At 66.2% G+C, this 55,473-nt stretch carries 54 protein-coding genes (2 of these 54 running past the window's edge); 34 read left to right on the top strand and 20 right to left on the bottom strand.

The window, feature by feature from the left end; translation table 11 throughout:
* A protein-coding gene (locus tag ACS5PJ_RS11090) for a potassium channel family protein (protein WP_439434943.1) crosses the window boundary here: on the bottom strand, positions 1-216 show its 5' end (the start). Its footprint begins 672 nt before the window's first position; the window shows 216 of its 888 coding nt (coding positions 1-216); its start codon is at positions 214-216; its stop codon lies off the left edge, out of view.
* A gap of 170 nt (positions 217-386) precedes the next feature.
* On the opposite strand from ACS5PJ_RS11090, the gene ACS5PJ_RS11085 reads away from it, so the two are divergent.
* Positions 387-1,163 carry a hypothetical protein gene (locus ACS5PJ_RS11085; protein WP_439434942.1) on the top strand — a complete coding sequence of 259 codons (777 nt, stop codon included), beginning with the start codon at positions 387-389 and terminating at the stop codon, positions 1,161-1,163.
* Positions 1,164-1,228: 65 nt separating this feature from the next.
* Here the strand turns inward: ACS5PJ_RS11085 and ACS5PJ_RS11080 are convergent, their stop codons facing one another.
* On the bottom strand, positions 1,229-1,678 hold the full coding sequence (locus tag ACS5PJ_RS11080; RefSeq protein ID WP_439434941.1) for an ester cyclase: 450 nt from the start codon (positions 1,676-1,678) through the stop codon (positions 1,229-1,231).
* Between the two features lie 234 nt (positions 1,679-1,912).
* Here ACS5PJ_RS11080 and ACS5PJ_RS11075 point away from each other — a divergent pair, with 234 nt between their 5' ends.
* A complete protein-coding gene (locus ACS5PJ_RS11075) occupies positions 1,913-2,416 on the top strand; it encodes a GNAT family N-acetyltransferase (RefSeq protein ID WP_439434940.1) in 504 nt (167 codons plus the stop codon).
* Positions 2,417-2,462: 46 nt separating this feature from the next.
* Positions 2,463-3,725: a YncE family protein gene (locus ACS5PJ_RS11070; RefSeq protein WP_439434939.1), complete on the top strand. Its 1,263-nt coding sequence runs from the start codon at positions 2,463-2,465 to the stop codon at positions 3,723-3,725.
* Here the strand turns inward: ACS5PJ_RS11070 and ACS5PJ_RS11065 are convergent.
* Positions 3,709-4,158: an SRPBCC family protein gene (locus tag ACS5PJ_RS11065; RefSeq protein WP_439434938.1), complete on the bottom strand. Its 450-nt coding sequence runs from the start codon at positions 4,156-4,158 to the stop codon at positions 3,709-3,711. The genes ACS5PJ_RS11070 and ACS5PJ_RS11065 overlap by 17 nt on opposite strands.
* Before the next feature lie 212 nt (positions 4,159-4,370).
* On the opposite strand from ACS5PJ_RS11065, the gene ACS5PJ_RS11060 reads away from it, so the two are divergent.
* Positions 4,371-5,324: a 2-hydroxyacid dehydrogenase gene (locus ACS5PJ_RS11060; RefSeq protein ID WP_439434937.1), complete on the top strand. Its 954-nt coding sequence runs from the start codon at positions 4,371-4,373 to the stop codon at positions 5,322-5,324.
* Here the strand turns inward: ACS5PJ_RS11060 and ACS5PJ_RS11055 are convergent.
* Both ACS5PJ_RS11055 and ACS5PJ_RS11050 read right to left on the bottom strand, forming a co-directional pair.
* Positions 5,321-6,115, bottom strand: coding sequence for an alpha/beta fold hydrolase (locus tag ACS5PJ_RS11055; protein WP_439434936.1), 795 nt, complete (start codon positions 6,113-6,115; stop codon positions 5,321-5,323). The genes ACS5PJ_RS11060 and ACS5PJ_RS11055 overlap by 4 nt on opposite strands.
* Before the next feature lie 6 nt (positions 6,116-6,121).
* Entirely contained in the window at positions 6,122-6,718 is a 597-nt protein-coding gene (locus ACS5PJ_RS11050; protein WP_439434935.1) for a dihydrofolate reductase family protein, read from the bottom strand.
* A 135-nt stretch (positions 6,719-6,853) separates the two neighbouring features.
* Here ACS5PJ_RS11050 and ACS5PJ_RS11045 point away from each other — a divergent pair, with 135 nt between their 5' ends.
* A complete protein-coding gene (locus ACS5PJ_RS11045; RefSeq protein ID WP_439434934.1) occupies positions 6,854-9,379 on the top strand; it encodes an AMP-binding protein in 2,526 nt (841 codons plus the stop codon).
* Here the strand turns inward: ACS5PJ_RS11045 and ACS5PJ_RS11040 are convergent.
* A complete protein-coding gene (locus ACS5PJ_RS11040) occupies positions 9,376-10,371 on the bottom strand; it encodes an aldo/keto reductase family protein (protein ID WP_439434933.1) in 996 nt (331 codons plus the stop codon). The genes ACS5PJ_RS11045 and ACS5PJ_RS11040 overlap by 4 nt on opposite strands.
* Positions 10,372-10,382: 11 nt before the next feature.
* Positions 10,383-11,450 (bottom strand): LacI family DNA-binding transcriptional regulator, encoded by a 1,068-nt coding sequence (locus tag ACS5PJ_RS11035; protein ID WP_439434932.1) that lies wholly within the window; start codon positions 11,448-11,450, stop codon positions 10,383-10,385.
* 175 nt (positions 11,451-11,625) lie between these two features.
* On the opposite strand from ACS5PJ_RS11035, the gene ACS5PJ_RS11030 reads away from it, so the two are divergent.
* Both ACS5PJ_RS11030 and ACS5PJ_RS11025 read left to right on the top strand, forming a co-directional pair.
* Positions 11,626-14,004 (top strand): heavy metal translocating P-type ATPase, encoded by a 2,379-nt coding sequence (locus ACS5PJ_RS11030; RefSeq protein ID WP_439434931.1) that lies wholly within the window; start codon positions 11,626-11,628, stop codon positions 14,002-14,004.
* A 216-nt stretch (positions 14,005-14,220) separates the two neighbouring features.
* Positions 14,221-14,589, top strand: a complete 369-nt coding sequence (locus ACS5PJ_RS11025; protein ID WP_439434930.1) for a cupredoxin domain-containing protein — start codon at positions 14,221-14,223, stop codon at positions 14,587-14,589.
* Positions 14,590-14,807: 218 nt separating this feature from the next.
* Here the strand turns inward: ACS5PJ_RS11025 and ACS5PJ_RS11020 are convergent, their stop codons facing one another.
* Positions 14,808-15,044, bottom strand: coding sequence for a hypothetical protein (locus ACS5PJ_RS11020; protein WP_439434929.1), 237 nt, complete (start codon positions 15,042-15,044; stop codon positions 14,808-14,810).
* Between ACS5PJ_RS11020 and ACS5PJ_RS11015 the strand changes: the two genes are divergently transcribed.
* The 4 genes from ACS5PJ_RS11015 (at position 15,043) to ACS5PJ_RS11000 (ending at position 18,294) form a co-directional block, all read left to right on the top strand.
* A complete protein-coding gene (locus ACS5PJ_RS11015) occupies positions 15,043-16,134 on the top strand; it encodes a GmrSD restriction endonuclease domain-containing protein (protein ID WP_439434928.1) in 1,092 nt (363 codons plus the stop codon). The genes ACS5PJ_RS11020 and ACS5PJ_RS11015 overlap by 2 nt on opposite strands.
* A gap of 101 nt (positions 16,135-16,235) precedes the next feature.
* Positions 16,236-17,033 carry an excalibur calcium-binding domain-containing protein gene (locus tag ACS5PJ_RS11010; RefSeq protein ID WP_439434927.1) on the top strand — a complete coding sequence of 266 codons (798 nt, stop codon included), beginning with the start codon at positions 16,236-16,238 and terminating at the stop codon, positions 17,031-17,033.
* Between the two features lie 63 nt (positions 17,034-17,096).
* On the top strand, positions 17,097-17,810 hold the full coding sequence (locus ACS5PJ_RS11005) for a hypothetical protein (protein ID WP_439434926.1): 714 nt from the start codon (positions 17,097-17,099) through the stop codon (positions 17,808-17,810).
* A gap of 166 nt (positions 17,811-17,976) precedes the next feature.
* The gene (locus ACS5PJ_RS11000) at positions 17,977-18,294 is read left to right on the top strand and encodes a hypothetical protein (protein WP_439434925.1); all 318 of its coding nucleotides are present in this window, start codon (positions 17,977-17,979) and stop codon (positions 18,292-18,294) included.
* On the opposite strand, the gene ACS5PJ_RS10995 is transcribed toward ACS5PJ_RS11000, so the two are convergent.
* Positions 18,291-18,968 carry a DUF998 domain-containing protein gene (locus ACS5PJ_RS10995; protein WP_439434924.1) on the bottom strand — a complete coding sequence of 226 codons (678 nt, stop codon included), beginning with the start codon at positions 18,966-18,968 and terminating at the stop codon, positions 18,291-18,293. The genes ACS5PJ_RS11000 and ACS5PJ_RS10995 overlap by 4 nt on opposite strands.
* A gap of 221 nt (positions 18,969-19,189) precedes the next feature.
* Between ACS5PJ_RS10995 and ACS5PJ_RS10990 the strand changes: the two genes are divergently transcribed.
* Entirely contained in the window at positions 19,190-19,861 is a 672-nt protein-coding gene (locus tag ACS5PJ_RS10990; protein ID WP_439434923.1) for a hypothetical protein, read from the top strand.
* Positions 19,862-19,877: 16 nt separating this feature from the next.
* Here ACS5PJ_RS10990 and ACS5PJ_RS10985 read toward each other — a convergent pair whose 3' ends face one another.
* Complete coding sequence (locus ACS5PJ_RS10985) at positions 19,878-20,630, bottom strand: ArsR/SmtB family transcription factor (RefSeq protein ID WP_439434922.1); 753 nt, start codon at positions 20,628-20,630, stop codon at positions 19,878-19,880.
* A 205-nt stretch (positions 20,631-20,835) separates the two neighbouring features.
* On the opposite strand from ACS5PJ_RS10985, the gene ACS5PJ_RS10980 reads away from it, so the two are divergent.
* From ACS5PJ_RS10980 to ACS5PJ_RS10945, 8 genes are all read left to right on the top strand, one after another.
* Positions 20,836-21,156: a GYD domain-containing protein gene (locus ACS5PJ_RS10980; protein WP_439434921.1), complete on the top strand. Its 321-nt coding sequence runs from the start codon at positions 20,836-20,838 to the stop codon at positions 21,154-21,156.
* 119 nt (positions 21,157-21,275) lie between these two features.
* Positions 21,276-21,863 (top strand): SOUL family heme-binding protein, encoded by a 588-nt coding sequence (locus tag ACS5PJ_RS10975; RefSeq protein ID WP_439434920.1) that lies wholly within the window; start codon positions 21,276-21,278, stop codon positions 21,861-21,863.
* Positions 21,864-22,210: 347 nt separating this feature from the next.
* Positions 22,211-24,307 (top strand): beta-galactosidase, encoded by a 2,097-nt coding sequence (locus ACS5PJ_RS10970; RefSeq protein ID WP_439434919.1) that lies wholly within the window; start codon positions 22,211-22,213, stop codon positions 24,305-24,307.
* Positions 24,308-24,316: 9 nt separating this feature from the next.
* Complete coding sequence (locus tag ACS5PJ_RS10965; RefSeq protein ID WP_439434918.1) at positions 24,317-25,297, top strand: ABC transporter permease; 981 nt, start codon at positions 24,317-24,319, stop codon at positions 25,295-25,297.
* A gap of 11 nt (positions 25,298-25,308) precedes the next feature.
* A complete protein-coding gene (locus tag ACS5PJ_RS10960; RefSeq protein ID WP_439434917.1) occupies positions 25,309-26,238 on the top strand; it encodes a carbohydrate ABC transporter permease in 930 nt (309 codons plus the stop codon).
* Positions 26,239-26,245: 7 nt separating this feature from the next.
* Complete coding sequence (locus ACS5PJ_RS10955) at positions 26,246-27,877, top strand: ABC transporter substrate-binding protein (protein ID WP_439434916.1); 1,632 nt, start codon at positions 26,246-26,248, stop codon at positions 27,875-27,877.
* Between the two features lie 87 nt (positions 27,878-27,964).
* Entirely contained in the window at positions 27,965-28,750 is a 786-nt protein-coding gene (locus ACS5PJ_RS10950) for a DUF624 domain-containing protein (protein WP_439434915.1), read from the top strand.
* 44 nt (positions 28,751-28,794) lie between these two features.
* The gene (locus ACS5PJ_RS10945; RefSeq protein WP_439434914.1) at positions 28,795-29,793 is read left to right on the top strand and encodes a prenyltransferase/squalene oxidase repeat-containing protein; all 999 of its coding nucleotides are present in this window, start codon (positions 28,795-28,797) and stop codon (positions 29,791-29,793) included.
* Here ACS5PJ_RS10945 and ACS5PJ_RS10940 read toward each other — a convergent pair.
* Positions 29,773-32,127: a glycoside hydrolase family 3 N-terminal domain-containing protein gene (locus tag ACS5PJ_RS10940; protein WP_439434913.1), complete on the bottom strand. Its 2,355-nt coding sequence runs from the start codon at positions 32,125-32,127 to the stop codon at positions 29,773-29,775. The genes ACS5PJ_RS10945 and ACS5PJ_RS10940 overlap by 21 nt on opposite strands.
* 223 nt (positions 32,128-32,350) lie before the next feature.
* On the opposite strand from ACS5PJ_RS10940, the gene ACS5PJ_RS10935 reads away from it, so the two are divergent.
* From ACS5PJ_RS10935 to ACS5PJ_RS10920, 4 genes are read left to right on the top strand one after another with little or no spacing between them, the layout of a single operon-like run.
* A complete protein-coding gene (locus ACS5PJ_RS10935; RefSeq protein ID WP_439434912.1) occupies positions 32,351-33,472 on the top strand; it encodes a Gfo/Idh/MocA family protein in 1,122 nt (373 codons plus the stop codon).
* A gap of 26 nt (positions 33,473-33,498) precedes the next feature.
* Positions 33,499-34,470: a DUF6807 domain-containing protein gene (locus ACS5PJ_RS10930; protein ID WP_439434911.1), complete on the top strand. Its 972-nt coding sequence runs from the start codon at positions 33,499-33,501 to the stop codon at positions 34,468-34,470.
* Positions 34,471-34,472: 2 nt separating this feature from the next.
* Entirely contained in the window at positions 34,473-35,204 is a 732-nt protein-coding gene (locus tag ACS5PJ_RS10925) for a cupin domain-containing protein (protein ID WP_439434910.1), read from the top strand.
* Between the two features lie 35 nt (positions 35,205-35,239).
* Positions 35,240-36,280, top strand: a complete 1,041-nt coding sequence (locus tag ACS5PJ_RS10920) for a LacI family DNA-binding transcriptional regulator (protein ID WP_439434909.1) — start codon at positions 35,240-35,242, stop codon at positions 36,278-36,280.
* 43 nt (positions 36,281-36,323) lie between these two features.
* Here ACS5PJ_RS10920 and ACS5PJ_RS10915 read toward each other — a convergent pair whose 3' ends face one another.
* On the bottom strand, positions 36,324-37,562 hold the full coding sequence (locus ACS5PJ_RS10915) for an MFS transporter (protein WP_439434908.1): 1,239 nt from the start codon (positions 37,560-37,562) through the stop codon (positions 36,324-36,326).
* Positions 37,563-37,857: 295 nt separating this feature from the next.
* Here ACS5PJ_RS10915 and ACS5PJ_RS10910 point away from each other — a divergent pair, with 295 nt between their 5' ends.
* The 3 genes from ACS5PJ_RS10910 to ACS5PJ_RS10900 all read left to right on the top strand — a co-directional run bounded on the left by ACS5PJ_RS10910 (position 37,858) and on the right by ACS5PJ_RS10900 (position 39,926).
* Positions 37,858-39,252, top strand: coding sequence for an OFA family MFS transporter (locus ACS5PJ_RS10910; protein WP_439434907.1), 1,395 nt, complete (start codon positions 37,858-37,860; stop codon positions 39,250-39,252).
* Position 39,253: 1 nt separating this feature from the next.
* Positions 39,254-39,397: an MFS transporter small subunit gene (locus ACS5PJ_RS10905; protein ID WP_439434906.1), complete on the top strand. Its 144-nt coding sequence runs from the start codon at positions 39,254-39,256 to the stop codon at positions 39,395-39,397.
* A 331-nt stretch (positions 39,398-39,728) separates the two neighbouring features.
* Positions 39,729-39,926, top strand: coding sequence for a hypothetical protein (locus ACS5PJ_RS10900; protein WP_439434905.1), 198 nt, complete (start codon positions 39,729-39,731; stop codon positions 39,924-39,926).
* A gap of 45 nt (positions 39,927-39,971) precedes the next feature.
* Here the strand turns inward: ACS5PJ_RS10900 and ACS5PJ_RS10895 are convergent, their stop codons facing one another.
* Entirely contained in the window at positions 39,972-40,556 is a 585-nt protein-coding gene (locus ACS5PJ_RS10895) for a hypothetical protein (protein WP_439434904.1), read from the bottom strand.
* 202 nt (positions 40,557-40,758) lie between these two features.
* On the opposite strand from ACS5PJ_RS10895, the gene ACS5PJ_RS10890 reads away from it, so the two are divergent.
* Both ACS5PJ_RS10890 and ppsA read left to right on the top strand, forming a co-directional pair.
* The gene (locus ACS5PJ_RS10890) at positions 40,759-41,577 is read left to right on the top strand and encodes a pyruvate, water dikinase regulatory protein (protein ID WP_439434903.1); all 819 of its coding nucleotides are present in this window, start codon (positions 40,759-40,761) and stop codon (positions 41,575-41,577) included.
* A 144-nt stretch (positions 41,578-41,721) separates the two neighbouring features.
* Complete coding sequence (ppsA, locus tag ACS5PJ_RS10885) at positions 41,722-44,139, top strand: phosphoenolpyruvate synthase (RefSeq protein ID WP_439434902.1); 2,418 nt, start codon at positions 41,722-41,724, stop codon at positions 44,137-44,139.
* A gap of 78 nt (positions 44,140-44,217) precedes the next feature.
* Here the strand turns inward: ppsA and ACS5PJ_RS10880 are convergent, their stop codons facing one another.
* On the bottom strand, positions 44,218-45,102 hold the full coding sequence (locus ACS5PJ_RS10880; protein WP_439434901.1) for an SAM-dependent methyltransferase: 885 nt from the start codon (positions 45,100-45,102) through the stop codon (positions 44,218-44,220).
* Positions 45,103-45,333: 231 nt separating this feature from the next.
* Between ACS5PJ_RS10880 and ACS5PJ_RS10875 the strand changes: the two genes are divergently transcribed.
* Entirely contained in the window at positions 45,334-46,407 is a 1,074-nt protein-coding gene (locus ACS5PJ_RS10875; RefSeq protein WP_439434900.1) for a methyltransferase, read from the top strand.
* Positions 46,408-46,421: 14 nt separating this feature from the next.
* Here the strand turns inward: ACS5PJ_RS10875 and ACS5PJ_RS10870 are convergent, their stop codons facing one another.
* The 4 genes from ACS5PJ_RS10870 to ACS5PJ_RS10855 all read right to left on the bottom strand — a co-directional run bounded on the left by ACS5PJ_RS10870 (position 46,422) and on the right by ACS5PJ_RS10855 (position 50,317).
* The gene (locus ACS5PJ_RS10870) at positions 46,422-46,820 is read right to left on the bottom strand and encodes a nuclear transport factor 2 family protein (protein ID WP_439434899.1); all 399 of its coding nucleotides are present in this window, start codon (positions 46,818-46,820) and stop codon (positions 46,422-46,424) included.
* Between the two features lie 78 nt (positions 46,821-46,898).
* A complete protein-coding gene (locus ACS5PJ_RS10865) occupies positions 46,899-48,461 on the bottom strand; it encodes an HD domain-containing phosphohydrolase (protein ID WP_439434898.1) in 1,563 nt (520 codons plus the stop codon).
* Between the two features lie 55 nt (positions 48,462-48,516).
* Complete coding sequence (locus ACS5PJ_RS10860) at positions 48,517-49,272, bottom strand: hypothetical protein (RefSeq protein ID WP_439434897.1); 756 nt, start codon at positions 49,270-49,272, stop codon at positions 48,517-48,519.
* A gap of 94 nt (positions 49,273-49,366) precedes the next feature.
* On the bottom strand, positions 49,367-50,317 hold the full coding sequence (locus ACS5PJ_RS10855; protein ID WP_439434896.1) for a lipid kinase: 951 nt from the start codon (positions 50,315-50,317) through the stop codon (positions 49,367-49,369).
* A 178-nt stretch (positions 50,318-50,495) separates the two neighbouring features.
* Here ACS5PJ_RS10855 and ACS5PJ_RS10850 point away from each other — a divergent pair, with 178 nt between their 5' ends.
* On the top strand, positions 50,496-51,731 hold the full coding sequence (locus ACS5PJ_RS10850; RefSeq protein WP_439434895.1) for an endonuclease/exonuclease/phosphatase family protein: 1,236 nt from the start codon (positions 50,496-50,498) through the stop codon (positions 51,729-51,731).
* Between the two features lie 132 nt (positions 51,732-51,863).
* Positions 51,864-52,295, top strand: coding sequence for an ester cyclase (locus ACS5PJ_RS10845; protein WP_439434894.1), 432 nt, complete (start codon positions 51,864-51,866; stop codon positions 52,293-52,295).
* Positions 52,296-52,351: 56 nt separating this feature from the next.
* On the opposite strand, the gene ACS5PJ_RS10840 is transcribed toward ACS5PJ_RS10845, so the two are convergent.
* Together ACS5PJ_RS10840 and ACS5PJ_RS10835 are read right to left on the bottom strand one after the other, a co-directional pair.
* The gene (locus ACS5PJ_RS10840) at positions 52,352-53,521 is read right to left on the bottom strand and encodes a sensor histidine kinase (RefSeq protein WP_439434893.1); all 1,170 of its coding nucleotides are present in this window, start codon (positions 53,519-53,521) and stop codon (positions 52,352-52,354) included.
* Between the two features lie 204 nt (positions 53,522-53,725).
* Complete coding sequence (locus ACS5PJ_RS10835) at positions 53,726-54,478, bottom strand: response regulator transcription factor (RefSeq protein WP_439434892.1); 753 nt, start codon at positions 54,476-54,478, stop codon at positions 53,726-53,728.
* A 229-nt stretch (positions 54,479-54,707) separates the two neighbouring features.
* Between ACS5PJ_RS10835 and ACS5PJ_RS10830 the strand changes: the two genes are divergently transcribed.
* Both ACS5PJ_RS10830 and ACS5PJ_RS10825 read left to right on the top strand, forming a co-directional pair.
* Positions 54,708-54,926, top strand: coding sequence for a hypothetical protein (locus tag ACS5PJ_RS10830; protein ID WP_439434891.1), 219 nt, complete (start codon positions 54,708-54,710; stop codon positions 54,924-54,926).
* A 45-nt stretch (positions 54,927-54,971) separates the two neighbouring features.
* Positions 54,972-55,473, top strand: partial view of a hypothetical protein gene (locus ACS5PJ_RS10825; protein WP_439434890.1) — the 5' portion only. Its footprint extends 263 nt past the window's final position; the window shows 502 of its 765 coding nt (coding positions 1-502); it begins with the start codon at positions 54,972-54,974; its stop codon lies off the right edge, out of view.

Genomic DNA, 55,473 nt, shown 5'->3' with positions numbered 1-55,473 from the left:
GGCCCACGCGGCGATCACGGCGGCCATGGCCAAAGGGGCTGCAATGAAGGGTCCGCGGCCGCGCAGTTCCCGGGACAGCAGCCAGAACCCGCGCATGATGGCCCGTCCCACCGGGCCGGAGCCGTGCGGATACAGGAGGGTTTGGAAGACGTCGGCGATCATCAGCAGAATCAGCACTGCCCCCACAACGGTCCAGAGCACTCCCACGAAGTCCATGCCTCATCTTAAGTGCGGCGGCAGGGCCACCAGGACAAAGGGAAGCCGCAGTGCTGGTCCGGTGGTGGATCCGCCGAGCCCAGCCTCCCGGACGCAGACCGCCCAGCGTGCGACCATCAGAGTGCCGGCGGAGTCAGCACCAGCCGGCAACAGCGACCAGGGGGAACGTTGTGCGCAGCGAGAATCGGCCAGGCAAAGGACCACTGCCACGTTGGGCGAAGGCCGCCGTCGTTATTTATCTGACGGTGACAGGGGCTGTTGTTGCCGCTGCGCTCCTGACGACTGCCTTTGGTGTCGGGCTGGAAGGCGGGCTCCAGCTGTGGCTGCTGCGGTCGCTGATGCTGCTGACGCTGCCCGTTTCGGCCGCGTACCTCGTGGTGGGTATCCTTCTGGATCTCCTGCGTCCGCCGTGGCCGCGCAAGTTCGGCTTCGGGGGGTTAACCCCGACGGCGCTGCTCTACTATCTGGGATATTTTGCCCTTGCGGTGGTCAACGCAGCGGTGTTCAGGTGGGTGGTCCTCAGCACCCGGAAGCGCGCGCCTGCTTCCGCCATGGCCGCCGCTACGGGGCCCGCTGCGACGGGGCCCGCCGGGCCTCCCCAACCACCCGCGGACCAGACGACAACCCCCGCAGTATGGCCCCGCGGGGTCAATTCCAACGCGAAAAACCTCTTCTGGGCCGTCCCGCTGGCAGTGGTGCTCAGCCTTCCGCAGTGGCTTGTGGCGCGGTTTTCGTGGTGCGGGATCAGCGGATGCAGCGGCGGAGGTTTCGGGGTATCCACCGGGAGCGAATGGGTGGCGATCATGCTGAGCGTAGTGAACGGCTTCATTCTCGCGGTGGCTGTGTTCGCCGTGCGCTGGCTGTATCCCGCCCGGAAACGGGCCCTGATTGCTGTAGCGGCGGGGACACTGTTCGGGCTCCTGGGCGCGGCAATTACCCACGGTTAGCACCCCGGGTGATGCGCGGCCGGCGGACACCGCGTCGTTGTCCGCCGGCAGCCAACAGCACTTTTCTAGTGGCTGGAGAGTTGCCTGGTCAGTGATTCAGGAAGGAGTCCGAGCTGTGCCATGTAATCCAGCTGGTCAAAGTAGAAGTGGTGCGATTTGATCTGTCCCGCTTCCACCTGGGCGATGTCGCAGCTCCGGACCCTGACCTTCTTGCCGGTAGGCGGCAGGGTTTCGCCGGACGGCAGCCTGATGGGCCCGGTGTTCGTTGCCACAACGTAGCCCTCATCGACGGCAACATCCCCGGCGTCGTACTTGGCCGTGTACTCATACCTGATGTCCGGGAATGCCTCCCAGAAGTGGTAAAGGTAGTTGGTGATCTTGTCGCGCCCTGTGATCTGGCCTTCATCAGGGGTGATGAGTACCGCTTCATCGGCGTAGGCCCGAGCCAACGCATCCCTGTCCTGAGTGTCCATGGACTCGGTAAACCGGTCCATGACCTCGCGTGCCTGTCCCATTTTCGACCTCCATGTGGTTAAAGGCGGCCGCACGGAAGCGTGGGCCGCTTCGTGGTTTTTGGCTCTGTTTACGAGCCAATTTAAGTACATGCCCGCTGCTCGGGACTGTCAACGAACCGGGCTACCCTCCCTCTTGACGGCAGGGCGACGAGGGCCAGCAGGGCACGGACGACGCCACCGAAGTGCCGGGGATGCCGTCGCGTTCTGGGGATAGAAGCTGGCTAGGCTGGGCTGATGGACTTTTACATCCGGCAGGCCACCCCGGAGGATGCCGAGGCGTTGGTGCTCATGCACACCCTGGTTCACGAGGAGTGCTACGGAGACCTGTTGTCGGCGGAGTTTTTCCGCGCCCGGCGGGCCAGCATTCCCGAACGTGTGGAACGCCGTCGGCCGTCCCTGGCAGGCGCCGACCCGCGGATCATCGCCTTCGATGCGGACGATGAATTGGTGGGTTTCGCCGATGCGGGACCGGGACGGGACGAGGACGGCCCCGAGGCGTTGGAGCTGTATTCGCTCTACACGCTCCGGCGGACGCACGGCAGCGGGCTGGGTGCCGCGTTGCTGGGTGCCGCCATCGGTGAAAGCCCGGCGTACCTCTGGGTGCTGGAGGACAACCCGCGAGCGCTCGCCTTCTACCGCAAGCACGGTTTCCTCCCCGACGGGAAGCGCGGGCTGCTGCCGCCGGAATGGGAGGAACTGCCCGAGCTGAGGATGGTCCGGTCCGCGGCCGACAGATAGAATCGGAAGCGTTGCCGCAGTTCAGCGGCGGTTTTGGGGGAAACTGATGAACAACAACTTGCTGCTGCGCCGTGCATTCCGCGCCTTCCGCGCCGGGATGGCATTCAGCGGCGGTGCGGCACTGCTGGTGGCAGCGGGGCTCCTGCTGGCCTCCGCCGTCGTCGCCCTTCCGGCATCGGCCGACGACGCCACGGTCCGCGCTTCAACCGAAGTCGACGTCGGCCTCCAGCCCCTGGGTGTGGTGTCCGCGCCGGACGGGACACTGTACGTCAGCGACTACCACTGGGCCGGCGGCGTCGCCGTGTTCAGTCCCGGCGAAACCCGGGCATCCCGCACCATCACGGTGGGGCGCTTCCCCTCGTCGCTGGCGATCACGCTGGACGGGACGCTGTACGTGCTGCAGACAACCGACTTGGGCCAGGCCGAGATCGGCGTGGTTCCCGCCGGTGCAGCCAAAACGGCCTTCGCCATCACCGTCAGCCCCGGCATGCACTGGCTCACCACGGGACCCGACGGATCGCTGTATGTGGCCAACCCGGCGGAGGGGAGCGTCTCGGTGGCCCCGCCGGGCCGGACCTGGACCGAGCGAACCATCCAGGCCGGGCCCTACCCGGTGGAGGTGACGGTGGCCACGGACGGGACCCTCTATGCCGCCAACGAATATGAGGGCACAGTCACCGTGGTCCCCGCGGGCTCGCCCGGCCCGTCGCATGCCATCAGCGTGGGTGCGAAAGCACACCCGCACGGCATCGCGGCCGCTCCGGACGGAACCGTCTATGTGGCAAACATCCTGGCGAACGACGTCGCGGTCATTGAACCCGGCGGCACTGCTGTTGCCCGGCGGATTCCCGTGGGCGGCGGGCCGCAGGAGGTGGTTGCCGCTCCGGACGGAACGGTCTACGTGTCCAACAGTTCGGACAACACGGTCTCGGTCATCCCGCCCGGAGCTGCGGCCGTTGCGGAAACCATTCCCACGGGCGAGGATCCGGGCCGGATGGCGGTCCGGCCCGACGGATCGGTGGTGGTGGTCAACCGGGGCGGGAGGTCCCTGACGGTGATTGGCGCGGTGCCGGACGGGCCCGGCTCTACGCCGTCTCCTGCCGGGGTGCCCGACGGCGGCGGGTCAGGGGCGGCGGCCCAGGCATCCGACGGCGGTTCCTCGGCTGCCACGGTACCGGGCCTTCCGGCAGTTGCCGCGGCGGCAGCCGTGGTGTTCCTCGGCGGTGCCGCTGCCCTGATAGCGGTGGCTCGGCGCCGGCGGAAGGACAGGCCTGAGGTTCCGGCCTGGACCCTCAGCCAGGGTCCGTGACCGAACGAAGCTTCTCGAAGGATTCTGTCCAGCCGTCCCGGTGCAGGGCCAGCCGCTCCCCGGTCCGGAACGGCCCCTGGGAAAGCACCAGGCGGGTGCCGGTCCCGTCACTTCCGAGCGAAAGGTCCACCACGGTTTCCGCGTCATCCGGCGTGGGCTCCTCCCAGTTGAAGGTGTAGACCAGGCGCCAGGGCGGGTCGATTTCCAGGTACTCGCCGGAGAGGTGGAACGGCTCGCCGTCCGGCGGCGTCATCCGGAACCGGTAACGGCCGCCCACCACGAGGTTTACCTCGGCCGCGGGGATGATGAAGCCGTGCGGCCCCCACCACTTCACCAGTTCCGAGGCTTCGGTCAGCATCCTGAACGTGCGCTCCGGGGGAGCGGCGAGCGTGCAGTCAAGATTCAGGACCAGCCCTCCGGTTTGCTCAGTCATGGTCCCACTCTGGCATCCGCCGGACGCGGGCGGAAGGCCATGTGACTCCCTCCCGGAACCCTCTGGCACTTGCTGCACCGTTTCAGGCAACGCTCTTGCAGTCCCTGATGGACGCTGGCGCCGTTGACCAAGCGAAAGTACATCCCTCTATATCCGGCTCCCTCTTCTCAATGCTGGTTAACTGTCAGGTGAACCGAAAGAAGGAGCCATCCATGCCCGATCTGGCCGCGTCACGGAAACTGCGGGTTAGCCTGCCCGATCAGAACCTGCTGGCGGCACTCGAGCCGTCCGCCGGCGTCGAACTTTTCCTGTGGGACCTCAGCGGGCCCGCTCCGGAGGGCAGGATCGATCTGCTGGTGCCGCCGTACATGGGCAAGCCGGACGGGCTGGCCGCGCTGGAGGGCGTCGACGTGGGGCTGGTGCAGAGCCAGTCCATCGGGTACGACGGCGTGGCCGACGTCCTGCCCGACGGGTGCGTTTTCGCGAACGCGGCGGGAGTGCATGAGACGTCGACGGCGGAACTCGCCCTGGGCATGATGATCGCCAGCCAGCGTGGCATGGCGGACTTTGCGCGGAACCAGGCCACCGGGACCTGGGACAATCGCATGCGGCCCAGCCTGGCCGACCGGCGCGTGCTCCTGGTGGGCTACGGCGGAGTGGGGAAGGCGATTGAGGCCAGGCTGCTGCCGTTCGAGACCGAGGTGACCCGGCTGGCGAGCCGCGGCCGCGACGATGAGCGCGGCAGGATCCACGGGATTGATTCCCTGTTCGAGCAGCTGCCGCTGCACGACATTGTGGTGGTCAGCGTTCCCCTGAGCGAGCAGACCCGGCACCTGGTGGATAACAGGTTCCTGGCAGCGATGGCCGACGGCGCGCTCCTGGTGAACGTGGCGCGAGGGCCCGTGGCGGACACCGAAGCCCTGCTCCGCGAGACTGCTTCCGGCAGGCTCCGCGCGGCTTTGGACGTGACGGATCCGGAACCGCTGCCGCGGGACCACCCGCTCTGGAAAGTGCCGGGCGTGCTGATCACCCCGCACGTGGGCGGTGCGAGTTCGGCCATGCTGCCCCGGGTGGCACGTCTGATCCGGAAGCAGATCGGGCTGCTGCAGGCCGGGCAGGAACCGGTGAACGTGGTGCTGGGCGGGGCTGCCGGAGGGTCCAGCTAACCGAGCGACGCAAGGAACGCCGTCGTGTCCTCTGCCACCTGCTCCGGGCATTCCCACAGCACCACGTGCCCCACGTCCGGATAGACCTTCAGCACCGCGCCGGGGATCCGGGCTGCCAGGGTTTCCTGGTCACCACGCGGCAGAAGGCTGTCCAGGCCGCCCCAGAGAATCAGGGTGGGCGCCTGAATGGTTCCCGATTCGGTGGGCGGCATTGCCTCAAACAGTCCGTTCAGGATGCCTTTCCAGGCGCGGGCGGGCATCCTGAGGCCGTCACGCACGCGGTCATCGATGTACCACGCCGGGACCTCGTGGTGCAGCGGAAACCAGGACAGCGAATCCCGCACCCAGCCCTCGTCCAGCGGGTCGGTCAGGGCGTCCACCTCGTCGGCGAATGCGGGCCGCCCCTGAAGGCTCAGAGGCGAGCCCACCAGCACCAGCGCCGTCACCTTGTCCGGATGCGTAACGGCGAGCTGCTGGGCGACGTAACCTCCGCTGGAGGAGCCGACGACGGCGGCCCGCGGCACGTTGAGGGCCTCCAGGATGGCAGCGGCGTCCTCAGCCTGTTCCGCCAGGGAGTAGCCACCCTCCGGTTTGTCCGCTTCGCCCTGCCCGCGGAGGTCCGGCGCGTAGACCCTGAAGCCGGTCAGCAGGGGGATCAGGCGGTCAAAGCTGCCGCGGGATTCGGCCCACGCGTGGAGCAGCAGCACCGGTTCCGCGCCGGCGTCGCCGTCAATGCGGCACGGCACCGAGATGCCGGTCCGCAGCGTGAGGCCGCGGACCTCGGAGTCCATGGCTGCTCACCGCGTGACCCGGTAGCGGATGTGGGTGACGAGGCTGCTGCCGCGCACTTCCGTCGGCTCAAGCGTGAGGTTCCCGACGCCGTCGAGCAGCCGTTCGCCCGCTCCCAGGATCATGGGCGCGATGTGGAGCCGAAGTTCGTCGATCAGCCCGGCCGAAAGGTATTGCCGGGCGGTCTGCGCCCCGCCGGCAATGGCCACGTCCTTGCTGCCGGCGGCTTCCCGGGCCTGGGCCAGTGCCGCCTCGAACCCTCCGGTCACGAAGTTGAATGTGGTGCCGCCCGCCATCTCCAGGGGCTCGCGTGCATGGTGGGTGAGGACATAGACCGGTGCGTGATAGGGCGGCTCCTCACCCCACCATCCCCGCCAGTCCTCAGCCCACGGTCCGGGGCCGGGCCCGGCGAACATGTTCCGGCCCATGATGAAGGCGCCCGCCGCGAGGATGCCTTCGATCTCGGCCGGATGGGCCTCGGGTTCTTCGATCTGCCACCGGTGCAGGCGCTCGCCGCCCTCGCCCAGCGGTTCGGCCATGCTTTGGTTCGGGCCGGCGAGGAAGCCCTCGAGGGAGATGGTCAGATCGCACGTGACTTGGCTCATGCGCCCATCATGCCACCCGGTCACGGACCCTGAGTAGGGCCGGGATGCTCGACCATGCGCAGCAGCGAAATAATTACGCAAGCCTTGTATGGCGTAATTTTACTTAGGTGAGGCTTATCTAATATCATCGTCCGGGTGACCACGCAGCTTGATTTCTTGCGGGTGCCCTTTGCCGCGGATCTTGCGAGCTACGGGGACCGACCCGCCATCCTTACCGACACCATGGCTCTGACCTACCGGGAGCTGGCGCAGCGCGTCGACGAGCTGGCCGTCCGGCTCGGCACCGAACGGCGCCTCGTCGCGCTGGCGGCAGCAAACGACGTCGACTCGCTCGTGGCTTACCTCGCAGCGCTGGCCGGCGGCCACCCACTGATCCTGCTGCCTGAGGACAAACCGGCTGCCCTGGAATCCCTCCTTGAGGCTTATGACCCGGATGTTCTCGTGCGTTCCGGGAACGGGCGCGCTCTAGTTGAGGAACGCCGCCCGGGCACACGGCACGAGCTGCACCCCGATCTGGCCCTCCTGCTCAGCACTTCCGGGTCCACCGGCTCGCCTAAGCTGGTCCGTCTCTCCCACGCGAACCTGCAGGCCAACGCCGAGTCCATTGCCGAGTACCTGGCCCTCGGCCCGGACGACCGGGCTGTGACGACGCTGCCGATGTCTTACTGCTATGGACTCTCGGTGATCAACTCCCATCTGCTCCGCGGTGCGGGACTGGTCCTCACTGAGCTGTCCGTCGTTGATCCGTGCTTCTGGGAGCTTTTTCGCAACCGCGGGGCGACGTCCTTCGCGGCTGTTCCCTACACTTTCGAGTTGCTGGAGCGGGTGGGTTTCGCCGGTTTGGAGCTGCCCGGCCTGCGCTACGTCACCCAGGCCGGCGGCCGGCTCGCACCCGAGATGGTGCGGCGCTACGCCGGGCTCGGCCGCGAGAAGGGCTGGGATCTGGTGGTGATGTACGGCCAGACGGAGGCCACCGCCCGGATGGCGTACCTGCCGCCCGGGCTGGCAGCAACCGTCCCGGGCGCCATTGGCATCCCCATCCCCGGCGGCGACTTCCGCATCGACCCGGTTGCCGGCTTGGAGCACGGCGAACTCGTGTACACGGGCCCCAACATCATGCTCGGGTACGCCGAATCGGCCGAGGACCTGCGAAGTGGCCGGACCATCGAGGAGCTCCGCACAGGCGACCTCGCCCGGCAGCACCCCACCGGTGTCTACGAAGTCGTGGGACGCCGCAGCAGGTTCGTCAAAATCGTCGGACTACGCGTTGACCTCGGGCAAGTGGAGAAGATCCTGGCCGACCTCGGCGTGCAGGCAGCCAGCTCCGGTACCGACGACGGCCTTGTCGTCGCAGTGGAGGGCGGCCACGACACGCAGCTATTGGGCAAGGTCCTTGCCCAGGGCCTGGGGCTGCCGCGTGCCGCTCTCCAGATCCATGCTGTCCAACACCTCCCGCGCCTGGCCACCGGCAAACTGGACTATCAGGCTGTCCAGGCGCTGACCCGGCCCGATCCCGCGCCACCGAGCGTTGACGCGGCAGCGGACGGCCCCGCCAGCGTCCGGAAAATTTTCGCGGACGCCCTGGAAGTCGCCGACATTGCCGATGGCGACACCTTTGTCTCCCTGGGCGGGGACTCGCTGTCCTACGTGGCGGCATCGGTCAGGTTGGAACGGGCCTTGGGCCATCTCCCGCCGGACTGGCATCTGACTCCGGTCCGGGACCTGGAACCGGGGCCCCGCACCGCACCGGTCAGGAAGCTGCGACGATTCTTTGCACCGCTCGAGACAAGCATCGTGTTGCGGGCCGTGGGGATTGTCCTGATCGTCAGCACACACGTCGGTCTGTTCACGTGGCAGGGTGCGGCCCATGTGCTGATGGCCGTGGCCGGGTACAACTTCGCCCGCTTCCAGCTCTCGGGGGAGCGGGTCCCGCGGCTGCGCCGTCAGCTGGCCAGCTTGGCCAGAATTGTCGTACCCAGCATAGTGTTCATTGCCGTCGCGTATCTGGTCACCGACAATTACACGCCGGTCAATATTCTGCTCCTGAACGCCATTCTCGGGCCGGAGGCGGTGACCACGCAGTGGCACTTCTGGTTCATCGAAATACTCGTCTACCTGATCGTGGGGATGACCGCCCTGTTGGCTGTTCCCTGGGTGGACCGCGCCGAGCGGCGTTTCCCCCTGCTGCTGCCGCTTGCCCTGACCGGAGCCGGACTGCTCACGCGCTACGAGCTCATAGATCCGGGTGTGCCGCACACGGTTCCCGCCCTCTGGCTCTTCGCACTTGGTTGGGCCATCGCCCGGACCAGGACGGTAGCTCAACGCTGCCTCGTCTCGGCCATTGCCGTACTTACCGTTCCGGGGTTCTTCGACAACGCAACCAGGGAAGGCACGCTCCTGGCCGGGATTCTGCTCCTCATCTGGCTGCCCGGCATCCCGGTGCCGAAGGGCCTGCGCCGGCTCACAGTGGTGTTGGCCAGCGCCTCCCTCTACGCATACCTGGTGCATTGGCTGGTCTACCCGCCCCTGGCCGGGATCAGCCCGGCGCTGGCCGTCGCGGCCTCCCTCGCGGTGGGAGCAGCGTACTGGGTGGTGTGCCTGCGGTTCGCGAACGCAGTCACCCGACGACGGGCCCGGTCAAAGAAAACGGCGATGCGCTAGACGCGCTGGGGGAAAGACTCCACCTTGGCCGGGTCCCGCTCGATGATGTCGCCCAGTGCGCCGTCGATCAGTTCGAGGGTTGCCTGGTCGAGGATCAGGTCGGCGGCCTTGACGGTTTCATCGAGCTGCCCGGGACGGCTGGCACCTACAATGGCCGCGGAGACGTTGGGGTTTGCCAGCACCCAGGCCACTGCCAGGGTGGCCAACGGCACATCGAGGTCCGCAGCAATCGGTTTGAGCTTCTCAACCCGGTCGATGACCGCCGGCTGCATGAATTTGTGTTCTGTCTTCAGACCGCCGTCATCTGCGCTGAACCGGCTTCCGGCAGGGATGCTGGAGGCCCCGTACTTGCCGCTCAGCACGCCTTGGGCCAGCGGCGACCAGCACACCTGGGTGATTCCGAGATCCTCGCAGGCCGGCACGACCTCGGCTTCAATGACCCGCCACAGCATGTTGTACTGCGGTTGGCTGGAGACGAGCTGGATTCCCATCTCGTCCGCCAATGCGGCCCCGGCACGTATCTCCTCCACAGTCCATTCCGAGACGCCGATGTAGTGGGCCTTCCCGGCGCGGACGATGTCCGCGAAGGCGCCCATGGTTTCGGCCAACGGGGTCTCGTAGTCATAGCGGTGTGCCTGGTAGACATCCACGTAGTCCATCTGGAGACGGCGCAGCGAGCCATTGATGGATTCCATCACGTGCTTGCGTGAAAGCCCGCGGTCGTTCATGCCGGGGCCGGTGGGGAAGAACGCCTTCGTCATGACCTCGATGCCTTCGCGGCGCACATCTTTGAGAGCCTCCCCAAGCATGGTCTCCGCCTTGGTGCCCGCGTAGGCGTCGGCAGTGTCGAAGGTGGTGATGCCCAGATCCAGTGCTTTGCGGACACAGTCCGTGGCCACGTCCTGCTCAACGGTTTCGCCGTGAGTTGCCCAGTTGCCCAGCGCAATCGCGCTGACGTACATGCCGCTGTTGCCGAGTTTGCGGTAATCCATGAAGTTTCCTTTCAAAGGTTGCCGGGCTGACCGGCGGAAGGTGGAGAGCCCGGGCCGCGGGTTGTTGCCCGCAGGTCACGGGGCGGTGCCGTGCTCTCCCGGACAACAAGGCGCCCAGGACGGGCAAGGACGGCCGTGCTGCCTCCCTGCATGATGTCCAGGAGGAGACGGGCGACGTCGTGACCTTGTTCTGCGACCCCGTGGTCCATGGAAGTCAGGCCCACCACGTCGCAGAGCTCGTGGTTGTCGAAACCGAGCACCGAAAAATCCCGGGGAACATCCAGGCCGGCCTGGCGGAGGACTTTGAGGACGCCGAAGGCCATCTCATCGGAGGCGACGAAGGCCGCGGTCGGGGCCTGTTCCGCAACCAGCAGCCGGGACATGGCCGCCGCACCTCCGCCGACACTGTTCTCATCGAACTGTTCCCAGGAGTCGTTCAGGCCCTGTCCTGCCTCGGCCAGGGCATCCCGGTAACCCAGCAGCCGCTGCAGCGGCGGAACGCCGCCCAGATTGCTGTCCTCTTCTTCGCGGATGCCGATGAAAGCGATCCGTTCGTGGCCGAGGTTCAACAGATGCCGCACGGCTGCCCGCCCGGCCTCGAAATCGTCTACGGAGACCGATCCAATGCCTTCCGCCTGAGCACCGAGCAAAGCCACCGTCTGCCCCTGGGCGGCGAGGGATTCAAGCTCCTCCGGGCTCGGCTGCAGAGCCAGGATGATGACTCCATCCGTTCGGCCATGCAGAGGAATGGTTCCGAAGAATCGACCACGCTGCGCGGCCGTGGCCAGCTCGTAGAGGAGCACGTCGAATCCGGCTTCCCGAAGCGTTTGTGTGGCCGCGCCGATGACTTTCCCAAAAAACCACTTGGCCAGCACAGGCACCACGATGCCCACGGTCATGGTCCGGCCCGTCGCGAGCCGGGACGCGGCGGGGGAAGCCGAATAGCCCAGCTGGTCGGCCGCATTCTGCACGCGCTTGCGCGTTGCCGCTGAAACGCCCGGGACGGCGCGCAACGCACGGGAAACCGTTGATACGGAGACTCCTGCATGTGCTGCGACAGCTTCAACACTGGTTACCATGCAACCAATGCTAGCCAGGGATTCGTTGCTTTTGCAAGCGCTTGCAAAGGATTTATTGCGTCTGACATTGGGGCGATCGTCCCTGCCGGCTCCGGACGTGGCCCCGTAATCGTGGGCGGCGGAATGGGCCTTTTGACGCTTCTTGGAGGCCTGTCCCGCGTGCGACCATGGGCCCATGACGTACCTGCGTGACCGTATTGAGCAGTTGTTCTTCGTTGTTTCCATCGCTCTTCTGCTGGGAGGTGGCGGGGCATGGCTAATCGGTTGGAACCCGGCCGCGGAAATTCTTTGGGCGGCAGGGACAGTTCTCGGTTTGGTGTTCGCCACCGCCTGGGTGGCGGGCGCGCTCCGGCGCCGGCAGGCCAGCGTGGACGTCATCGCACTGCTTGCCCTCGGCGGTGCTCTGTGGGTGAATGAGCCGTTCGCCGGGGCGATGATCACGGTAATGCTCGCGACGGGCAGGCTTCTGGAGGCGCGTGCGCAGGCCCGTGCCCGGCGGGAGCTGAGCCTACTCGTGGAGCGTGCGCCCCGCACAGCCCGCCGGCGGGACCCGGGCGGCGTGGAGATGGTTCCAGTGGAGGCACTCGCGGCAGGCGACCTGATCGTCGTCGGCACCGGCGAAGTCCTCGCCGTGGATGGACGACTCCTGTCGGCCGGGATCCTTGATGAGTCGGCGCTGACCGGAGAGTCACTGCCGGTGGAGAGGGCCGTGGGCGAAGACGTCCGCAGCGGCGTGGTGAACGCCGGTGCGCCAATCGACCTGATGGCGACGGCCTCCGCCGCGGACTCGACCTATGCCGGCGTGGTGCGCCTGGTGGAGCAGGCTCAGGCGGCTTCCGCTCCCTTCGTACGCACCGCGGACCGGTTCGCTGTCTTCTTTGTCCCGCTGACCCTGGTCTTGGCAGCGGCGGCCTGGGCGCTCAGTTTGGACCCGGTACGGGCCGTGGCGGTCCTGGTCGTCGCGACACCCTGCCCGCTTCTGCTGGCGGCCCCGATTGCCATCATGTCCGGCCTCTCCCGGGCCGCGAGTATCGGAGTCGTGATCAAAGGCGGCGGCGCCCTCGAGCGCCTTGCCGCAGGCAGGGTGGCCCTTTTTGACAAAACGGGCACCCTGACCCGGGGCCAGCCCACCTTGGCGGATACAGCCACTGCTTCCGACAGATTTGATGCCGACGAGATCCTGCGGCTGGCAGCGTCCCTGGACCAGGTCTCACCCCACGTGCTTGCCAGTGCGATCGTGACTGGGGCGACCCGACGGGGCCTCGAGTTGGAAATGCCCGAAAACGTCCGCGAGGAACACGGCTACGGGCTCCGGGGAATGGTCGGAGCCCACGAAGTCAGGCTCGGCAAGGCCGCCTGGATCGCGCCCGGCGCCGAGCCGGGATGGGTACGCCAGGTGCGCCGGCGGGCTGATCTCGACGGATCACTGACCGTGTTCATCGCGGTCGACGGCGAGCCCGCCGGTGCGTTTCTGTTGGAGGACCCGGTCAGGCCGGATGCCCCACGGATGATCAGGGCCTTGCGCGGTGCGGGCATCAGCAGGATTGTCCTGGTGACAGGTGACCGGGAGGACATTGCGCACACCGTGGGCCGGATCGTCGGAGTCGATTCCGTCCGGGCCGATTGCGATCCGGGTGAGAAACTCCAAGTGATCACGGATGAATCCGCCGGTGCCGCGACGATCATGGTCGGTGACGGAGTGAACGACGCGCCGGCCCTTGCAGCCGCCGGGGTGGGCGTGGCCCTGGCAGCACGCGGCGCCACTGCCTCATCGGAGGCTGCCGACGTCGTGCTGACCGTGGACCGCATTGACGCGCTTGCCGACGCCATTCTCATCGCCCGCCGGTCCATGGGGATCGGCCTGCAGGCCGTACTTGTGGGCATGGGCTTATCGCTGGCCGCGATGATCGTCGCAGCCGCCGGTTTCCTCGCACCTGCAGCCGGAGCTGTCCTGCAGGAATTCATTGACGTCCTGGCGATAGGGATCGCCCTTCGCGCAGTGATTCCCGGCAAATCCCACACCATCAACATGGCCCCGGCGGACATCGCCACTGCTCGCCAGCTCAAGTTCCAGCACGACGCCGTGAGCGCTGTCGTCGAACAGATACGCGCGGTCGCAGACACCCTCACTACCCGGGACAACGACCTGGCCCCGGCAGGCCTTTTGCTGCACCGCCTTGAGACCGAACTGCTCCCGCATGAACGCGCCGACGAAGAACTCCTCGTGCCGCTGGTCGCCCGCGCCCTCGGAGGGTCGAACGCAACAGCTGACATGAGCCGCACCCACGCCGAAATCGAACACCTGATCAGCCGGCTCCGCCGCCTGTTGAACGGGCTGGAAAAAGATGCCCGGCCCGAGGACATCATCGAGCTCCGCCGCCTGCTTTACGGCCTCTACGCCATCCTCCGACTGCACAACGCCCTCGAAGAAGAAGGCGCCTTCAGTCTCGTGCCTGATGACCGGTCCTCCGCCAAAGGCTCCGTCGCCCGCAGCACCCCGACAGCCAGCAGCGGCCACAGACCGCAGGACGAATCTCCACCCGCACTGACCTGATGCCGGCCAGGTGACAGCGAGCTCCATGCTTCCTGGCAGGCGCGCTGACCCCTGAAACTGACGATTTCACCTTGGCAGGCCCTGCACAGGGCCTGAGCTGATTTCCGGGCGAGGCCCTTTATCGTTTCCGGGTGTCATTTCGCAGCGACCGGGAGCAGAATGGCGCTCAGGGGATCCGCATCCAACGCCATCCCCCGGGACCGAGGACGGCACGCTATGAAGACCGGGAAGGTAAGGATCTCGCTGTTTCTGGCAGCGCTCCTGACCGGGGTGGCCGGGTGCGCCTCCGGCGGCGGATCACCGGCCCCGACGTCGGCGCCGGCCAGCACCCCATCCGCAAGCACCATCACTGTCAAGGGCTTCGCCTATGGGGATCCGATCACGGTCTCTCCCGGCTCGACGGTGACGGTGACTAATAGGGACACGGCGAAGCATACGGTGACCGCGGATCAGGGCCAGGCATTCGACGTGGAGGTCAAAAGCGGCGGTGGTACGGCCACCTTTACGGCGCCGTCACAGCCGGGGACCTACGCATTCCATTGCACGTATCATCCGACTATGCACGGGACGCTGACGGTCAAGTGAGTCCACGTCCAGCCCCTGCCGGGCGAATTCCGCCGCGTCTCCTGACGGCGCAGAAGCGCCTGGCGGGCCCGGGCAGACAGGCAACAGCCGCCGTCGGGAATTACGACGGCGGCGCACGGGCGGGAGTGATGGTCGCCTTAGCATTTACGGCAAATTATTTTCCAATAATTAAGCCGTGAATTCCTGCATGACTTATCACCTCAAGATCAGCTCAAGTCTCAATCAATGTTGTGCCAGGATCTCCCCAGAAACGCTGTTCCCGGCCGCCGGAGAAATAGGATCCATTTGACGCAGCTTTCGACAGGGTAATAGAGCCCGGCAAATTGTCGGGCTTTATTATTGGGGAAAATAATGTCGAACAATGAAGTTCCGGGTGCTCTGGAACCAGCTGGTTCCGGGCCAATGCCACCACGCAGGCCGCGCATATCCACGGCGTTGGTTTCGGTGAAGCGCATGGCGGGGACCATCGCCCTCGCGTTGACACTTTCCCTCACGGTAGCTGGCTGCCTCGCGCAGCCGGAGGCCACCACGGGAACCTTCCAGCCGGGCTCACCGGACAGCACAGCAGCTTCCGCAAAGGTGACGGCCACGCCGTCGTCCGTTCCAACCGCCCAGGCGACGGGCGCACCGCTCGATCCTGAGAATCCTTCCCTGGTTGCAAACGGCGTGGCGGCTCCTAAGACGCAGCCGGCCTTTGCCACCAAGGCGATCGACCTGCTGGCTGCCCTTCCCATCAAGGGCCGGGCTCCGAAAACCGGATATGACCGAGCGCTCTTTGGGCAGGCCTGGGCGGACGTGGACCGTAACGGCTGCGACACCCGGAATGACACCCTCAGGCGCGACCTGACGGGGATCACCTACACCAACAGCGTGCCCTGCAAGGTGCAGTCCGGGACGCTGGCGGACCCCTACACGGGCACCACCATCAGCTTCCTGCGGGGGAGTGCCACCAGCAGCGCCGTCCAGATTGACCATGTTGTTGCCCTCAGCGACGCCTGGCAGAAAGGCGCGCAGCAGCTGACCACGGAGCAGCGGACCGCGTTCGCCAATGACCCGCTGAACCTGCAGGCGACGGACGGCCCCACCAACATGAAAAAGGGCGACGGCGATGCGGCCACCTGGTTGCCGCCGAACAAGGGCTTCCGGTGCGAATACGTGGCCCGGCAGATCTCGGTGAAGGCAACCTACAGCCTCTGGGTCACCCAGGCGGAGCACGACGCGATGGCCAGGATCCTGGCCGATTGCTCCGGCCAGCTCGCACCCACAAATGAGCAGGCCCCGGCCGCTCCGTCGCCGGCGCCCGCGGCTGAGAAGGCACCGTTCGTGGCGGCCGCCCCGGCAGTCCCCGCTCCGGCGGCTGTGGCACCGGCCCCTGCCCCGGTTGCTCCCGCACCGGTTGTGGCGGCCCCTGCAGCGCCCGCGGCCGTCTACTACGCCAACTGCACTGCGGCCAAGGCCGCCGGCGCCGCACCGATCTTCGCCGGGCAGGCCGGCTACCGGACTGCGTTGGACCGCGACGCCGACGGCGTGGCCTGCGAAAGCTAGACCACATTCCATCACTCCAAATGTTTCAAACTTTCCAAGGGGGAAAAATGATAGGTAGTCCAATTGCACCAGCGAGCCCAAAGCGCCGCTGGAAGCCGTCCGTGCTTTTCTGGATCGTGGCGGCGCTGGTGCTGCTTCTGGTCATACTTTTTGCTGCAGCAGCCGGGTTTGGGGGCGTCCTCTTGATTCTTGGCCTGGTGGCACTGCTCACCGGCCTTTATGCATTGCTATTCAAGCGCCGGTCCTGGGTTGGTCTGCCGCACCGGAGGTCCGGCGGGGTTGTTGCTGCCGCTGGACTTGTTGCCTTGATTGTCGGGGTGGGCGTGGCAGGCGCCACCGCCGCGCCGGGTGGCAACACCGACAAAGCCGCGTTGGTAAGTCCTGTTCAGCAGTCCGCAACACCAACGCCTACTCCAACGAACCCTGCTAACTCCGCCTGCCTCACCGCTGCTGAGACGCGCCAATACAACAAACAAACATTGGTCTGCACCATGGGCAGCGATCAGCGCCTGGTGTGGATGACCGAGGCTGACTCGAAGCGGGTTGTAGCCGAGAAGGCAGCGGCTGACAAGGCGGCCGCCGACAAGCTGGCAGCCGAGAAGGCCGCCGCAGAGAAGGCAGCAGCAGACAAAGCAGCGGCCGACAAGGCGGCGGCAGACCAGGCGGCCGCTCAGTTGGCTGCCGAACAAGCTGCAGCTCAGAAGGCCGCCCAAGAGGCCGTCAAGCCAGCACCAGTAGCTCCGGCTCCGGCACCTGCAGCTCCTGCTGCACCGGCCGCGGCCTACTACGCCAACTGTGCGGCGGCCAAGGCCGCTGGCGCAGCACCGCTGTACGCCGGGCAACCTGGCTATCGCCCTGGGCTTGACGGCGATTCAGACGGCAAGGCCTGCGAGAAGTAGTCTCCCGCAACCTGACAAACCTTCCTGCTTTCCGGCAGGACATCCGCCAAGGAGATAGCACCAATGAAAACTTCAGAAACAAACACTTCGCCGCAGGACGAACCACCCCAATCAGAGAACCCCGGCGTTTTTGCGGAAGACTCGATCCCCGACGGGGTGTCAGAATCGAGCGACCCTCAGGAACCGCAAACCAAGGTTTGCCGCAAATGCAGTGTTCAGAATCTGACCCCTGGTGACTATTGCCCCAATTGCGGAGCTCCCTACATCGCCCGCCGACGCCTCGCGAATGTGAACAGGCGCATTGTGCTTATCGTTACTGCTGTTCTCATCGCTGTAATCGCGGGAGTAGCAATCACATTGAATGTTCAGCACACAAATCAGGTCCAGGCAGAGCAGGCTGCGGCGGCGTCAGTGGCCGAAGGTGAGAACAAGCGGCAGGCAGAGGCCACACGGGCATCGGAAGCCGCGGCCGCTGCCAAACAGGCCGCTGATGCTACCAAAAGGGCACAGCGAAAGCTGGTAGTCACATCCCTAGAGGACTCAGTCAAGAAGGACGCAGAGTCGCGCGTCACTAAGGGAGTCCTGGAAGGCCCGATCACCCGGGCTTCCTGCACTCCGCTGGGTGGGGGTTCGTCCGATGACCTGACGGCCATCACCGGGACGTTCCAATGCATTGCAGTCAACAAAACCGAGGCGGATGGCTCGTCCTCGGGCTACCGATTCTCGGCCACCGTTAACTGGAATGACGCCAGCTACTCGTGGCATTTGGGCAGCTGATAGTAAACAGCCCCAGGCGCGCCCGGATTTCGCAACAATTATGTTGTCGTTAGCGACGCCGAAGAGGCCTGTCCCTCTGGCGATCATCGGCGCCAAACAACGGTTCCGCTGCAGTCGCAGGGCTACTACATGAAGATCATCCGTGAGAGCGCCGTGGTCACACTCAATGGCGCGAAAACTCTACGCAACTGACAGTCGCTGGCCTGCCGGGGCCGCCGCGGTAGCCGTCGGAATCTACGGCGGCGGCGCTTCAATGCGGGGCGAGACCAGAATCAGGGCCTCAGCGTTCGCGCTGTGGGTGCCGGTGCTCAACGAGCAGCAGGCACTGTTGGTGCTCGCATCCCACGGTGTCGCGGCCGGCGGTGCCTCGGGCGGGGCGATCCGCGGCGGCCACCGGCAAAGCATCCGCCTGGCGATCGGCAGGCAACTGGAACGGCCGGACGAGGTTGCCGACCTGTACGCCATGGCGTCCCGGGCGCTTTAGGCCCTCGCTTCGCCGCCGGCCGGCCGCTTCCACAGCGCCACCGCCAGGACTGCCACCCAGAGCAGAAAAGCGCCGATGCTGATTCTTTCGCCGATGCCCAGCACGAGGTTCGGTCCCGGGGCGGCCATGAACGCGACCATGCCCATGACCGCAGAGACGGCAAGCGAGACGATCGAGTACCAGCGCATCCGGCCGTGGAACCCCGCGGCCACGAAGCACATTGCGGCGACCATGAGGGCGAGCTGCACGTTGGTGGCCACGATGTGCATGGGAACGGAGGCATCGTCACCCAGCGTCAGCGGGTAGAAGGCACCCACGATGTTCCACAGCCCGTAGCCGATGAGCAGGCCGCCGCCGGTCCGCAGCGAACGGTTGCCGCGCGCGGAGATCCAGACGCCCACGCCGAACGTGGTGAACAGCAGCGTGTAAAGCCATGTGAAGGGGACCAGGACGTCGCGGCCGGGGGAGCCGACGGCGAACAGTTCGCTCACCATCTGTTCGGTGCGGCGGTAACCGTCCCAACGGGATGCCGCCAGGCCATCGGTGGCAACCACGTAGGCCAGCGACGACAGCGCTCCTGCAGCGAGCAGCCCCTTGCGGAACGCGTCGCGGTGTTGGCTTCCGGGCGGAGCTCCCCGTCCGAGCTGCGGGAGCCGGTGCTTATCGATTGACATGTCCGGATGTCCTCAGAGCCCGCGGGCTGACAAGGGGCTGACCGCAGGGGCCCGCGGGCGCCCGCCCCACGCGTCTTCGCCTACCATTACAACCCTGCGCCGGGCTGCCGGGCGCCGCTAGGGGCGAATGGCCTTGGCCTGTGCCCCGCGCCCCGCAGACGGGTGCCCAGGGTTGCCTGGGGAAGCTTTCGGGGGAACGGGGCCAGTGGGAGGATGAATTCGTGGACCAGTTCTTTGACTTCCTTCGCCATTACTGGTGGCTCGCCTTTCCCCTCAGCGGACTGGCCGGCGGGTGGGCGCGGCAATGGTCCAGGGCCAGCGAACGCCGGCACCGCCGCCGCATGGAGCTCTACAAACTCAAGAACCAGGCGGTGCAGGCGGAACAGGCCAGCCAGGCCGAGGTTGCCGCCCTGATGGCAGCGCACGATGCTGTGAACCGGCGCTGGCTGGACTACGAGCTCGACGTTGGGAAACTGATCGACTTCCCCGTCATGACGGATGTGCGGGAACCACTGACCGTCACTTTCCTCCGGGCGAAGAAAGCGGCGGACGGTCTGCGGCCGGCCGCCCCGGCTGACATGACGACGCCGGCCCGGCTGGCCGAGTACCGGACTGCCGTTCACGGCTTCGAGCTGGCGTTCGACGTCGCAGAGCGCGAAGCCAAACGGATCAAGGACCACAACTTCACGGAGCCGGAACGCCAGCGCTTGTCTAGGGCCAGGAAGCTGCTCAACATCGCCTCCGACAACGCCGCGACACCTGCCGAACGGCAAACCGCGTACAGGCGCGCCCGGCGGGAACTGGACGGCCTCATCGTCCTGCCCGAGGCCACGATAGCTGCGCTGGAAGTGAAGATTGCAGGCGAACTGAACGCACCGCACGCCACGGACTGACCGCAGCGCCGCCGGCTCAGGTGTACATCAGGGAACCCGGGGTGGTGAGGAGTTCGCCGGTTTCCAGCCAGGTCTTGAGGCCGGACAGGATCATCGGCCAGCCGCCGTAGAGCTGGTCGTTGGCGCCTTCGCGGAGCTGGTCGTGCGTGACGGTGAGGTGGCACGAATCGCCCACGGGTTCGATCTCCCAGGTGATGCGGGAGGTGCCTTCGGCCTTGACGTCCTCGCCCCAGAGCGCGGTCATGGTCTGGACAAGCTTCCGCGGCGGGTCGACTTCGATGTTCTCGCCCTCACCCAGCAGCCCCCCGGCCTTGGCATTGCCCATCTCAAAGCGGGACCCGGGTGTGAAGTCCGAGGTGATGACGGCGCCGAACTGGTATTTGCTGCGGATCCCGCCGTCCGTGATGGCCTCCCAGAGCCGCTCCGGGGTGGTCTTGATATAGATTTCGAAGATCTTTTCCATGGGACTTTCCAATCTGGTTTTGAGGTCGCTGAGGCCAGCGGCCCATGGTTCGGCGTATTTGCTCACCCAGCGGTCGTGGACGAGCCGGATGGGCACCGGATTCAGGAAATGGAGTTTCTCCCGTCCCCGACGGCGGGTCACCACCAGGCCGGCGTCCTCCAGCTGCTTGAGGTGCTTCATGACCCCGTAGCGGGTCATCTCGAAGCGCACCTCGAGTGCATGAAGGGTCTGCCCGTCTTCCCGGAAAAGCTCATCAAGGAGCTCTCTGCGGGTGGGGTCGGCGAGGGCCTTGAATACGGCGTCCACACCTCCAGAATAGGTGACTGATCGGTCACATGTCTAGGGGTTTGTGCAGGACATCCGGGACTTTGCGGAAGCTGTTGTCACTGCACAGGACAGGGCCTAGGCTATGGCCACGGCCCCGCCTTTGGGACCGGCCAGGACCCTCCCTCACCGGGTGCCAGGCAAGCTGGGATGCCCGTGTCCTGGACAGCACGGGACAGGAAAAACCATGACCAAGTATCTGTTCGAAGCCAACTATGTGGGTGACGGAATCAAGGGACTCATGCAGGAAGGCGGCACCAGACGCCGCGACGCGGTTGTCGAGGCCCTCAAGTCCGTCGGGGGAACGCTGGACAGTTTCTACTATGCCTTCGGGGACATCGACGTCCTCGGAGTCTTTGATATTCCCACCGACGCGGACGCGGCCGCCCTTTCCCTGATGATCAACTCCACAGGCAACGTCGACGTCCGCCTGAAGCCGCTCATGACCGTCGAGGACATCGACGAGGCCGCCAAGAAGACCCCGTCCTATCGGGCGCCGGGACAGTAGGCCGGCTACGGCACCCGGCCAGCGGGCCGCCGTCGGGAAGTACGACGGCGGCGCGCGGCCCGGGGGCCGGAGGTGGGGTCTGGCCTCTCCCTCCGGAGCGGCGTAGGGTCGGGAGGACCATGACTGAGCAGCAACCTTACGAGCTGGTGCGGAGCTATCCGCACTTCGAGCTGCGGCGCTACCCTGAGCATGTTGTCGCCGAGGTCCAGGTCAAGGCAACCTTTGACCGGGCCGGCAATGCTGCGTTCCGGCACCTGTTCAATTACATCAGCGGCAGCAATACCGCCCGGCAGAAGCTGGCGATGACAGCCCCCGTTGTCCAGGAGACCGCACAGTCACAGAAGCTGGCGATGACCGCGCCGGTGCTCCAGAGCGGTCCACTGCCGGGAAGCAGCGGGCCGGCGGATTTTGTGGTTGCCTTTGTGCTCCCCGCCGGCCTGACTGCCGAAGCGGCACCGGTCCCCATCAACCCCGACGTCAAAATCCGGGCGGTACCCGGCTCCCTTGCCGCGGTGGTCCGCTTCTCCGGCAGCGGCTCGGAGAAGGCATTTGCCCGGCACAACATCGGTCTGCAGGCTGCCCTGACCCTCGCCGGGCTGACCCCCGTGGGGCCGCCGCGGTTTGCCCGCTTCGATCCGCCGTTCAAGCCGTCGTTCCTCCGGCACAACGAGCTGGTGCAGGACGTGCAGGAACCTTCCGAGTCCTAAACGGCAGGTCCGGCTGATTTCAGCCTGCCTGGTCCCCGGTTTCCAGCAGCAGAAGGACTTCCTCACCATCGGTAAAATCCGCTGACTCCCGCGAAAATTCCGAAACTTTCCATACTCTTGCGCAAGCGTGTAACGCCGTGAACGCGTCAAACTTGCGCGGTTTCCGCGTTACTACAACCGCATTGGCGGCGTCCTGCTCCCTGAAACCGTAAAGTGCTCACGGGGGACAGCCTTGCTGCAGCACATATTGCTTGTGCTTGCGTAAACTTTACGATACTTTCTAAGTGTGATGCAGCTCGCATGGTCTGTGAACCGCGCGTGGCATGTTCGCCGACCAAAGGACAATGATGACCAGCGAGCCAGGTACGAGTACGCCGGAACAGCGACTCAAGCACCTCCACCAGCGATTGGGCGGCATAGCCTACGGTGGCGACTACAACCCGGAGCAGTGGCCCCGCGAGGTCTGGCAGGAGGATGCCCGCCTCATGAAGGAGGCCGGCGTCAACCTGGTGACTCTGGCCGTCTTTTCCTGGAGCCGCCTCGAAACCGCCGACGGCGTATACGACTTCGGCTGGCTCGATGAAGTTATGGACCTCATGCACGCCAACGGCATCGGCGTGGACCTGGCAACCCCGGATGCCGTCCCTCCGGCCTGGCTTATCGCGCAGCACCCGGACATCCTTCCCGTCCTGGCTGACGGCACCACCTTCGGGTTCGGCTCCCGTCAGCACTTCGATGTGTCCCACCCCGCCTACAGGGCGAAGTCCTTGGCCATGGCGGAAAAGATGGGCGGGCACTACGCCGGCCACCCCGCGCTGTGCATGTGGCACGTGAACAACGAGTACGGGCCCGTCTCTTACGGCCCGCACGCGGACCGTGCGTTCCGGGAATGGCTCCAGCGCAAATACAGCAGCCTTGCTGAACTCAACCGGGCCTGGAGCACCGACGTCTGGGGCCAGGTCTATTCGGACTGGAGCCAGGTCAACGCCCCCGCCCAGCCCCGCACCTGGTCCAACCCCTCCCGCCGGCTGGACTATCACCGCTTCACGTCGGACAGCATGCTGGAGCACTACAAGGCCGAACGGGACATCCTCCGCCGGCACACCCCGGATCTTCCGATCGTCACCAACTTCATGCGGTTCTACAAAAACAACGATTACTGGGCCTGGGCCGCCGAGGAAGACGCCGTGGCCCTGGACATCTACCCGGACCCGCGCGAAGAAGATGCCCACGTGGCCGCCGCCCTGAACTTCGACCTGATGCGTTCGCTCCGCAAAGGCCAGCCGTGGCTGGTCATGGAGCAGGCCACCGCAGCCGTCAGCCAGTGGTCCGTGAACGTTTCCAAGCTCCCCGGCAAGATGCGGCTTGGCTCGTACCAGGCCATCGCCCAGGGTGCGGACTCCATCCTCTTTTTCCAGTGGCGCCAAGCCCGGGGCGGCACCGAGCGGTACCACTCCGGCATGGTCAACCATGCCGGGCCCAACACCCGCGTCTTCCGTGAAGTCTGCCAGCTCGGGCAGGAACTGAAGGGCCTCGGCGGCATCACGGGTACCCGCTCCGCCGCCAAAATGGCCATCGTCTTCGACTGGGACTGCTGGTGGGCCCTGGAACTGGGCAACTCGCCGCGCTCGGACCTGAACTACGCCCAGGAGGTCCTCCGCCTCTACCGGCCCTTCTTCGATGCGAACGTCCCGGTGGACTTCGTGGACACCAAGAGCGACCTGAGCCAGTACAGCCTGGTTGTCCTGCCGGCGTCATATCTGCTCACCGATGAGGTTGCGCAGCGGTTTGAGGACTACGTGTCCGACGGCGGCCGCCTGGTGGCCAGCTACCTCTCCGGGATCGTGGATCCAGACAACACCATCCGCCTGGGTGGCTACCCCGGTGCGCTCCGGAATGTGCTGGGCGCGTGGAGCGAGGAGCTGCATCCGCTCGCCGGCGAGGGCGAGGAAGTAAAGCTTTCGACGGCCGACGGCGGTACGGCCTCCGCCAGTTACTGGACTGAACATCTGCACACCGAAACGGCGGACGTCCTGGCCAGCTATGCGTCGGGACGACTGGCCGGTTCACCCGCCGTCACCCGCAACCAGTTCGGCCAGGGCACCGCCGTCTACCTGTCCGCGCGGGTCGACAACGCTTACCTGGCGGAACTGCTCGCGGCGGAGCGTGCGGCTGCGGGGATCCTTCCGGAACTTGACGCTCCGCTGGGAGTGCAGGTCCGCCGTCGTACCGGCGGCGGGCGCAGCTACCTGCTGGTCCTGAACCACAACGACACCCCGGTCAGCGTGGACGTACTGGCCGGCGGCATCGACACCATCAGCGGCAGGCAGTTCCAGGGAACTGCCGATCTCGCCGCCAACGGCGTCCTCATCCTCGAGGAAGTCCCTGCCAAAGAACCCGCCAAAACCACCGCCGATCTTCCCACTCCACTACGCGTCCGATAGGAGGACCCCATGGCCATGCAACTGGAAGTACCTCCCGAGGCCGTCACCGCTGACCCGCCCGGCGCCAAAGGCAAACCGCGGAACAAACCCAACGGCTGGAAGCTGGCGCTGAAGCGGGACTGGCGCCTGTACACCCTGGTGGCGCTGCCGCTGCTGTATTTTGCGGTGTTCCGCTACCTGCCGATGGCCGGAAACGTGATCGCATTCCGGCAGTTCCAGCCCGGCGGAAACATCTTCGGCGAGAAGTGGGTGGGGCTCAAATACGTCACTCTGTTCATCAACGATCCCAGTTTCTGGCAGGCGTTCCAGAACACCATTGTCCTGGGCGTGCTGACCCTGCTGTTCTGCTTCCCGATGCCCATCATCTTCGCCCTGATGCTGAACGAACTACGCTCGCAGAAATTCAAGAAATTCGTCCAGACCGTAGCCTACCTGCCGCACTTCATGTCCGTGGTGATCATTGCCGGCATGATCCTGCAGAACTTCTCCATGACCGGCACCGTGAACCAGATCGCCAACGGCCTGTTCGGCGCAACGGTTAACTTCACCCAGGACGCCGCCTGGTTCCGGCCCATGTACATCAGTTCCGAGGTGTGGCAGACCATGGGCTGGGGCGCCATCCTCTACCTGGCGGCGCTCACCCGGGTGGACGAGTCGCTTTATGAGGCGTCACGGATCGACGGTGCCAACCGGTGGCAGCAGACCTGGCACGTGACACTGCCTGCCATCCGGCCCACCATCATCACGCTGCTGATCCTGAACATCGGCACGTTCATGGCCGTGGGCTTCGAAAAGATCCTGCTGATCTACAACCCGCTGAACTACGAAACCTCCGATGTCATCTCCACCTACCTGTACCGGGTGGGCCTGGAGTCCAGCAACTTCAGCTACGCCGCCGCGATCGGAATGTTTGAATCCGTCATCGGCCTGACGCTGATCCTCTCCGCGAACGCCATTTCCAAGCGCGTCGCCGGAACGAGCCTGTGGTGAAAGGGGCAGCCATGAAGGATTCACTCCTGACCCGGCAGGCCAAGAAGGGAACCGGCGTCCTGATGAAGGACATGAAAGTCTCGCGCGGCATGCGGGTCTTCCGGGTGGTCAACCTGGCTTTCCTGATGGTGGTGATGTTCCTGACGCTGTACCCGTTCCTGAACATCATTGCGCAGTCGTTCTCCAGCGAAGGGTTCATCAACGCGGGACAGGTGAACCTGTTCCCCCTGGGGTTCAACGTGGAGACATACAAGCTGATCCTGGCCGACTCTACCTTCTGGAACAACTACGGCAACACTGTCCTCTACACAGTGGTGGCCACCGCGATCTCCATGGTGCTCACCACGTCCTTCGCCTACGCCATTGCAAAGAAGGACCTCAAGGGCCGCAGCGTCTTCATCGGCATCGCAGTGTTCACCATGTTCTTCAACGGCGGACTGATCCCGAACTACGTGCTCATCAGCTCGCTGGGAATGCGCGACTCCATCTGGGCCGTGGTCCTGCCCAACGCCATCAGCGTCTTCAACTTGCTGATCATGAAGTCCTTCTTCGAGAACATGCCCCGCGAACTTGAGGAAGCCGCCGCCATCGACGGCCTCACCCAGTACGGCGTGCTGTTCAGGGTGGTGCTGCCGCTCAGCAAGGCGATCGTGGCCACCATGGTGCTGTTCTACGCCGTGGCCAACTGGAACTCCTGGTTCCAGGCCTTTCTCTACCTGGACAAGCCGGAACTGTTCCCGGTGACCATCTACCTGCGCAACATGATCGCCGGAGTGACGACGGCCGGTTCGGCCGGCGGCACCGCAGAAAACGTGGGCCAGATCGCGGCCAACATCCAGTCCGTCACGATCGTCCTCACCGTCATCCCCATCCTGTGCATCTACCCGTTCGTTCAGAAGTACTTCTTTTCGGGCATCATGCTCGGCTCCGTCAAGGAGTAACCCCCTCATGAAAGGAAAGCCCATGATCCGCAGACGAGATTTCCTCGGCCTCGCATCTGTAGTCACCATCGGCCTGATGATGACCAGCTGCGACTCCGAGCCCGCGAAGGTGGACACCTCGAAGGCCCGCAACGGCGCCATGGACAGCTTCAAGGTAGGCGACACATTCAAGGCGACGGCGCCGCTGACGTTCAGCTTCCTCTTCAGCGACCAGCCCACCTACCCATTCAAGAAGGACTGGCTGATCCTGACCAAGATGGCCAGTGACAACAACGTCACGCTGGAGACCACGGTGGTTCCGGGCAGCGACTACGAACAGAAGCGCAGCCTCCTCATCAGCTCCGGCAACGCCCCGGAAATCATCGCCAAGACCTACCCGGGCCAGGAAGCGGCATACGTTTCCTCTGGTGCCGTCCTGCCGGTCAGCGACCATGTGGACCAGATGCCGCACTTCCAGGACAAGGTCAAGAAGTGGAAACTGGAGCCGGAGATCGCAGCGCTCACCCAGGAGGACGGCAAGTACTACGTCCTGCCGGGCCTGCACGAAGAGCTCTGGCCCGACTACTCCCTCGCGTTCCGCAAGGACGTCCTGGAGAAGGAAGGCCTCAAGGAGCCCAAGACCTGGGATGAGCTCCGCGACGTGCTGCGGTCGCTGAAGAAGGCTTACCCCGACGTCGTGCCCTTCTCCGACCGGTTCAAGGGCGACAGCGCGCTCAACATCGCCGGCAACGCCTTTGGAACCGTGGCCGGTTGGGGCCTGGTGGACGGGCTGAACTTCAACGAATCCAAGAAGGAGTTCGAATTCGGCGCCGGCACCCAGGAGTTCAAGAAGCTGCTGGAGTACTTCAATTCACTGGTCTCCGAGGGCCTGATGGACCCTGAAAGTTTCACCCAGACCGACGATTCGGCTATTCAGAAGTTCGTCTCAGGCAAGTCGTTCGTGATCAGCGCGAACTCGCAGAACATCATCACGTACCGCACCTCCATGGAACAGTCCCTGGGCAAGGGCAACTTCAAGGTGGGCAAGATTACGGTGCCGGGCGGCCCCGCCGGGGACATCATCGGCGGTTCCCGGCTGGAGAACGGCATCATGCTGAACTCGTCCGTGAAGGACAAGGACAACTTCGTGGCGCTCATCCAGTTCATCGACTGGTTGTTCTACAGTGACGCTGGCCAGGAATTCTCCAAGTGGGGCGTGGAAGGCACCACGTTCACCCGGGAGGGCAACAAGCGGGTCCTGGCCAAGGACATCAACTTCCAGGGACTGAACCCGGCTGGCACCAAGGACCTGCGCGTTGAGTATGGCTTCTCCGGCGGTAACTTCGCCTACGGCGGCACCACGGATTTGCTGCACTCCACGTTCAACGAGGAGGAGCTGGCGTTCCAGAAGGCCATGAAGTCCAAGAAGCCCAAGGCTGTGGCGCCGCCCGTGCCGTTCAGCGACACAGACCGCGAGCAGGCCACGCTGGTTCTCACCCCGCTGAAGGACCACGTCAAGCAGAACACCCTGAAGTTCATCACCGGCCAGCGCAACCTGAGCGAGTTCGACGCCTACCTCAAGGAACTCGACGCCAAGGGCCGGACCAAGTACGTAGAGTTGGCGAACAAGGCGTACAAGGCCTACGCAGACAAGAAGTAGGTGCGGCCGACGGCGGCGGGCCGGCCCGGGCGGGCAAAGAGCCCGCCCGGTGGTCCGCCGTCAGTCCGTGATGGGAAAGGCAGTGCGGTGGCGCAGAAGAAGGCGGAGTACGGTTCCGGTCCGCTGTTCAGGGCGGCCGGAGTGGTCTACGGGGTGATGGTGGCCGACGTGCTGCTGGTGGTGGCCAACATCCTGCTGGTACTGGCCCCCTTGCTGGTAGCCCTGTCCGCCGGGATGCCCACCGCGTCCGTATCCCGGTCCGACCCGGGATACGGGGCGCAGCTCGGGCTGGTCCTGCTGGCCTTCATACCCGTGGGACCTTCGGTGGCGGCCGCGGCCTACGCCCTGAACCGGCTGCTGGCCGGGGAGGAGACCGGTGTCTTCCGGGACTTCATCCACGGCTACCGGGCCAACTTCCGCCAGGCGCTCGCCGTCTGGCTCCCGTACCTCGCGGTAATGGCCGTCATCGTGACCAATCTCTTGCTCCTTCCCGGATCACTTGACGCCGGCAACCCAGGCCAGTCGGCGGCCCGCGTGGGGCTGCTGGGGCTGGGGCTCCTGGTGGCCACCGCGGGTGTCACGGCGCTGCTGCTGCTGTCCCGGTTCGCGTTCCGGACGCGGGACCTCTACCGGCTCTCGCTCTACTGCCTGGGGGGTCGGGCCCGGGTGTCCTTGGGAAACGCGGCGATCCTGTTCATCGCGGCGTTCCTGCTCACGGCCACCACTGCCGGTCTGCTGATCTTTATCGCGGGGCCCCTGATGTTCCTGATCTGCCTGAACTCCCGTCCGCTGCTAAAGTTCATCCAGCAGAAGTTCACGACTGCTGACCCGGGGGCGCAGGAACCTTCCGCTGGCCCGGCTCGCAAAGCTTAGAGGGAAGGCCGGCAAACGGCCGGCTCCGTGCTAGTCTCCCCGCTATGGCTGTGGATCCCGCCCTTCTTGACTGGATGCTTGACTCCGACCCCGCGCTGCGCTGGCAGGTCCAGCGCGACATCGCCGGCGAGCCGCCGGAGGTCTGGGAGGCCACGCGGGCGCGGATAGCCACCGAAGGGTTCGGCGCCCGGCTGCTCACGCTCCAGGAGCCGGACGGACAGTGGGCAGGCGGGGCATACTTCCCCCAGGACTTCGACTTCGACGGCCCGGAAGCGGCTGAGGATGCCGGGCAGCCGTGGACCGCCACCACCTGGTCCCTGAACGCTCTCCGCGACTGGGGCCTGGACGCCGCAGCCCTCACCGGTACCGCCGAACTCCTCGCCGCGAACAGCCGCTGGGAGTACGAGAACCTGCCCTACTGGGGCGGCGAGGTGGACTGCTGCATCAACGCCTTCACGCTGGCCAACGGGGTGTGGCTGGGCGCGGACGTTGCCGGCGTCGCCCGGTGGTTCCTGGACCATCAGATGGCCGACGGCGGCTGGAACTGCGAGTGGGTGGCGGGTTCCAGACGGTCCTCGTTCCATTCCACGATCAATGCGCTGAAGGGGCTGCTCTACTACGAGGCTGCGATCGGGGGCAGCAGCGAGCTCCATGCCGCCCGGCGCGTCGGCGAGGAGTACCTGCTGAAGCGCCAACTGCTTTACAGCAGGTCCACGGGGGAGTTCGTCGGCCCCTGGGTGGCCCGGTTCGTGTACCCGTTCCGCTGGTTCTACAGCGCGCTCAACGCGGCCGACTACTTCCGGGCCGCGGCCCTGCACGACGGCGGCGGCCCGGACCCGCGGCTCGCCGCGGCCATCGAGGCGGTGCGGTCCGGCCGGGAGGCGGACGGGACGTGGCTGCAGGAGCGGCGCCATCCCGGCCGGGTCTGGTTCGAGGTGGACGCTGCCCCCGGCGAACCTTCCAAATGGCTCACCTTCCACGGGACACGCGTGCTGGAGTGGTGGGACAGCGCTGTTCCCTCCTCAGCCCAGTGGGGCGACTGAGGCCGGTGTGAGCATTTCACGTTCGAAGCCCACCACCCGGCGCGGGCCGTGCAGGATCAGTTCGTGCGTGTGCACGTCAGACGTGCTCGACGTCGACACGTGCAGCTTCACGATGCCAGGCGCCACGATGCGCTCCAGGTCCAGCCCGGTGAAGGACGTGCGGTCCGCGTGCACAGTGAACTCCACAGTGGCCGACGCGCCCGCGGCGAGCTCCACCCGGGCGTAGCCGATCAGTTCGCGGACCGGGCGGACCACTTCGCCCACCGGGTCGGCCAGGTACAGCTGCACCACTTCGGCGCCGCCCACGGCGCCGGTGTTGGTGACGGTGCAGCTCACGGTGACAGTGTCCGACGTCGTCATGGTGGGTGCACTGGCCACATGGTCCGCGAACTTAAACGCTGTGTAGGAGAGGCCGTGTCCGAAGCCGTAGAGCGGCGACGGGTCCAGGGCGCTGACGCCGCTGGGGCCGGCCAGCCTGCTGTGCAGGTAGGTGCCGGGCTGCCCGCCGGATGTGCGGGGGATGGACACGGGCAGCTTTCCGGAGAAGTTGTCGGCGCCGGTGAGAAGGTCCCAGAGGGCATCGGCGCCTTCTTCGCCGGGGAAGAACCCCTGGACAACCGCGTCCGCACGGTGGGCGAAGTCACCCAGCGCGTAGGGCCTGCCACTCAAGACCACCAGGACGGTCCGTGTGCCGGCAGCCTCTGCCGCCGAGAGGACCCGGTCCAGCATGGCATGCTGGTCGCCGGGGAGGCGGAGGTCCGCGGCGTCGTTGCCTTCCCCGGACGTGCCCCGGCCGAACAGCCCGGCGTTATCGCCCACCACCACGACGCATGTATCCACGGCTGCGGCGATCCGGCACGCCTCTTCGATCTGCTCCGGCGTGGCAGCCTCGCACGTCCCGGTGGCCGCACTTTGGACCGACCGGAAGCGGGCCAACGCCGCCTCAGCGACGGTGGGCACGGAAATTCCCATCGGCACGTCCGGGTACGAGGCGCCCACGTGCGCATCGAACGAGTAGCAGCCCAGCATCGCGTACGGGTCCTCCGCCAGCGGTCCCACCACGCCGATGGACTGCACAGCCGAAGCGGGCAGCGGCAGGGCAGGGCCGCCGTCGTACTCCCGGTTGGCCAGCAGCACCAGCGACTGCACCGCCAGCCTGCGCGCCAGGGTGCGGTTTTCGGCCGGGTCCAGGTCAATCGCGCCGCCGGACAGCACGGGGGGAGCGGGGTCAAAATCGGGGGAGAGCAAGCCGGCTTCCAGCTTCTGGATGAGGACCCGGCGTAGGGCGGTGTCGATCAGCGCTTCATCCAGCACACCCTCGCGGACCCGCTGGATCAGCGGGCTGCCGTAGCAGTTCACGGTGGGGAGTTCGACGTCGACCCCCGCAGTCAGTGCCAGCACCGCGGCGTCGCCGGTGTTAGCAGCCACCCCGTGTGTGACATTGAGGAAGGCGACCCCGAAGTAGTCGGCAACCACGGTTCCAGCGAAGCCCCACTTACCTCGGAGCAGGGTGGTGAGCAGGGCGCGGTTGGCCGCTGCGGGCACGCCGTCGATATCGGTGTAGGCGTGCATCACTGAACGCGCGCCACCATGCTTGATGGCCATCTCGAACGGCGGCAGCATCACGTCTGCCACTTCGCGCGGACCCATCGAAACGGGCGCGTGGTTGCGTCCGGCGCGGGAGGCGGAGTAGCCCACGAAGTGCTTGAGGGTGGCCACGATGCCCTCGGATTCCAGTCCCTTGACGTACGCGGAGGCCACAGTGCCCACAAGGTACGGGTCCTCGCCTATGGTTTCCTCCACCCGGCCCCAGCGAAGGTCCCGGACCACGTCCAGCACGGGGGCCAGGCCCTGATGCACACCCAGCGAGCGCATGGCGGCACCGATCCGTTCCGCCATCTCCCGCACCAGTTCCGGGTTGAAGGTGGCGCCCCAGGCCAGCGGCACGGGAAATGCGGTGGCTTTCCATGCGGCCAGGCCGGCCAGGCATTCCTCATGCACCTGGGCCGGAATGCCGAACCGGGATGCGGCCATGATCTGTTCCTGCGCGGCGGCCAGGCGCCGTGCCCCCTCGGCGGGCTCCAGGGGGGTGGTGCCGTACATCCGGGTGATCTGGCCGAGTCCGTGGGAGATCATGTCCTCCCAGGATGCTGCATCGCCGGTCATCTCCGACTGCAGCGGAGCCACGGCTTCGCCTTCGATGGACGCATTCACCCATACTCCCGCCAGTTGGGCGGCCTTTTCTTCCAGGGTCATCTCGCGGATCAGCCGTTCGACGGCGTCCGGCCCGGCGTTGCGGGGGAGTTCTTGCTGTTCGGCGGCACCGCTGATCACGCGCTTCTCCTACGGTTGAGAGTTATTCTAAGAAACTATCAGAAATTTATATTTACTTTCTAGGGCTGAAACCGTTGACTTTTCGGTGCAGCGGTTTCTACGGTTGAACAGCGGGCCTCTCGATGCCCCATCACGCATCCAGAAACTTCTATGGCAGTTATGAAAGTTTCGGAACCTCAGCAGGGGCGTGTTCAATGAATGACTGCAAAGGCGGAGAATCTGGATGCGGACGTACAAAGTGGCCATCGTGGGAACGGGCGGGATCGCGGCGGTGCACGCGGACAACCTGGCGCGGACCAGCGGGCGGGCGGAACTCGTGGCAGCCTGCGATGTTGACCAGGTCCGGCTGGACGCCTTCAGTGACCAGCACGGGATCGCCGGCCGCTACCGGAGCCTGACCGAGCTGCTGGCCGGGGCCAAGCCGGACGTCGTGCACCTGTGCACCCCGCCCATGATGCACATAGACCAAGCCATCGAATGCCTGGAAGCGGGCGTCAATGTCCTTTCCGAGAAGCCACCGGCGCTGTCCCTTGCAGACTTTGACCGGTTGGAGGCGGCCCAGGCCAAAGGCGGTGCGGAGTTCTCCTGCGTCTTCCAGCACCGCTTCGGCGATGCCTCGGCTGCTGCCCGCAAGCTGATCGGGGACGCTGGTTTCGGCAGGCCGCTGGTGGCCCGCTGCGACACGCTCTGGTACCGCCCCGACGCATACTGGGATGTGCCGTGGCGCGGAACCTGGGACGCGGAAGGCGGCGGCCCCACTATGGGCCACGGCATCCACCAGTTCGATCTCCTGCTTCACCTGCTGGGGCCTTGGGACGAGGTGACGGCGGTGGCCTCCCGACAGGCACGCGCCACCTCCACCGAAGACCTGTCCGCTGCGCTGGTCCGCTTCGCCAACGGAGCCGTTGCCACGGTGACCAACTCGCTGCTCTCCCCGCGGGAGACCTCGGACATCCGGATCGACTGCGAATTCGCCACCGTGGAGCTGAGCCACCTGTACGGGTACGGCACGGACAACTGGACCGTCACCGCGGCGCCGGGCCACGGGGATACGGTCACAGCAGCATGGGAAGCCGAGCCGCTGGAACGCAGGAGCGGCCACTCCGCGCAGTTCCTTGCGATGTACGACGCGCTCGACGCCGGCGGCCCGCTTCCAGCCGGCGCGGACTCAGCGCGGCAGACCCTTGAGTTCGCTGCCGCGATCTACGCCTCCGCCTTCACCGGCAAGCCCGTCCGGCGGGGCGAGATTGTGCCGGGCCATCCCTTCTATGCAGGCATGGACGGCGGGGGCTTGGGCAGCCGCGTCCTCGATTCCACCGAGCCTGCCGCCACCGCCACCGTTTGAACCCCACCCTAGATCCGGAGATCCACATGAGCAGCACCGCAGAAACCATCACCGCCGTCGGAGACCCAGTGGCGGACCGCCTCCTGGGCTATGCCGACGACGGCGCCACCCTCACCTTCACGGCCGGCGGCCAGGAGATTGCCCAGTACACGTACATGCCCACGGATGCGCAATACGAGAGCCCGCGGCCGTTCTTCCACCCTCTCACCACTCTTGAAGGTGACGATGTGACCATCTCCCGGCCGTGGGACCACGTGTGGCACAAGGGCCTGTCCTGGGCACTTCCCAACGTGGGGGACCACAACTTCTGGGGCGGCGCCACGTACACGCGGGCCACGGGCTACGCCAACCTGGACAACAACGGCGCCATGGCCCACGGATCGTTCGGGGCGATCGATGAGTCAGGCCGCGGGATCACGGCGTCCGAATCCCTGCACTGGGCCAGCCAGGACGGCCGGCCGGTGATCGATGAGCGGCGCCGCTTCAATATCCAGCTCCTGGACGTTCCGGCCGCCCCGGCCTGGGTCCTCCTGTTCGAGACGCAGGTGAGCAACGTTTCAGGCGTGGAGATCGGCATCGGCAGCCCCACCACCGAGGGCCGCGAGAACGCAGGCTACGGCGGGCTGTTCTGGCGCGGTCCTCGCTCCTTCACCGGAGGGCAGTTCCGGTCGGACCAAGGCGCCGGCACGGACGAATTCATGGGCACACGCTCGCCGTGGATCGCATTCACCGGCCAGCACGATGTCACCTGCAGGTCCTCCACCGTCCTGTTCGCGGAGGACGCCACCAACCCCGGAGCGCCAAACCAGTGGTTCGCCCGGTCCTCGATGTTCGCCTGCCTGGGCTCCGCGCCGTTCTTCAGCGAAGTAGTTCCGCTCACGGAAGGCCGGCCGCTGACCTACCGCTACGCCGTCGTGATTGCCGATGGAGCGGTGGACGCTGACTCCGCCGCTGCCCTGGCCGGCGCTGCCCAGGCCGCGCTGGCGGGCTGGACCTGAGCATGATCACGTCATTCCCTGGCGCCACGGGCCTGTCCGAGGTCAGTATCTACGATTGGCCCGGCGCCGACGGGGCGGCGGGCGGCACACCGCATGTGCACACGGCCTCCACCGAGGCCTACGTGGTCCAGCGCGGGACGGGCCGGCTGGAGACCCTGGATTCGCGCGGGTTCACCTCGACGGTGCTGGAGCCGGGGGTGGTGCTGTGGTTCACGCCCGGCACGGTACACCGCGCCATCAACGATTCGGGTGATTTGCAGGTGCTGGTGGTGATGCAGAACGCCGGGCTCCCGGAGAACGGGGACGCCGTGATGACGTTCCCGCCGGAGCACCTCGCGGACGCTGGTGCGTACCGCCGCGCGGCCGCCCTGGAACTGACCGATGCCGACGGCGGCGTGGCGGCGGGGGAGGAGGCCGCCCGGCGCCGTCGAGACCTGGCACTGGAGGGGTACTTTGCGCTGAAAGAGGCGGTGCTGGCCGCAGGGCCGGAGGCTTTGGCGGGGTTCCACGCGGCTGCGGCGCGGCTGGTCAGTGCGAAGACCGGGATGTGGGCTGAGTACGTGGCCGGAGGGGCATTGGAACAAGCTGAAACCACCCGACGGCAGTTGCATTCTCTCGACTCGGCCGAAAGTTTCTATCTCGGAGAAGCGCAGACTACCATGGGAAAAAGAGGGGCCCGGAGGGTGTATGGCATGTGTGGCCGCATCCGGACATGGGGACTTTCCGATAACTAGCGGCCGGGGACTGTCCCGGCTGGAAGGTGGGTTCCGTGGTGACCAAGCAGGAGACCGGGCGCGCAACGATCAGCGAGATTGCCCGGGAGGCCGGGGTCTCGGTACCCACCGTGTCCAAAGTGTTGAACGGCCACGCCCATGTGGCGGCGGAGACGCGCGCCCGCGTGGAGGAGATCATCGCCCGGCGGGACTATGCCAGGCGCCCGGCCAAGCGGAAGCAGAAGGCAGGCCTGATTGACCTGGTGTTTCCCGGGCTGGGCTCGGAGTGGGCGCTGGAGATCATTGAAGGCGTGGAGCGCGTGGCGCAGGACGCCGGCTACGGGACCGTGGTCAGCAGTCTGAACATGGATGGCTCGCGGATCCGGCCATGGCTGGCTAACCTGGCCGAGCGGAAATCGGACGGACTGCTGATGGCCGTCTACCAACTGGACGCCAAGCAGATCCAGCGGATCAAGTCGCTGGGGATCCCCGTGGTCCTGATTGATCCAGTGGGCCAGCCGGGGCCGGATCTCATGACTGTGGGGGCAGCGAACTGGGACGGCGCGCACTCGGCTACGGAGCACCTGCTGCAGTTGGGGCACCGTCGGATCGGCATGATCGGCGGCCGCGAGGACCTGCAGTGCAGCAGTGCCCGCGAGGACGGCTACATCTCGGCGCTGCGGCGGGCCGGCATCGCCGTGGACCCCGGGTTGATGGTTCCAGGTGACTTCACCATCGGTTCCGGCGAGGCAGCCACCCGCCGCCTGCTGGAGCTGCCCGACCGGCCGACTGCGATCTTCACCGGCAACGATGACCAGGCCCTGGGCGCCTACCGTGCCGCGCGTTCGGCCGGGCTCCGGATCCCGGAGGACCTGTCCATCGTGGGCTTTGACGATATCCCAGCTGCCGAGTGGATCGAGCCCGGGCTCACCACTATCCGCCAGCCGGTGGTCCAGATGGCCGAAACCGCCATGCGCGCGCTGCTCCGGCACCTGGACGGCGATGAGGAACTGCCGCAGCGGATCGAGCTCGGGACCGAGCTGGTGGTCAGAGGCTCAACGGCGGCGCCACCCAAGAAAGCGCAAGCCAAGAAGTAGTCCAGCCATGGTTCCGGCCCGAAGCGCCACCCCGGCCGCACCTTTAGCGTGTGCCTTCGCGTTCCTTGATCGGCCTCGGCTGCTTCCAGACGGACTCGCGGGGGCCGGGCGGGTAGGCGGCCGTCTTTCCCGCGTAGGCGATCACTAGGGCGGCGATGACCGGGAGGGCCGCGGCGGCCGGGACCAGCAGCGGACCTGCCACCACCAGGGCGGCGGAGCCGTAGAGGGCTCCGATGGTGATGCCCAGCTGGATGGTCAGGACGGTGAGGCCGTTGGCGGCGTCCTTGTTTTCACGGCCGGCACGGAGGATGGCTGACTGGTTGTAGATGCCGATCGCCCCCAGTCCGGCGCCCCAGACCGTCATCAGCACCAGGGCGAAGGCGAGGCTGCCGCCCACGAACGGCAACGCAAGCATCGAAGCGGCGATTGCCGCCGTCGTGATCAGGAGCGAGCGGCGGGGATGGGAGTCCACGGTGAGTCCGGCGATCCAGATGCCCAGCAGGCCGGAGACGCCCAGCACCGTCAGGGAGAGGGTGATGGCGTAGTCGGGGAGGCCGGCGTCGCGGATGTACGGGGCGATGTAGGTGAAGAGCGCGAAGTGGGCCAGGACCAGCAGCGGCCACGCGATGGCCACGGGTTTGACGCCGGGCTGGGCGATGGCCGCGCGGAGTGAGGGCCGGGCCTCGCCGGCGACGCGCCGGACGGACGGCAGGAGGAAGAACCCGAGGACGGCCAGGAGCAGACCGAAGCCGGCGAGTGAGAGGAACGCCGCGCGCCAGCCGAGGAAGCTGCCCAGGGCGGTGCCGATGGGTGCGCCTACGGCCAGGCCCAGGCTGTTGCCGCTGAAGACGATGGCCAGGGCCTTGCCCACCTTGTCGGCCGGGACCACGCGGGCGACGTACGGTGCCATGGTGGTCCAGAGCAGGCCGTGGGCCAGGCCGCCCACCAGCCGTGCGATCATCGCGGCGGCGAAGTCAGGGGCGAGGCCCACCAGGGCGTTGCTGACGGTGAACGTCAGGACAAGCGCCACGAGCAGCGGCCGCCGGGGGACTTTGCCGAGCAGCCGGGCGGCGGGCACCACGGTGATCACGATGACGGCGGCGTACGCGGCGGCGAGGTAGCCGGCCACCGGTTCGGAGACGTTCAGGCCGGTGCTGATCTGGGGGAGCAGGCCGGAGGGGAGCAGTTCGGTGGTGATGGCGGTGAAGGCGATGGTGGCCAGGACCATCATGGCTGCCAGCGGGAATCGATGGGGCGCGGGCGTGGGCGTCACGGAGGACATGGGGAAGGGATCCATTCAAGGAGGAGGGGGGGTGGAACCGGGGCCGCTCGCCCGTCGATTCCTCCCTTAAATTTACCCGATAAACGAATAGTTAAGGTACGGGGCGTGCTTTGCGACAGCCGTGCGGCGGCGCCCCGCCGCCACCGTTCGCCGTGAATCTCCTACCGCTCAACGCATTAACCGTACGTTTGCTTAGTATCTGCACCATGATTGCCGGAGGCGTTTTTCCCGTTAAGGGCCTTTCGCCCCCAGATCGCTGGACACCGACGTCTTCGAACAGGCAAGAGGAGCAAATATGGGCTGGCTGGACCGTGAACGAACTGTTGCCCCGCCGGGATTCAACCGCTGGCTGGTGCCGCCCGCGGCGCTCGCCGTCCACCTGTGCATCGGCCAGGCCTACGCCACGAGCGTGTACAAGACGGCACTGGTCAAGCACTTCGGCGCCAGCCTGACCGAGATCGGCGTGATCTTCTCCATCGCCATCGTGATGCTGGGCCTCTCGGCCGCCATCATGGGCACGTGGGTGGACACGAACGGGCCCCGCAAGGCGATGTTCACCTCGGCCATGTTCTGGGCCAGCGGCTTCCTGATCGGCTCCCTCGGTATCTTCACCCACCAGCTATGGCTCGTCTATCTTGGCTACGGCTTCGTGGGCGGCATCGGCCTGGGCATCGGCTACATCTCGCCGGTGTCCACCCTGATCAAGTGGTTCCCGGACCGGCCGGGCCTCGCCACCGGCATGGCCATCATGGGCTTCGGCGGCGGCGCGCTGATCGCCAGCCCCGTCTCCACCGCACTGCTGAAGATGTACGATCCCAACTCCGGCTCCCAGGGCTGGGTGGCCAGCGGCGACGCCGTGGGCAAGCTCTTCCTGACCCTCGCCGTCGTCTACCTCGCGTACATGCTCTTCGGCGCGTTCACCATCAGGGTCCCGGCCGAAGGCTGGAAGCCGGCGGGGTTCGATCCCTCCAAGGTCAAGGCCGCCACGCTCGTCACCACGGACAACGTCTCCGCCAGGAACGCCGTGAAGACCAAACAGTTCTGGCTCGTCTGGGTCGCGCTGTTCTGCAACGTCACCGCGGGCATCGGCATCCTGGAACAGGCTGCGCCGATGATCCAGGACTTCTTCCGCCAGTCCGACGGCGTGTCCCTGGTCAGTGCCGCCGTCGCCTCCGGCTTCGTGGGGCTGCTCTCGATCGGCAACATGTCCGGCCGCTTCGCCTGGTCCGCCACGTCCGACGTGACCGGCCGGAAGCGCATCTATATGGTGTACCTCGGCGTCGGCGCCGTGCTCTACACGGTGCTGGCCCTGGCCGGCTCCACCAGCACGTTCCTGTACGTGGCGCTGGCCTTCATCATCATCTCCTTCTACGGCGGAGGATTCGCCACCGTCCCGGCCTACCTGCGCGACCTCTTCGGGACGTTCCAGGTGGGCGCCATCCACGGCCGGCTGCTGACCGCGTGGTCCGCCGCCGGAATCGCCGGGCCGCTGATCGTCAACGCGTTCCTGGACGCCCAGGGCAAGCCGGGCCAGCTGGACGCCGCGTCCTACCAGCCGGCGCTGCTGACCATGGTGGGGCTGCTGGTGATCGGCTTCGTGGCCAACCTGCTGGTCAAGCCCGTCGACGCACGATTCCACGAACCCCGCCCGGACCGCGAGCGGCCGCACGAACCAGCCATGGAGGCCTGAGATGAGCACAGCACACACCCCCGGCACGCACACGCCTGTGAAACCGTCCACCGGCAGGCTGGGCGTGGCCTGGGCCCTCGTCGGGGTGCCGCTGGCCTTCGGCGTCTACGAAACCCTGACCCGGGTGGCGGCGCTGTTCGGCTGAGCCAACACGCCAGAACCGCCGCGTGCCGCCGTCGTGAATTACGACGGCGGCACGCCGCTTTTTCCTTCGCGGCCACCCTGGCAGGGCGGGGGAGCGGGCTGCCCCGGCTACGTCTTGACAGCTTTTTGCTGCCGGGCCAGTGTTTAAAGCGTCAATGCACGATGGTGCAGTCGCGCATTCTCCATGGTCTTGAATATCAACGAACTTCTCGGTTCGGTGCTGGGACGCCCCGCGGACTGCTAGAACGTCGGCCGCCATGTCTGTGCCCACTCCCGCGAATCACCGGTTCCGTCCCACCCGGGGGAAGGAAGCCAGGCGGCGCCTGGCATCCATGAACCTGGCAGTATTCATGCTGGCTTTGAGCTGGCAACCCCACGGCGGGACCGGCGGTTCTCCGGCAACTGTCCCGGCCGTAGCGGAGGAGCAGACGGTGGCAAACGTGCAGGATGTTGATCCGACGAAACTGCTTGTCGGTTCGCCTGAACTCTGGAAATTCCGCCGAATCAACGTCCCCTTCGCGTCCCGATAGGGGCCTCCTGCAACCCTGGCGGCGCACCGCTGCGGCGCATGGTGCCTATCCGGTCACAACGATGACGGTGGGGGCAGCGAGTTCCCCCTGAAAAATCACTGACGTGCCGATGAAGTCAACGGGCATAAATTCGAGCCGTACCTGCCCGGAATCTGCGGCGGTGATGCCGTAGCCCAGCTTGGCACTCTGGGATTCCCCGGGCATGACGGTGGTCAGGAAGTGGTCAGTGCCCTCGTCTATCGCAATCTCTGCCGGTGTTAGCGACGGGCCCACTCTCACGTCGGGGATCCCCATCAGTGTGCCGGCCCACTCCTTCTTCGAGCCGTTGGTGACCGTGACGGTGAACGTCGCAATCCGGCCCTCAACGGCGCCGGACGCCGCGGGAGTGGCCGCCACCCAGCCCGAGAAGTCGACCTTGATAGCCACGCCATCCGGAAACGTTGCCGTCTGCCCGAAGGCGGCCATGCGGTTGTCGGTGGGTGTCGGGCTCGGTGTGGACGCGGCCGCACTGGCGCTGGAGCCCGTTTCCCCGCCGCCCGGGTTCCCCGAGATCGTGGGAGTGTCACTGGCGCATGAGGTGAGGGCCAGGAGCAGGGCGAAAGCCGCACCACTCGCCAGTAGCTTCTTCATTTTTCCTGCCTTCTATCCGTGTCCCCAGCGGCAGTTCGTGCATCCACGACGTCAGCAGCCCTGAAAGCAAGCTATTCCGGCCGGTAGAAAGCAGATAGAGGCCTTGGACCCGAGGCAGCGGACCCCTAACTAGCCCGCTACCAGGATGTTCCCGATGCCGGGCAGCGGCAAAAGGGCAGCATCCGCCCGCTAAAGTCATGAAATGACCACTGACGCTCTTCGGCCTGTCTATTTCCTCTCGGACAGCACCGGCATCACGGCGGAAACGCTGGGCAACACGTTGCTGACGCAGTTCCCCGGGAACAATTTCGACCGCATCACCATACCGTTCATCACCACCGTTGAGCAGGCCCGGTCCGTCGTGGGGATCATCGACGGCGCCGCCGCCACGGGCCCGGCGCCGCTCGTGTTTTCCACGGCGGTCAGCAGCGAGATCCGGCAGACCCTCTCGGCCTGCCAGGGGATCATCGTTGACCTGATCGGGACGTACGTGGACCAGCTGGAGCAGGCGCTGGGCAGCCACGCCAGCGGGGAACCCGGGCGGGCGCACGGCCTGGGGAACGCCGAGCGCTACCAGTCCCGGATGGCCGCCGTCGAATATGCGATGGAGCACGACGACGGCCAGAGCCTGCGTGCGCTGGAGAAGGCCCAGATCATCCTGGTGGCGCCGTCCCGCTGCGGGAAGACGCCCACCACCATGTACCTGGCGCTGCAGCACGGGATCTTCGCTGCGAACTTCCCGCTGGTGGAGGAAGACTTCGAACGGGAAGGGCTGCCGAAGTCGCTGAAGCCGTTCGTGTCGAAATGTTTCGGCCTGACCACCAACCCGCTGCGCCTGAGCCAGGTCCGCACGGAACGGCGCCGCGGCTCACCGTACGCCTCGCTGCGGCAGTGCGGATTCGAGCTGCGCAGCGCGGAGCGGCTCTACGAATTACACGGGATTCCCTACCTGAATTCGGCCAGCGTGTCCGTTGAGGAGATGGCGGCCACCATCCTGCAGAGGATGAACCTGAAGCATTAGGGAAAACTTTCACAAACTGAGTGTGGTGCACATCATGTGGCGTGCCTCTCCCCGGCCTGCCAATGTAGAGGGGATTTGTGCCCTCACGCGGCCACCGCCGTGAGCAGGGCCCCTGCACACACCCTCTGCAAAGGAGCAGCAACTATGGCAACAGACATCCTGTGGTTCTCGGAACTCGGACTCAAGGACCTGGACCGCGTGGGCGGCAAGAACGCCTCGCTCGGCGAGATGGTGCAGAACCTGACCTCCGCCGGCGTCCAGGTGCCGGACGGGTTCGCCACCACCGCGGATGCCTACCGCAGCTTCCTGGCCGATTCGGGCCTGGACCAGCGGATCGTGGACAGGCTGGTGGGCCTGGACACCGACGACGTGACCGCCCTGGCCGCTGCCGGCCAGGAGATCCGGACCCTGATCCGCGAGACGCCCTTCCTGCCGGACTTCGAAGCGCAGCTCCGGAACGCCTACCGGGAACTGGTGGAAAAGCACGGTGGCACCGATGACCTCTCCTGGGCCGTGCGCTCCAGCGCGACGGCGGAAGACCTCCCGGACGCCTCCTTCGCCGGGCAGCAGGAAACCTTCCTGAACGTCCGCGGGATCGAGAACATCCTGGCCGCCATCAAGGATGTGTTCGCGTCGCTCTACAACGACCGCGCCATTGCCTACCGGGTGCACCACAAGTTCGAGCACGCCGACGTGGCACTGTCCGCCGGCATCCAGCGGATGGTGCGCTCCGACGTCGGGGCCTCCGGCGTGATGTTCACCATGGACACCGAATCGGGCTTCCAGGACGCCGTGTTCGTCACCTCCTCCTACGGCCTCGGCGAGGCCGTGGTCCAGGGCGCCGTGAACCCGGACGAGTTCTACGTCTACAAGCCGGCGCTGCAGGCCGGCCGCCCCGCCATCCTCAAGCGCGGACTGGGGGAGAAAGCCCTGCAGATGACCTACACGGACAACCAGGAGATCGGCCGCACCATCGATTTCGTCCCGGTGGAGGCGTCCCTGCGGAACCGCTTCAGCCTCAGCGACGAGGACGTGGAGCAGCTCGCCCGGCACGCCGTGGCCATCGAGAACCACTACGGCCGTCCCATGGACATCGAATGGGGCAAGGACGGGATCGACGGCGGCCTGTACATCCTGCAGGCACGCCCGGAGACCGTGCAGTCCCGCCGCGCGCCCGGCAGCCAGACCCGCTTCCGCCTCAACGAGACCGGCCCGGTCCTGGCCGAGGGCCGCGCGATCGGCCAGCGCATCGGCGCCGGCAAAGTCCGGATCCTCACCGCCATCGACCAGATGGCCGCGTTCCAGACCGGCGATGTCCTGGTGGCCGACATGACCGACCCGGACTGGGAACCGATCATGAAGCGCGCCTCTGCGATCGTCACCAACCGCGGCGGACGGACCTGCCACGCGGCCATCATCGCCCGCGAACTGGGGATCCCCGCCGTCGTCGGTACCGGCTCCGCCACGGACTCACTGTCCGACGGCGTTGAGGTCACCGTCTCCTGCGCCGACGGCGAGACCGGCACCATCTACGCGGGCCTCCTGGACTTCACCGTGGAGGAAACCGGGATCACCAAGATGCCCGACGCGCCCGTGAAGGTGATGATGAACGTGGGCACCCCGGAGCAGGCGTTCACCTTCGCCCAGCTGCCCAACCACGGTGTGGGGCTGGCCCGGCTCGAGTTCATCATCAACCGGCAGATCGGCATCCACCCCAAGGCGCTGCTGAACCTGGACACCGAACCGGCGGACGTCCAGGCGCAGATCCGGGAGCGGATCGCCGCCTACGCCAGCCCGCGGGACTACTACATCAAGCGCCTGGCCGAAGGGGTGTCCACCATCGCCGCGGCGTTCGCTCCGCACCCGGTGATTGTGCGCATGTCCGACTTCAAGTCCAACGAGTACGCCAACCTCCTGGGCGGCCCGGCGTACGAGCCGCACGAGGAGAACCCGATGCTGGGCTTCCGCGGCGCATCACGCTACCTGGAGCCGTCCTTCCGCGACTGCTTCGACCTCGAGTGCGAGGCCCTGTCCTTCGTCCGCAACGAGATGGGCCTGACCAACGTCAAGCTGATGATCCCGTTCGTGCGGACCCTGGACGAGGCCCGCGGCGTCATTGACCTCCTCGCCGAGAACGGGCTGCGCCGCGGCGAGAACGGCCTGGAAGTGGTCATGATGTGCGAGCTGCCGTCCAACGCGCTGCTGGCCGACGAGTTCCTGGACCACTTTGACGGCTTCTCCATCGGCTCCAACGACATGACCCAGCTGGCGCTCGGCCTGGACCGGGACTCGGCGATTGTGTCCGCCGGGTTCGACGAGCGTGATCCCGCCGTCAAGAAGCTCCTCAGCATGGCCATCACGGCCTGCAAGGCACGCGGCAAGTACGTGGGCATCTGCGGCCAGGGTCCCAGCGACCACCCCGACCTCGCCGAGTGGCTGGTGGAGCAGGGCATCGACTCCGTCTCCCTGAACCCGGACACCGTGGTGGACACCTGGCTGCGGCTTGCGGGTGTTGCGGCTGAGGCTGAAGGCGAGGCCGCGGCTGTGGCGGGGGCGCACTAGGTGTACTAACCCAAACAGGCGCCTTTGACCCCCTGAGCCGCGTGCCGCCGTCGGGAATCCCGACGGCGGCACGCCTCTTTAAGGCGTACGCCCGGCAGAGGTGCCGGGTTGGCCCGGCGACTTGTTCTCCGCTGCCTTGGACAGCGTGAATATCCCGTAGCGCATCGCACCGGTGCGGTAGGCCAGGATGAGGCGGGGGATGCTCAGAACGAAGATGCGGTTGCGTGCGCCAAGGGCGAGGCGGCGGGTCCCGCGATCGGCGAGCAAGGCCTTCATCAGCAGGCGGGCGCAGACCGTCCAGGTACGCGCGACGCGGCGGCTGACATCCTCATAGCCGTCGATCGCAAAGCCCGCCGCAATTGCCATCGCCTCATACTCCTCGCGGGTGCCCATCGAGGGCAGCCGCCCTTCGCGGCAGATCGGCTCGAGCAGGTGGCGGACCTTCCAGCCGCTGGCATCTGTCTCGGCGAGCCACGCGCAGACGACGAAGCGGCCGCCGGGCGCGAGCACGCGGTGCGCCTCGGCGAAGAACCGGGGTTTGTTCACCATGTGCTCACTCGACTCGATCGCCCAGGCGGCATTGGCCGAGGCGCCGGGCAGCCCGTTGACGAGCCAGTCGCGGAGATGGATGTCCACGCCGGGTACCGGGTGCGCTGCGGCGTAGCGGGCCTGCTCAGCGGAAAGGGTGACGCCGGTAACACGGACCCCGCGTGTCACCGCGAGCCGCCTTGCGGTGGAGCCATAGCCGCAGCCGATGTCGACGCACGCGTCGCCGGGTATCAGGCGAAGCCGATCGCCGGCCGTGTCGACCAGCGCTTCGACGGCCTCGGCGGGCGTCTCGTTACCCGTTGCCCATAGCCCGTGATGGACATGCTCGCCCCACACCCGGCGGTAGATCGGATCGAGCTCGTCGTAGTGATCCGCGACGGCCACGGCGTTCTGGGAAATATTGGGGACGATCACGCCATCACGTTATACGCCGGTCCCTGCCATCGGAAGGTCCCCTGTATCCTGACACTGTAGGTTCAAGGGCTCCAGCGGCCCGTATCCGAGCCCCCAATATCTTGGAACGGAACCTCTATCAGCAGCGAATCACCAGCTCCCGCGGCACTCCCGACGCCGGACCCCAAACCCCTGGGCGCAGCTGCGGCGGATGGGCCCGCCGTCGTGACCTGGGTGGAGGCCGGTGAGAGCATGACCGCGCGCTGGCGTTCGGCGAACGGCAGGCCGGCGCCCATACGCGTCGAAGTGGTCTCCGACTCCCTCACGGCCGATGATGCGAACCGGATGGCATCACAGGGGATCGCGATGCTCTGGCACGGAGACTTCCACAACGCGCGGCAGATCCTCAACGCCCTGGACCGCCGGGTCGGCGCCGGAAAGAAGACCGCAGGAACTCCGGCCGATCAGTTCTACCGGCACCGTCAGTCCCGCTCGCATCGTGCACGTATTCTCGGCCTGCTGCTGATTCCGCTTGATCCGGGCCCGGTGGTGCCGCTGCGCCGCGCACCGGATATCCAGGAGGCCGCCGCCGAAGCATACGGTGAGATCGGCGAACCCTCCGTGGTGTCCCTGCACGAGCTTGTCGGGGCCATCGGCGCCCACGAGTGGCGGCGGAACGGCGTCTACGTCGATGCCCTCCAGGGCCGCATCCACCCGCATTACGGCACGTTCTTCCCCACCCGGAGCGAGTATGTGGATCTCGTGGCGGCCGCTGCGCTGCCCTCTGACACGCTGGCGTTCGACGTCGGAACCGGCACCGGGGTGCTCGCTGCCGTCCTGGCCAGACGTGGCGTCCGCCGCGTGGTGGCCACTGACAATGAACCGCGTGCCATCGCCTGCGCCGCTGAGAATTTCCGGAACCTCGGTGTCCAGGACCGCGCCGAGGCCGTTCTGACGGACATGTTCCCGCCCGGACGGGCGCCGCTGATCGTGTGCAATCCGCCCTGGATTCCGGCCACGCCGCATTCCAGCCTGGACAACGCCGTCTACGACCCCGGGAGCAGGATGCTGTTCCGCTTCCTGAACGAACTCTCCGGCCACCTGGAGCCCGGCGGTGAGGGCTGGCTGGTCCTCTCCGACCTGGCCGAGCACCTTGGCCTGCGGTCGCGTGAGGACCTGCTGGTCGCCATCGAGGCGGCCGGGCTGACAGTGGTGGATCGGCTGGACACCAAGCCAACGCATCCGAAGGCATCGGACCGCGACGATCCTCTGTTCGAGGCGCGCACGGCCGAGGTCACGTCATTGTGGCGGCTTGTTCCCCGCTAGGCCTGTCTGTCGCGTCAGCCGTTTACTGTGTCGCCGTGCCGGTGTGCCACCTTCCATGCACCGTCCTCGCGCCGGTATATTTGCGTCACCCGGAGCACGTAGCTGCGAGGTTGGCCGTCGACTGAAGCTGAGGTATGTTCCAGCCCTGCCGTGTATGCCATGTCACCCCGGACGTCGTAAGCGAGCAACTCGAACCTGAACGAGACGCAGTCTGAGAATTGTTTGGCAAGGCCGGTGAACAAGGCGTCCAGTTCCTGCTGTCCGAAGGCATTACGCCATGCGCCAAGGACACTTACGGGTTCATTGCGGGACCAGAGTGCCCTGCGCGGGGCCGCATTACCGTTGTGGATAGCCAGTTCCGCATCGTGCAGCTCTGTCCTGACCCAGGCCAGGAAATCGGTACCATCGCTCATGCCACCAGTATGATTCAGCGCCGCTGACGGCGTAAGAGCGGCGGGGGCTGGCCGCCGCTGCGCTGCCCCACGGGACCGCTACTTGGGTGCGATCCCGTACTCGGTCAGGCCGTTCCTGATCGCGAACAACGTGGCACCCACCCGGTTGGTTGCACCGATCTTGGTGTAGATGTGCTCCACGTGGTTGCGGACGGTCTTCCGGGCAAGAAACAGGCTGGCGGCGATCTCGGCCGGAGTCATTCCGCGGCACAGCATGCCAAGGATTTCCACTTCCCGCGGGGTGAGTCCCGCCGCGGCGGCATGCGGACGGCGGGGCTGTTGGCCGGCCGCCACGAGCACGGCCTCCACAGCTTCCGCGGCGAGCCTCCCGGCCGAAACTTCCCGCCGGAGCCTGGCAGCCGCATCAGCCGGCGTGAGCACGGGCCGGTGCGGGCGCGGCTCCAGGGAGGCATGGTAGGAGTCCGCAGCCGCCAGGATCCGCTGCTTTATCCCCAGCTCCGTTCCGCCGATCCCTCGCGGATAGCCGGATCCGTCGAGCCGCTCGTGGTGTGAGCCGGTGAGGGCCGCCTCACCCTTCAGTCCGGAAACGCGGCTGAGGATCCGCTCTCCCAGGTACGGATGCATTCGGATGCGTTCCAGGTCCAGCCCGGAGAGGGGCTCCTTCTTATCCCACACCTGGTTGGATACGCCCAGCCGGCCCAGGTCGTGAACCCAGCCTGCGCGGCGGAGCTCCGTGACGTCGTCAGCCGGCAGCCCATGCTCCTCGCCCGCAGCGGCTGCAAGGGCCGCGACTGCGCGGGAGTGTCCTGCCGTGTAGGGAGACTTCAGGTCTGCGAAGTCGCCGATCGCGCGCAGCACCGCATCCAGCTGGCCGCCTGTCAGGGGAGCGTCAGTTGGAGCCAGGTCAAGGGCCGCCTGCCAGCAGTCGACGTCGAGAAGCCCTTCGGTGAGTGCCTCGGCCTGGTCGATGAACAGCCCGGCCAGTGCCGGATCGAACTGGCTGCCGCGGCGCGCCTGCACCATGGCCACCGCACTGGCCACGCCTTCCCTTCGCAGGAAGACCTCGGCCGTGTCCGCGAGGTGCATGATCCGCATCTCCAGCGGAATTTCCGGCCCCGCCACACCCTCCGGCAGGCCCTTGCCGTCCCACCGCTCGAAGGTGTGGGTCAGCAGTCCTGCCACGCCGTCGTCGAGCCCTACACTGCTCGCCAGCACCCCGGCGGAGACACAGTGCGAGGCAATCATGGTCCGCACCGCACCGCTGCCCGTCGCCGCGAAACGCGTCCACTGGGCAACACGGGCCAGCGGCGGGAGGCCGGCGCCGGCGTGGCTGAACATGCCGGCGTACATGGGCAGGCCGTGCTGGTCGCGGTTGTAGTAGTCGGCGCGGAAGGCGATATCGTCCGTGAACAGCGCGGCGAGTTCAAAGGAATCCGCGTGGCAGCCGATCCAGGCCAGCTGGTTGGCGTAGTAGATCCTGCCCTGGCCGGCGGCGTCAACGCCCGCTGCCCCGGCGATCCGTAACGCCAGCAGGGACGCACGCAGCATGTGCTCCATCGGCTGCCCCAGTCCCAGGTCAATGGCGAGCGACAGTGCGGCCATGACTTCGCTGCGGCGGGGGTCAGCCGATGACTGCTTCACACCTGCCATTCTAGGAAGCCGCCAGCCAAGGCAGTAGGGACCGCGCGGGCGGCCGTTATGCCGTCTGGTTCTTCCCGGTCCGTGCCTGGACAAGAGCCGGTCCGGCGGGATGGGCCGTGGACGGGAACCTGACGCCCACCTGCGCTCCGAACAGTCCACGTTGCGGAAGCCAGAAGTCCGCCAGGTGGTCCTGCACAGGCAGTGCACCCGGAACCCCGGCGTCCTCACCGCGGATGGTGGCCTGGGAATCCGTCACGAGCCACAACTGCCGCGGCTGGGCCTGGAACGTCTGGCCGTTGGGCACCACACCGGAGACCTTCATCCTGCCGGCACCGAGCAGCGGACCGGCGAATGCTCCCATGGCCCGGAGCACCAGCTCGTTCCGCCACAGGCTTTCCGGCATCCGCACGGCCATGGCGGTCAGCATCGTCGTGGCCGCGGACGTGCCCAGCTCCAGGCGCCAGTCAACAACGCCGGGGACCGTGATCACCGCGGTGAACGGCCCGCTCCACTGGATGTCGACGTCGGTCTCCACCGTATGGTGGACGGCTGTCCCGAAGTAGCGGGCGCAGCTGAACTCGGGCGCGGCGTTGGCGTAGATGGTCCACTCGCCGCCGGGCGTCCGGTGCCAGACGGAGCGGTAGCCGGGGCCAACGGAGCTCACCGGGAAATCCCGGAAGGCCAGGTAGTGGCCGCTGGTAAAAGGCAGGCCCAGGACGGCGTAGCCGGCGAAATGCTCGGCAGCGTCTTCGGGAAGTTCGGCAAGTTTCGGTGTTGCCTCTGCTGATGACTGCGGCTGGTAGATGGTCATGGCCGCCTCCTTTTCTCGATGACCCGAGCCTATGACCGGGCCGCAGCAGGGGCATGGGGCAACTGCCCCATTTTGTCCCGGCGGGCCGTCAACCTTACTGCCGGCCCGCGGCGCCCGGTCCGTCGAACAACGCGCTGGTGCTGCTCTGGGGCACCACGACGTGGACGGCGTTGCGCTGGATGGTGAAGTCGGCCGGCGTTGTGGTGGCGATCTCGCCGTCGAGGTTCACCGGCAGCGGCGGCTCGCTGACCAGCCGGACGCGTCGGCTGGTCAGGTGGTAGACCCTGTCGTGTTCGATGAAGCTTCCGTCCTTGAGCAGCCGTGCGATGCTCACGTGCTCCCGGAGCGGGCCGGCCAGGATGGCGTAGATGTCAAGGGTGTGGTCATCGATCCCTGCCGTGGGGGAGACCGTGTTGCCGCCGCCGTAGTGCCGGCCGTTGCCGACGGCCACCTGCAGCAGGTCCTCGAGCTCCAGCGGCTCGTGGTCCCCGTCCGGGAACTCGAGGCGGGCCCGGAACGGCGTGTGCCGGGCATAGGCCCGAACCGTGGCGATGCTGTACGCCAGCGGCCCGATGTACCGCTTCAAGCGGGGGCTCAGGGCCTCGGTCACCGCCACCGACAGGCCCACAGACGCGACGTTGAGGAACGGCTCGCCGTTGGCCCGGCCGAGGTCGATGTCCACCACCTTCCCTTCCGCGACGGTGGCGCATGCCCCGGCAAGATTGTTCGGTATCTCCAGCGTGCGGGCGAAGTCATTGGCGGTGCCCAGCGGAAGAACCCCGAGAACGACGCCGGTGCCGGCAACCCGGCCGGCCGCGTAGGACACCGTCCCGTCACCGCCGCCCACAACCACCAGGTCGTGCCCGTCCGCCACCACCCGGTCAAGCGTCCCGGCCAGGCCTGCGCCCGACACCACGTGGTGCACGGCGGAAATGGGCACGCCTGCCTTTCGCATCGTGTCCACCGCAAGCTGGTGCGCCGCCCCTCGGCGTGATCCGGCGTTGATCACAACGGCGGCAGAGCGTGCGTCCCGGGCAGCCTTCATGTGGGCCATGTTAGGCGGCGGACCTGTGGGTTTCCTATGGCGCCGGCCCAAGATCGGCTCGGTTGATTCTGCTCCGTGCCATCTTCGTTCGCCTGAGGTATGTCTGTTGGTCACCTTGGCGGCATAGGTTGAACGCACCGTCGTCAGACCCGCCATATTTTCGCCGCCAAGGAGTCCCATGTCCACGAGACGCCCGTTCACCGCTGCTGCCACCGCTGCCGTTCTCGGCAGCCTCGCCGTTGGTTTCGGCGGGACCCCGGCACTTGCCGAGCCCCAAAAGGACCACGCGGTTGACCTGAGGGTCGCCACCTACAACCTGTCGCTCAACCGGGCAACCGCGGGCGAACTCGAGGCCGATCTGAGCACGCCGGAGGACCAGCAGGCGCGGACCGTTGCCGAGGTCATCCAGCGCGCCAACCCCGATGTCATCCTGCTCAATGAGTTCGATTACGTGCCGAACATGCGTGCCGCTGACCTGTTCCGCGAGAACTACCTGGCGATCGGGCAGGGCGGGGCTGAGCCCGTTGACTACCCCTACGCCTACGTGGCGCCGTCGAATACCGGGATCCCCAGCGGATTCGACCTCAACAACAACGGCATCGTCGCCGGCGGCGACGATGCCTTCGGCTTCGGTGCATTCGAGGGTCAATACGGCATGGCCATCCTGTCGAAGTACCCCATCGACACAGAGAACGTGAGGACGTTCCAGAACTTCCTGTGGAAAGACATGCCAGGGGCGCTTTTGCCGGATAACCCGGCCACGCCCGAGCCGGCCGACTGGTTTTCCCCGGAGGAGCTCGAGGTGGTGCGCCTCTCCAGCAAGTCGCACTGGGATGTCCCGGTGAAGGTGGGCGGCGAAACGCTGCACGTGCTCGCCTCGCACCCGACGCCGCCGACCTTTGACGGCCCCGAGGACCGGAATGGCCGCCGCAACCACGACGAGATCCGGTTCTGGGCCGACTACGTCACCCCGGCGAAATCGGCGTACATCGTGGACGATGAGGGCAAGAAGCGCGGGCTCCTGCCGAGCGAACGGTTCGTTATCCTCGGTGACCAGAATGCGGACCCGCTCGACGGCGACTCCGTGGATGCCGCGGTCAACCAGCTGCTGGACTCCAAGCAGATCATCGACCCGTTGCCGGCCTCTGATGGTGCCGTGGAAGCGGCTGCCCTGCAGGGCGGAGCCAACGCCATCCATGAAGGTGACCCGCGCTACGACACCGCAGACTTCGGCGACACCGCGCCGGGAAACCTGCGGGCTGACTACGTGCTGCCCTCCCGCGGGACCACGGTGCTCGGTTCCGGGGTGTTCTGGCCGACCCAGGCTGACCCTCTCTCCCGGCTGACGGGCGTCTATCCGTTTCCCAGCAGCGACCACCGTCTCGTGTGGGTGGACATGCAGGTACGCGGCTGACCAACCCCCGCGTTCGGGCCAGTTCAGAGGTGGGGTGCGGGCCTTCTTCCCCAGCTAGCGGCGAACCATTGACTACTGGTTCCTTGGGTCTACCATGATGCGCATCAGGACATTTCAAGGAGGAGATGTGTGATGTCACGCGCCGAAGTGGAGCAGCTTGACGACCGCGGAATGGCGGCCTGGGACCAGCATGATACGGCGGCTTTCGCCGACCTGCTGGCCGATGATTTCACCTTTACCGATGTGATGGCCCCCGAACCGTTCCGCACCCGGGAACAGGTCCAGGCCTACATGGACACCTGGTTCATGGCCTTCCCGGATATGCGCATCAAGGCCACGCGACGGGTGGTCAGTGATGATGAGGTGGCTGCGGAAGTGGAGTTCACCGGCACCAACACGGGGCCGCTGAGGATGGGGGACCAGGAAGTTCCGGCCACGGGCAAATCCGTGGTGGGAACAGGGACCTATTTCGCGTCCATCACCGACGGGAAGATCGCCTCGTTCCGCGCCCATCCGGACGTCGCCTCGCTGATGGGACAGCTGGGGCTGATGCCCGGGATGTGACGCGGCCTCGTAAATTACGACGGCGGCCCGCTCACCGGTGCGCCAGGCGCGGCGCACTAGGGCGACGAAGGGAGCCGGGCGCTCAGGAAGAACCCGCGGTTCCTGGGCCCCCATTCGATGCTGCCCCCGGCGACTTCCACCCTCTCCTTGAGGCCCAGGAGACCATAGCCTGACGTACCGTCAAGATGGTTCTCGGGCCTGCCGGCGCCGTCGTCGGAAATGTTGAGGGTCAGCGTACGGGGTTCCCACCGAAGATCGATGAGCGCGTTCGTTCCGGATCCGGCGTGCTTGGAGATGTTCGTCAGGGACTCCTGCACAACGCGGTACGCGGCGTGGCCTACGCTGGGGTCCAGCTTTCCAGCCTGCCCGGATGCCCTCAGGTCCACCTCCACTCCCGCTGAACGGACAGGTTCGATCAGCCCATGAATGTCGCTCAGAGTCGGCAGCGGGCTTTGCTGTCCTTCGTCCGCCGTTCCACCGTGAGGCTTCAGCAGTCCCAGAAGGCGGGCCAGTTCCTGCGCAGCCTCAGTGCCAACGGACTCGATGACGTCCAGGGCCTGGGCGGCACGCTGGGGATCGGAATCCATCACTTTGCGTCCACCAGCGGCGTGCAGCGTCATCACGGTGACTGCGTGGGAGACGATGTCGTGCAGTTCCGCGGCGATGTGGGCGCGTTCCTGCGCCACGGCCGCTTCAGCCTTGCGCCGTTCCTCTTCCAGCGAGCTGATGCGTAGGCGGTTACGTGCCACAAAGCGGCCGAATGCCCATGCCCCGCTCAGCCACACGGCGCCGGTCCCGATGAACCACAGATCCTCATCAAGGGGCCTGCCGGGTGCAGTAACCAGGACAGGAAGGGCGATTGCGGTGATGCAGGCTGTCAGGGACTGCCGCAGCGACTGATCGGATGCCACTGCCGCCAGCGCCACCAGGACAGCCGTTATTGGCATGTAAGGGACGCGGTAAACCTCCGAGAAGGTGAAGTAGTTCGGAGTGAGGAAGACTACGAAGACCGCCTGATGCAGCAAGAGTCCGGCGAAAACCATCATGGGGGCGCGGTGCCTCCACAGCAGCGGAACAAACCCCGCCGCCACGTAAGCAAGAGCCGCCACGGCCAGGCCTCCCGAGAGCGAGCCGGACGTAGCCGGAAAAAAGCTGACGAGCTCAAGGGCAAATGCCAGCAGGACGACGGTGAAATCTGCCCTGGTGAAGCCGTGTGACCTTTTCACCCCATGCCCAGAGTGTGCCAGCTTGATCATTGAATATTTGTGGACCACTGCGCACCTCACAACGGGTTACCAGTCACGGCTGTGCCTCTGTCCCTAGTTTGCGCCCGGGCACGGCTACCGTCATCCATCCTTCGTTTGAGTGATGGCATACATCCCCGGGTGGACTATTGCGGTAGTCGGTGATGGCGTCGCAGGCTGGATTGCTCAGCCACGCCCGTCCGGCTTGACCAGTCCCAGACGGTAGGCCGCCGCCACAGCCTGCGCCCGGTCCGCCACCCCGAGCTTCATGAGGATCCGGTGCACGTGCGTTTTCACGGTCGCCTCACTGAGAAAAAGGGTTGCGGCGACCTCGGCGTTACTCATTCCGCGGGCAATTGCGGCGAGCACCTCCCGTTCACGGCGTGTCAGCTCATCCAACTCAGCAGGGGTGGGGAGAAAAGGTTCGGGTCTGTTGGAAAATTCCTCGAGGAGCTTGCGGGTGACGTTCGGGTCAAGCCAGCCGGCTCCGTCGGCAAGGGCGCGGATGGCGGATGCCAGGATGCGTGGCGCCGAGTTCTTGAGGATGAAGCCGGAGGCGCCGGCACGCAGGGCGGCGTGGACAGCTTCATCTTCATTGAAGGTAGTCAGGATGAGGACCGGTATCGCTTCCCTGCGGCTGGCATTGAACTCTTCGGAGGTGAGGATGCGGGTGGCCGCGATGCCGTCCATGACTGGCATCCGGATATCCATCACCACGACGTCGGGCTGCAGCCCCGCGACCACTTCAACGCCGGCGCGGCCGTCGCCGGCCTCCCCGACGACCACCATGTCGGGCTCTGACTCCAGCAGCAGCGCCAGGCCTGCCCGGATCAGGGCCTCGTCATCGACCAGGACCACACGCAGGCGGCCGTCGGCTTCACCGGCCGGTGCGGGCGGCTCGCCTGCAGCTGCTGGCTCACCGCTTCGTGTGCCATCCATGAGTGGACAATATCCATCCCGGAGCTGAAAAGCCACGGCCAAAAAGAGTCCGGGGACCGGGCGTCGCTACGCCGTGGGATGTAGCTGGTGAGCGCGCAGAACCCCCTAACGGTGTACATCGGAATGGCTACCGGGGGCCGACGCGCCACATACGTGCTGTGATCAACACTGATGGCTATCAACTCCATGAAAAAGCAGGTCATGGACGAGAAAAACCAAGGAGCCCCCGATGGCCCGGAAATCCAAACAGCGAACAGTATGGCTGATCATCACCATCATCTTCAGCCTTGGCCTCATGGGGACGGCTTCCTCCGTGAGCGCACGGGAAAGCACAGCACCTCCACCGTCAATGGACTGGCGGGACGCCCCAGGTCAGCAGAATGCTGCGGCCATACCGCTGAAGGGTTCACCGGAACTTTGGAAGTTCCGTTTCATCATCGACAGGTGAGCCGGCATAGGTCCGGCCCATCCACGCCAAAAGAAAGGAACCATCATGAAAAACCGTCCAGACCCAGCAAATGAAATCCAATCCGCGGGCCACGGAGGCTCGGTGCAGCCGGGGCCGCGACGGGCCATGACCGCCGTGGACCGGGTCGGAGCCTTCAGCGGAGCAGCCTACGTGCTGCTGGCTAACATCGGAAGCGCGCTGGTGGGTGAGGGTTCTACCCGTGGGGAATCGCCCGGGCAGCTGATACTGGATGAGCAACAGAGAATCGCCGAGAACCCGTGGGCTCGCGTGGCGTTTGCCATGTTGATCCTGGCTCAGCTGGCATTAATAATGTTCGTTGGCTACTTGTACACGCGGCTGCGGAACGCCGGCTGGCTTGCGGCCACTGCGCTCGTGGGAGGGATCGCGGCGATCATGGCGTATCTCGTCTCCCTCACGATGGTGATTGCCGTGTTCGTCCTCCGGGAAGACATGTCACCAGAGCTGGCCAGGGCCCTGATGGACGTTGATGGAGCGGGGCACCTGGTACAACTTCTGCCCTTGGGCG

Source organism: Pseudarthrobacter cremeus, from assembly GCF_051857465.1.
Classification (GTDB): domain Bacteria; phylum Actinomycetota; class Actinomycetes; order Actinomycetales; family Micrococcaceae; genus Arthrobacter.
The sequence above is the reverse complement of the archived record's forward strand: the minus strand, read 5'-3'. Positions and strand labels throughout refer to the sequence as shown.

What these genes read in the sequence shown, in the direction of transcription:
- ACS5PJ_RS11030 (WP_439434931.1), top strand. Translation starts at nt 11,626, where the DNA reads ATGACGTACCTGCGTGACCGTATTGAGCAGTTGTTCTTCGTTGTTTCC.
- ACS5PJ_RS10945 (WP_439434914.1), top strand. Translation starts at nt 28,795, where the DNA reads ATGGCTGTGGATCCCGCCCTTCTTGACTGGATGCTTGACTCCGACCCC.
- ACS5PJ_RS10965 (WP_439434918.1), top strand. Translation starts at nt 24,317, where the DNA reads ATGGCCATGCAACTGGAAGTACCTCCCGAGGCCGTCACCGCTGACCCG.
- ACS5PJ_RS11075 (WP_439434940.1), top strand. Translation starts at nt 1,913, where the DNA reads ATGGACTTTTACATCCGGCAGGCCACCCCGGAGGATGCCGAGGCGTTG.
- ACS5PJ_RS11065 (WP_439434938.1), bottom strand. Translation starts at nt 4,158, where the DNA reads ATGACTGAGCAAACCGGAGGGCTGGTCCTGAATCTTGACTGCACGCTC.
- ACS5PJ_RS10955 (WP_439434916.1), top strand. Translation starts at nt 26,246, where the DNA reads ATGAAAGGAAAGCCCATGATCCGCAGACGAGATTTCCTCGGCCTCGCA.
- ACS5PJ_RS10875 (WP_439434900.1), top strand. Translation starts at nt 45,334, where the DNA reads ATGACCGCGCGCTGGCGTTCGGCGAACGGCAGGCCGGCGCCCATACGC.
- ACS5PJ_RS11000 (WP_439434925.1), top strand. Translation starts at nt 17,977, where the DNA reads ATGGCGCGAAAACTCTACGCAACTGACAGTCGCTGGCCTGCCGGGGCC.
- ACS5PJ_RS11005 (WP_439434926.1), top strand. Translation starts at nt 17,097, where the DNA reads ATGAAAACTTCAGAAACAAACACTTCGCCGCAGGACGAACCACCCCAA.
- ACS5PJ_RS11080 (WP_439434941.1), bottom strand. Translation starts at nt 1,678, where the DNA reads ATGGGACAGGCACGCGAGGTCATGGACCGGTTTACCGAGTCCATGGAC.
- ACS5PJ_RS10900 (WP_439434905.1), top strand. Translation starts at nt 39,729, where the DNA reads ATGAACCTGGCAGTATTCATGCTGGCTTTGAGCTGGCAACCCCACGGC.
- ACS5PJ_RS10915 (WP_439434908.1), bottom strand. Translation starts at nt 37,562, where the DNA reads ATGTCCTCCGTGACGCCCACGCCCGCGCCCCATCGATTCCCGCTGGCA.
- ACS5PJ_RS10860 (WP_439434897.1), bottom strand. Translation starts at nt 49,272, where the DNA reads ATGACCATCTACCAGCCGCAGTCATCAGCAGAGGCAACACCGAAACTT.
- ACS5PJ_RS10925 (WP_439434910.1), top strand. Translation starts at nt 34,473, where the DNA reads ATGATCACGTCATTCCCTGGCGCCACGGGCCTGTCCGAGGTCAGTATC.
- ACS5PJ_RS11055 (WP_439434936.1), bottom strand. Translation starts at nt 6,115, where the DNA reads ATGGACTCCGAGGTCCGCGGCCTCACGCTGCGGACCGGCATCTCGGTG.
- ACS5PJ_RS10980 (WP_439434921.1), top strand. Translation starts at nt 20,836, where the DNA reads ATGACCAAGTATCTGTTCGAAGCCAACTATGTGGGTGACGGAATCAAG.
- ACS5PJ_RS10830 (WP_439434891.1), top strand. Translation starts at nt 54,708, where the DNA reads ATGGCCCGGAAATCCAAACAGCGAACAGTATGGCTGATCATCACCATC.
- ACS5PJ_RS11020 (WP_439434929.1), bottom strand. Translation starts at nt 15,044, where the DNA reads ATGCGCTTCACCGAAACCAACGCCGTGGATATGCGCGGCCTGCGTGGT.
- ACS5PJ_RS10850 (WP_439434895.1), top strand. Translation starts at nt 50,496, where the DNA reads ATGTCCACGAGACGCCCGTTCACCGCTGCTGCCACCGCTGCCGTTCTC.
- ACS5PJ_RS10935 (WP_439434912.1), top strand. Translation starts at nt 32,351, where the DNA reads ATGCGGACGTACAAAGTGGCCATCGTGGGAACGGGCGGGATCGCGGCG.
- ACS5PJ_RS10995 (WP_439434924.1), bottom strand. Translation starts at nt 18,968, where the DNA reads ATGTCAATCGATAAGCACCGGCTCCCGCAGCTCGGACGGGGAGCTCCG.
- ACS5PJ_RS10970 (WP_439434919.1), top strand. Translation starts at nt 22,211, where the DNA reads ATGACCAGCGAGCCAGGTACGAGTACGCCGGAACAGCGACTCAAGCAC.
- ACS5PJ_RS11040 (WP_439434933.1), bottom strand. Translation starts at nt 10,371, where the DNA reads ATGGATTACCGCAAACTCGGCAACAGCGGCATGTACGTCAGCGCGATT.
- ACS5PJ_RS10930 (WP_439434911.1), top strand. Translation starts at nt 33,499, where the DNA reads ATGAGCAGCACCGCAGAAACCATCACCGCCGTCGGAGACCCAGTGGCG.
- ACS5PJ_RS11025 (WP_439434930.1), top strand. Translation starts at nt 14,221, where the DNA reads ATGAAGACCGGGAAGGTAAGGATCTCGCTGTTTCTGGCAGCGCTCCTG.
- ACS5PJ_RS10845 (WP_439434894.1), top strand. Translation starts at nt 51,864, where the DNA reads ATGTCACGCGCCGAAGTGGAGCAGCTTGACGACCGCGGAATGGCGGCC.
- ACS5PJ_RS10890 (WP_439434903.1), top strand. Translation starts at nt 40,759, where the DNA reads ATGACCACTGACGCTCTTCGGCCTGTCTATTTCCTCTCGGACAGCACC.
- ACS5PJ_RS10895 (WP_439434904.1), bottom strand. Translation starts at nt 40,556, where the DNA reads ATGAAGAAGCTACTGGCGAGTGGTGCGGCTTTCGCCCTGCTCCTGGCC.
- ACS5PJ_RS11015 (WP_439434928.1), top strand. Translation starts at nt 15,043, where the DNA reads ATGGCGGGGACCATCGCCCTCGCGTTGACACTTTCCCTCACGGTAGCT.
- ACS5PJ_RS11035 (WP_439434932.1), bottom strand. Translation starts at nt 11,450, where the DNA reads ATGGTAACCAGTGTTGAAGCTGTCGCAGCACATGCAGGAGTCTCCGTA.
- ACS5PJ_RS10905 (WP_439434906.1), top strand. Translation starts at nt 39,254, where the DNA reads ATGAGCACAGCACACACCCCCGGCACGCACACGCCTGTGAAACCGTCC.
- ACS5PJ_RS10855 (WP_439434896.1), bottom strand. Translation starts at nt 50,317, where the DNA reads ATGAAGGCTGCCCGGGACGCACGCTCTGCCGCCGTTGTGATCAACGCC.
- ACS5PJ_RS10870 (WP_439434899.1), bottom strand. Translation starts at nt 46,820, where the DNA reads ATGAGCGATGGTACCGATTTCCTGGCCTGGGTCAGGACAGAGCTGCAC.
- ppsA (WP_439434902.1), top strand. Translation starts at nt 41,722, where the DNA reads ATGGCAACAGACATCCTGTGGTTCTCGGAACTCGGACTCAAGGACCTG.
- ACS5PJ_RS11070 (WP_439434939.1), top strand. Translation starts at nt 2,463, where the DNA reads ATGAACAACAACTTGCTGCTGCGCCGTGCATTCCGCGCCTTCCGCGCC.
- ACS5PJ_RS10975 (WP_439434920.1), top strand. Translation starts at nt 21,276, where the DNA reads ATGACTGAGCAGCAACCTTACGAGCTGGTGCGGAGCTATCCGCACTTC.
- ACS5PJ_RS11050 (WP_439434935.1), bottom strand. Translation starts at nt 6,718, where the DNA reads ATGAGCCAAGTCACGTGCGATCTGACCATCTCCCTCGAGGGCTTCCTC.
- ACS5PJ_RS10960 (WP_439434917.1), top strand. Translation starts at nt 25,309, where the DNA reads ATGAAGGATTCACTCCTGACCCGGCAGGCCAAGAAGGGAACCGGCGTC.
- ACS5PJ_RS11060 (WP_439434937.1), top strand. Translation starts at nt 4,371, where the DNA reads ATGCCCGATCTGGCCGCGTCACGGAAACTGCGGGTTAGCCTGCCCGAT.
- ACS5PJ_RS10910 (WP_439434907.1), top strand. Translation starts at nt 37,858, where the DNA reads ATGGGCTGGCTGGACCGTGAACGAACTGTTGCCCCGCCGGGATTCAAC.
- ACS5PJ_RS10835 (WP_439434892.1), bottom strand. Translation starts at nt 54,478, where the DNA reads ATGGATGGCACACGAAGCGGTGAGCCAGCAGCTGCAGGCGAGCCGCCC.